This window comes from Luteibacter sp. 1214, assembly GCF_031455395.1.
In the GTDB taxonomy this organism is placed as follows: domain Bacteria; phylum Pseudomonadota; class Gammaproteobacteria; order Xanthomonadales; family Rhodanobacteraceae; genus Luteibacter; species Luteibacter mycovicinus.
Genome location: NZ_JAVDSQ010000003.1, coordinates 392,937 through 450,607, shown reverse-complemented (window position 1 = coordinate 450,607; position 57,671 = coordinate 392,937). Strand labels below are relative to the sequence as shown.

General features: G+C 65.5%; 49 protein-coding genes and 1 pseudogene (2 of these 50 cut by a window edge). 29 read left to right on the top strand and 21 right to left on the bottom strand.

Annotation, left to right across the window (positions count from 1 at the left end; genetic code table 11):
• From J2X57_RS10515 to J2X57_RS10505, 3 genes are all read right to left on the bottom strand, one after another.
• Positions 1-229, bottom strand: partial view of a restriction endonuclease gene (locus J2X57_RS10515; protein WP_309866753.1) — the 5' end (the start) only. Its footprint begins 671 nt before the window's first position; 229 of the gene's 900 nt are visible here — the first part of the coding sequence; it begins with the start codon at positions 227-229; the stop codon falls past the left edge of the window.
• 175 nt (positions 230-404) lie between these two features.
• Positions 405-1,166, bottom strand: a complete 762-nt coding sequence (locus J2X57_RS10510) for an SDR family oxidoreductase (protein ID WP_309866750.1) — start codon at positions 1,164-1,166, stop codon at positions 405-407.
• Positions 1,167-1,177: 11 nt separating this feature from the next.
• Positions 1,178-2,380 (bottom strand): MFS transporter, encoded by a 1,203-nt coding sequence (locus J2X57_RS10505; RefSeq protein WP_309866746.1) that lies wholly within the window; start codon positions 2,378-2,380, stop codon positions 1,178-1,180.
• 81 nt (positions 2,381-2,461) lie between these two features.
• Between J2X57_RS10505 and J2X57_RS10500 the strand changes: the two genes are divergently transcribed.
• The 3 genes from J2X57_RS10500 to J2X57_RS10490 all read left to right on the top strand — a co-directional run bounded on the left by J2X57_RS10500 (position 2,462) and on the right by J2X57_RS10490 (position 5,386).
• Complete coding sequence (locus J2X57_RS10500; protein ID WP_052191105.1) at positions 2,462-3,385, top strand: LysR substrate-binding domain-containing protein; 924 nt, start codon at positions 2,462-2,464, stop codon at positions 3,383-3,385.
• Positions 3,386-3,495: 110 nt separating this feature from the next.
• On the top strand, positions 3,496-4,851 hold the full coding sequence (gene yjjJ, locus J2X57_RS10495; RefSeq protein ID WP_239708953.1) for a type II toxin-antitoxin system HipA family toxin YjjJ: 1,356 nt from the start codon (positions 3,496-3,498) through the stop codon (positions 4,849-4,851).
• A 67-nt stretch (positions 4,852-4,918) separates the two neighbouring features.
• Positions 4,919-5,386: a hypothetical protein gene (locus J2X57_RS10490; protein WP_309866738.1), complete on the top strand. Its 468-nt coding sequence runs from the start codon at positions 4,919-4,921 to the stop codon at positions 5,384-5,386.
• A 70-nt stretch (positions 5,387-5,456) separates the two neighbouring features.
• Here J2X57_RS10490 and bamE read toward each other — a convergent pair whose 3' ends face one another.
• Complete coding sequence (gene bamE / locus J2X57_RS10485) at positions 5,457-5,822, bottom strand: outer membrane protein assembly factor BamE (RefSeq protein ID WP_036116065.1); 366 nt, start codon at positions 5,820-5,822, stop codon at positions 5,457-5,459.
• Between the two features lie 559 nt (positions 5,823-6,381).
• On the opposite strand from bamE, the gene J2X57_RS10480 reads away from it, so the two are divergent.
• Entirely contained in the window at positions 6,382-11,817 is a 5,436-nt protein-coding gene (locus tag J2X57_RS10480; protein WP_309866733.1) for an autotransporter-associated beta strand repeat-containing protein, read from the top strand.
• A gap of 46 nt (positions 11,818-11,863) precedes the next feature.
• Here the strand turns inward: J2X57_RS10480 and J2X57_RS10475 are convergent, their stop codons facing one another.
• A complete protein-coding gene (locus J2X57_RS10475; protein ID WP_309866730.1) occupies positions 11,864-12,541 on the bottom strand; it encodes a restriction endonuclease in 678 nt (225 codons plus the stop codon).
• Positions 12,542-12,789: 248 nt separating this feature from the next.
• Here J2X57_RS10475 and J2X57_RS10470 point away from each other — a divergent pair, with 248 nt between their 5' ends.
• Positions 12,790-14,112, top strand: coding sequence for a lysozyme inhibitor LprI family protein (locus J2X57_RS10470; protein ID WP_309866727.1), 1,323 nt, complete (start codon positions 12,790-12,792; stop codon positions 14,110-14,112).
• Positions 14,113-14,150: 38 nt separating this feature from the next.
• Positions 14,151-15,284 carry a hypothetical protein gene (locus tag J2X57_RS10465; RefSeq protein WP_308846880.1) on the top strand — a complete coding sequence of 378 codons (1,134 nt, stop codon included), beginning with the start codon at positions 14,151-14,153 and terminating at the stop codon, positions 15,282-15,284.
• Positions 15,285-15,321: 37 nt separating this feature from the next.
• Here J2X57_RS10465 and J2X57_RS10460 read toward each other — a convergent pair whose 3' ends face one another.
• The 3 genes from J2X57_RS10460 to J2X57_RS10450 all read right to left on the bottom strand — a co-directional run bounded on the left by J2X57_RS10460 (position 15,322) and on the right by J2X57_RS10450 (position 23,727).
• Positions 15,322-20,916 carry an autotransporter-associated beta strand repeat-containing protein gene (locus J2X57_RS10460; protein WP_309866723.1) on the bottom strand — a complete coding sequence of 1,865 codons (5,595 nt, stop codon included), beginning with the start codon at positions 20,914-20,916 and terminating at the stop codon, positions 15,322-15,324.
• A 280-nt stretch (positions 20,917-21,196) separates the two neighbouring features.
• Positions 21,197-22,573, bottom strand: a complete 1,377-nt coding sequence (gene cycA, locus J2X57_RS10455) for a D-serine/D-alanine/glycine transporter (RefSeq protein ID WP_308852007.1) — start codon at positions 22,571-22,573, stop codon at positions 21,197-21,199.
• Positions 22,574-22,662: 89 nt separating this feature from the next.
• On the bottom strand, positions 22,663-23,727 hold the full coding sequence (locus J2X57_RS10450; RefSeq protein ID WP_309866720.1) for an aldo/keto reductase: 1,065 nt from the start codon (positions 23,725-23,727) through the stop codon (positions 22,663-22,665).
• A gap of 112 nt (positions 23,728-23,839) precedes the next feature.
• Here J2X57_RS10450 and J2X57_RS10445 point away from each other — a divergent pair, with 112 nt between their 5' ends.
• Positions 23,840-24,763, top strand: a complete 924-nt coding sequence (locus J2X57_RS10445; protein ID WP_309866717.1) for a LysR family transcriptional regulator — start codon at positions 23,840-23,842, stop codon at positions 24,761-24,763.
• Positions 24,760-25,143: a nuclear transport factor 2 family protein gene (locus J2X57_RS10440; RefSeq protein ID WP_090354394.1), complete on the top strand. Its 384-nt coding sequence runs from the start codon at positions 24,760-24,762 to the stop codon at positions 25,141-25,143. The genes J2X57_RS10445 and J2X57_RS10440 overlap by 4 nt, the downstream gene beginning before the upstream one ends.
• Positions 25,144-25,157: 14 nt before the next feature.
• Here J2X57_RS10440 and J2X57_RS10435 read toward each other — a convergent pair whose 3' ends face one another.
• Positions 25,158-25,508, bottom strand: a complete 351-nt coding sequence (locus J2X57_RS10435; RefSeq protein ID WP_036116048.1) for a response regulator — start codon at positions 25,506-25,508, stop codon at positions 25,158-25,160.
• A gap of 140 nt (positions 25,509-25,648) precedes the next feature.
• On the opposite strand from J2X57_RS10435, the gene J2X57_RS10430 reads away from it, so the two are divergent.
• The 11 genes and pseudogenes from J2X57_RS10430 to J2X57_RS10380 form a co-directional block, all read left to right on the top strand.
• Entirely contained in the window at positions 25,649-26,503 is an 855-nt protein-coding gene (locus tag J2X57_RS10430; RefSeq protein ID WP_036116045.1) for an STAS domain-containing protein, read from the top strand.
• 4 nt (positions 26,504-26,507) lie between these two features.
• Complete coding sequence (locus tag J2X57_RS10425; RefSeq protein ID WP_036116042.1) at positions 26,508-26,870, top strand: STAS domain-containing protein; 363 nt, start codon at positions 26,508-26,510, stop codon at positions 26,868-26,870.
• Complete coding sequence (locus tag J2X57_RS10420; RefSeq protein ID WP_309866712.1) at positions 26,867-27,271, top strand: anti-sigma regulatory factor; 405 nt, start codon at positions 26,867-26,869, stop codon at positions 27,269-27,271. Before J2X57_RS10425 ends, J2X57_RS10420 begins: the two co-directional genes overlap by 4 nt.
• The gene (locus tag J2X57_RS10415) at positions 27,262-28,275 is read left to right on the top strand and encodes an ATP-binding protein (protein WP_309866709.1); all 1,014 of its coding nucleotides are present in this window, start codon (positions 27,262-27,264) and stop codon (positions 28,273-28,275) included. Before J2X57_RS10420 ends, J2X57_RS10415 begins: the two co-directional genes overlap by 10 nt.
• Entirely contained in the window at positions 28,272-29,123 is an 852-nt protein-coding gene (locus tag J2X57_RS10410; protein WP_043692228.1) for an ATP-binding protein, read from the top strand. Before J2X57_RS10415 ends, J2X57_RS10410 begins: the two co-directional genes overlap by 4 nt.
• On the top strand, positions 29,110-31,044 hold the full coding sequence (locus tag J2X57_RS10405; protein ID WP_309866706.1) for a response regulator: 1,935 nt from the start codon (positions 29,110-29,112) through the stop codon (positions 31,042-31,044). The genes J2X57_RS10410 and J2X57_RS10405 overlap by 14 nt, the downstream gene beginning before the upstream one ends.
• Before the next feature lie 100 nt (positions 31,045-31,144).
• Positions 31,145-32,155, top strand: coding sequence for an SDR family oxidoreductase (locus tag J2X57_RS10400; protein WP_309866703.1), 1,011 nt, complete (start codon positions 31,145-31,147; stop codon positions 32,153-32,155).
• Positions 32,156-32,242: 87 nt separating this feature from the next.
• Positions 32,243-33,499 carry a hypothetical protein gene (locus tag J2X57_RS10395; protein ID WP_308846872.1) on the top strand — a complete coding sequence of 419 codons (1,257 nt, stop codon included), beginning with the start codon at positions 32,243-32,245 and terminating at the stop codon, positions 33,497-33,499.
• 114 nt (positions 33,500-33,613) lie between these two features.
• The gene (locus J2X57_RS10390; RefSeq protein WP_309866698.1) at positions 33,614-36,247 is read left to right on the top strand and encodes a M1 family metallopeptidase; all 2,634 of its coding nucleotides are present in this window, start codon (positions 33,614-33,616) and stop codon (positions 36,245-36,247) included.
• Positions 36,248-36,469: 222 nt separating this feature from the next.
• Positions 36,470-36,865, top strand: coding sequence for a type II toxin-antitoxin system RelE/ParE family toxin (locus J2X57_RS10385; RefSeq protein WP_036116022.1), 396 nt, complete (start codon positions 36,470-36,472; stop codon positions 36,863-36,865).
• Positions 36,834-36,935: pseudogene (locus tag J2X57_RS10380) on the top strand (transcriptional regulator); the annotation flags it as partial. The gene J2X57_RS10385 and the pseudogene J2X57_RS10380, both read left to right, overlap by 32 nt.
• A 77-nt stretch (positions 36,936-37,012) precedes the next feature.
• Here the strand turns inward: J2X57_RS10380 and J2X57_RS10375 are convergent.
• On the bottom strand, positions 37,013-37,861 hold the full coding sequence (locus J2X57_RS10375) for a PfkB family carbohydrate kinase (RefSeq protein ID WP_036116020.1): 849 nt from the start codon (positions 37,859-37,861) through the stop codon (positions 37,013-37,015).
• 3 nt (positions 37,862-37,864) lie between these two features.
• Positions 37,865-39,169, bottom strand: a complete 1,305-nt coding sequence (locus tag J2X57_RS10370; RefSeq protein ID WP_036116018.1) for a nucleoside transporter C-terminal domain-containing protein — start codon at positions 39,167-39,169, stop codon at positions 37,865-37,867.
• A 128-nt stretch (positions 39,170-39,297) separates the two neighbouring features.
• On the opposite strand from J2X57_RS10370, the gene J2X57_RS10365 reads away from it, so the two are divergent.
• Positions 39,298-39,927, top strand: coding sequence for a LysE family transporter (locus J2X57_RS10365; RefSeq protein ID WP_308846109.1), 630 nt, complete (start codon positions 39,298-39,300; stop codon positions 39,925-39,927).
• A 4-nt stretch (positions 39,928-39,931) separates the two neighbouring features.
• Here J2X57_RS10365 and J2X57_RS10360 read toward each other — a convergent pair whose 3' ends face one another.
• The 3 genes from J2X57_RS10360 to J2X57_RS10350 all read right to left on the bottom strand — a co-directional run bounded on the left by J2X57_RS10360 (position 39,932) and on the right by J2X57_RS10350 (position 43,046).
• On the bottom strand, positions 39,932-40,381 hold the full coding sequence (locus J2X57_RS10360; RefSeq protein ID WP_308846108.1) for a MarR family transcriptional regulator: 450 nt from the start codon (positions 40,379-40,381) through the stop codon (positions 39,932-39,934).
• 130 nt (positions 40,382-40,511) lie between these two features.
• Positions 40,512-41,279: an AraC family transcriptional regulator gene (locus J2X57_RS10355; protein ID WP_051943987.1), complete on the bottom strand. Its 768-nt coding sequence runs from the start codon at positions 41,277-41,279 to the stop codon at positions 40,512-40,514.
• A 111-nt stretch (positions 41,280-41,390) separates the two neighbouring features.
• The gene (locus J2X57_RS10350) at positions 41,391-43,046 is read right to left on the bottom strand and encodes an alpha-amylase family protein (protein WP_309866688.1); all 1,656 of its coding nucleotides are present in this window, start codon (positions 43,044-43,046) and stop codon (positions 41,391-41,393) included.
• Positions 43,047-43,211: 165 nt separating this feature from the next.
• Here J2X57_RS10350 and J2X57_RS10345 point away from each other — a divergent pair, with 165 nt between their 5' ends.
• Entirely contained in the window at positions 43,212-44,780 is a 1,569-nt protein-coding gene (locus J2X57_RS10345) for an alpha-amylase family glycosyl hydrolase (protein ID WP_309866684.1), read from the top strand.
• A 36-nt stretch (positions 44,781-44,816) separates the two neighbouring features.
• Here J2X57_RS10345 and J2X57_RS10340 read toward each other — a convergent pair whose 3' ends face one another.
• Genes J2X57_RS10340 through J2X57_RS10330 form a run of 3 tightly spaced genes read right to left on the bottom strand, consistent with a single transcriptional unit; the run spans position 44,817 to position 46,287 of the window.
• Positions 44,817-44,993, bottom strand: coding sequence for a hypothetical protein (locus J2X57_RS10340; protein ID WP_156108800.1), 177 nt, complete (start codon positions 44,991-44,993; stop codon positions 44,817-44,819).
• Between the two features lie 8 nt (positions 44,994-45,001).
• Complete coding sequence (locus J2X57_RS10335) at positions 45,002-45,958, bottom strand: hypothetical protein (RefSeq protein ID WP_309866681.1); 957 nt, start codon at positions 45,956-45,958, stop codon at positions 45,002-45,004.
• 59 nt (positions 45,959-46,017) lie between these two features.
• Entirely contained in the window at positions 46,018-46,287 is a 270-nt protein-coding gene (locus tag J2X57_RS10330; RefSeq protein ID WP_043692255.1) for a hypothetical protein, read from the bottom strand.
• Between the two features lie 102 nt (positions 46,288-46,389).
• On the opposite strand from J2X57_RS10330, the gene wrbA reads away from it, so the two are divergent.
• Positions 46,390-46,989 carry an NAD(P)H:quinone oxidoreductase gene (gene wrbA / locus J2X57_RS10325; protein ID WP_036116006.1) on the top strand — a complete coding sequence of 200 codons (600 nt, stop codon included), beginning with the start codon at positions 46,390-46,392 and terminating at the stop codon, positions 46,987-46,989.
• Positions 46,990-46,992: 3 nt separating this feature from the next.
• Here wrbA and J2X57_RS10320 read toward each other — a convergent pair whose 3' ends face one another.
• Entirely contained in the window at positions 46,993-47,553 is a 561-nt protein-coding gene (locus tag J2X57_RS10320) for an AraC family transcriptional regulator (RefSeq protein WP_308846102.1), read from the bottom strand.
• A gap of 254 nt (positions 47,554-47,807) precedes the next feature.
• Between J2X57_RS10320 and J2X57_RS10315 the strand changes: the two genes are divergently transcribed.
• The 5 genes from J2X57_RS10315 to J2X57_RS10295 all read left to right on the top strand — a co-directional run bounded on the left by J2X57_RS10315 (position 47,808) and on the right by J2X57_RS10295 (position 52,244).
• The gene (locus J2X57_RS10315; protein ID WP_309866674.1) at positions 47,808-49,745 is read left to right on the top strand and encodes an ATP-binding protein; all 1,938 of its coding nucleotides are present in this window, start codon (positions 47,808-47,810) and stop codon (positions 49,743-49,745) included.
• Positions 49,742-50,386 (top strand): response regulator transcription factor, encoded by a 645-nt coding sequence (locus tag J2X57_RS10310; RefSeq protein ID WP_036116004.1) that lies wholly within the window; start codon positions 49,742-49,744, stop codon positions 50,384-50,386. The genes J2X57_RS10315 and J2X57_RS10310 overlap by 4 nt, the downstream gene beginning before the upstream one ends.
• Positions 50,387-50,450: 64 nt before the next feature.
• Positions 50,451-50,822: a response regulator gene (locus tag J2X57_RS10305; protein ID WP_079521745.1), complete on the top strand. Its 372-nt coding sequence runs from the start codon at positions 50,451-50,453 to the stop codon at positions 50,820-50,822.
• 66 nt (positions 50,823-50,888) lie between these two features.
• Positions 50,889-51,662 (top strand): YdcF family protein, encoded by a 774-nt coding sequence (locus J2X57_RS10300; protein WP_309866670.1) that lies wholly within the window; start codon positions 50,889-50,891, stop codon positions 51,660-51,662.
• Positions 51,663-51,722: 60 nt separating this feature from the next.
• On the top strand, positions 51,723-52,244 hold the full coding sequence (locus J2X57_RS10295; protein ID WP_309866668.1) for a hypothetical protein: 522 nt from the start codon (positions 51,723-51,725) through the stop codon (positions 52,242-52,244).
• 528 nt (positions 52,245-52,772) lie between these two features.
• Here J2X57_RS10295 and J2X57_RS10290 read toward each other — a convergent pair.
• Complete coding sequence (locus J2X57_RS10290) at positions 52,773-53,231, bottom strand: PA2169 family four-helix-bundle protein (RefSeq protein ID WP_036115995.1); 459 nt, start codon at positions 53,229-53,231, stop codon at positions 52,773-52,775.
• Between the two features lie 173 nt (positions 53,232-53,404).
• On the opposite strand from J2X57_RS10290, the gene J2X57_RS10285 reads away from it, so the two are divergent.
• Both J2X57_RS10285 and J2X57_RS10280 read left to right on the top strand, forming a co-directional pair.
• Entirely contained in the window at positions 53,405-54,217 is an 813-nt protein-coding gene (locus J2X57_RS10285; protein WP_309866662.1) for an SDR family oxidoreductase, read from the top strand.
• 117 nt (positions 54,218-54,334) lie between these two features.
• Positions 54,335-56,671, top strand: a complete 2,337-nt coding sequence (locus J2X57_RS10280; RefSeq protein ID WP_309866659.1) for a DPP IV N-terminal domain-containing protein — start codon at positions 54,335-54,337, stop codon at positions 56,669-56,671.
• A 91-nt stretch (positions 56,672-56,762) separates the two neighbouring features.
• On the opposite strand, the gene msrB is transcribed toward J2X57_RS10280, so the two are convergent.
• Together msrB and J2X57_RS10270 are read right to left on the bottom strand one after the other, a co-directional pair.
• On the bottom strand, positions 56,763-57,353 hold the full coding sequence (gene msrB / locus J2X57_RS10275; protein ID WP_036115988.1) for a peptide-methionine (R)-S-oxide reductase MsrB: 591 nt from the start codon (positions 57,351-57,353) through the stop codon (positions 56,763-56,765).
• A 78-nt stretch (positions 57,354-57,431) separates the two neighbouring features.
• Positions 57,432-57,671, bottom strand: the 3' portion of a protein-coding gene (locus tag J2X57_RS10270; RefSeq protein ID WP_309866656.1) for a glycine zipper 2TM domain-containing protein. The gene runs 108 nt beyond the window's last position; only the last 240 of its 348 coding nucleotides appear in the window; its start codon lies beyond the right edge, outside the window — the gene reads right to left on this strand; it ends in the stop codon at positions 57,432-57,434.

Genomic DNA, 57,671 nt, shown 5'->3' with positions numbered 1-57,671 from the left:
GTCCCGTGTTCCAGTGCTTGCACTGCACGACGATGTATTCGCCATCGCGGTACAGCTTGAGGTCGATACCGCCATCGGCCATGGCGTGACCGACGCCCGTGCCGGAATGATCCACCCGGTAGCCCTGCCCACGGTAATACTCGGCGACGCGTCGCTCGAAGTCATCCCAGCGCACCTGGGTGAGCGGGTCGCTCCAGCGCGAGCGGACGGGTTTCCAGCGGCGGCTCATGGGCCTGCGCCTGATCTGTTCAACGCCATGTCTTCCCCTGACGTCCGGGTGTCGAAGGTTTCGTGCACGGTCCGGGCGTTCCAGGTCGATGGTACTCAGGCGGCGACGCGGTGGGCAATGATCATGTATGCCTATTCGGCCCGGTACGCCGCTATCTGGTGTCGCGCACCGCGGCTTACTTGCCGCCGGTCACGTCCAGAAAGGTGCCGGTAATGAATGAGGCCTCGGCGCCTGCAAGCCACAGGATCGCGCGCGCCACCTCGTCGGGCTGACCGCCGCGCTTCATCGGTATCGATTCCTTGACGCGGTCCACTCGTCCCGGCTCGCCACCGCTGGCGTGCATGTCCGTGTAGATGTGCCCGGGACGCACGCAGTTGACACGGATGCCCTCGGCGGCGACTTCCCTGGCGAAGCCAGTGGTGAAGGTCTCGAGCGCACCCTTGGATGCCGCGTAGTCGACGTACTCGTTCGGGCTGCCCAGTCGTGCGGAAGCGGACGACACGTTGATGACGGATCCGCCCCGGCCGCCATGGCGATGCGACATCCGTCGTATGGCGTGTTGCGCGAAGAGGATGGGGCCGATCGCATTGACCGCGAAAATGCGCTGCATCCGCTCGAAGCTCAGGTCCTCCAGGCGGGACTGCTGCGCGAGAACGCCTGCATTGTTTACCAGCACGTCGATGCGACCGAACTCGCGGTCGATCGCGGCGAAGAGCCCGTCGATCTGCCCGGGATCGGCGCTGTCCGCGCGCACGGCCAGCGCGCGACTTCCGGCCGCTTCGACATCGGTTGCGACGGCGAGTGCCGCGGACTCGTCGGAGACGTAGGTGATCGCCACATCGTAGCCCTGGGCGGCGGCCAGTCGTGCCGTGGCCGCGCCGATGCCCCGGCTGCCGCCGGTGATCAGGATGAGCGGTGCCTGCGAATCGTCAGTCATGGTCGAAACCCTTATGTCGTGGAAGCGGTGTCGCGCAGATGAGGTTTCAGCAACATCACCAGCGGCGCAATCAGGGCGGCGGTCGCGGCCGAGGCGAGGATGCCGATCGTCTGATTGCTGTGATCGGCAATGGCGCCGTACAGGATGGGCGCGGCGCCGCCCGAAACGACCACGCTCGTGTAAAAGACCGCGAACGCGCGACCGGTGTCACCGTCGGAGAGCTCCGGCACGGTCCCGTAAAGCACCGATGATGTGCCATTGAGCACGACACCGAGCAATGGCAGCACGATGAGCGTCGGTGTCAGCGGTGTGAGCAGCGTCGCGGCCATCAGCGCGGCGGTGGCGACCTCGGTCACGATGACGCTCCCGACCACACCCAGTCGCTCACCCAGCCATCCGCAGGTCGCCTTGCCCAGCGCGCCACCGATAAAGAGCAGGGCCAGCGCGACGCCCACGGTCGGGGAGTTGCCGCCCTTGGCATGAATCAGAAACGGAAGGAACAGCAGATAGCCCATGCGGGTCGCCGTATCCAGCGCGCCGATGGTCGTCAGGATGCCGAAGCCGCCACGGCCGTGACCACGTTGCGTCTTTGCCCTGGCGCGTGCGATCACGGGAGTCTTCGGCGCCCAGGACCTCAGTCCCAGCGCGACAACGATGCCAAGCAGCGCCATCAATCCCAGCACGGGGCGCCAGGCGAGCACGGGCAACGTCACCGCGACAAGCGCCGGCACGATGGCCTTACCGAGGTCGCCGGAAAAGTTGTACATCCCCAGCGGTCGTCGCGATGCGTCGCCGTAGCTGTCGGTGACGAGCATCGAACCGCGTGGATGCTGGATGCTCGAACCCACGCCCGCCACGACGAGGCCGACGCAGAGTCCCGCGAAGCCGAGCGGCAGCGCCATGATCAGAAATCCCATGGCCGCGGTGACGGTCGCAAGTATCAGTGCGGACCGGGCCGATACGCCACGCAGGGCGCGATCGGCGGGAATCTGCAGGCCACCCATGGTGCCGTAATAGAGCGCGCGCACCAGGGCCAGCGCCGCATAGGACAGACCGAACTGCGCCTGCCACACGGGAAGAAAGGCATAGAGGCCGTCGGTATAGCCGTCATGCAGTGCGTGGGTAAAGCACGCGGCCAGCAGGTTGCGCGAACGGGGCGCTTGGGGTGTGCGTTCGCCGTCGAAGGTGACGGGGAGGTCGGTCGAGGCTGCCATGCGGCTATGCTAGATAAGCGAGAAATAATCAACAAGACAACCATGACTCACCTTATGCGTGAGCATAAATCACGGATAGCCATGCGCAACCTGCCACCTCTCCATTCTCTGAGGGTCTTCGAAGTCGCCGCCCAGACGGACAGTTACGCCGACGCGGCGGCGGAACTCGGCGTGACTCACGGTGCCGTCAGCCGTCAGATCGCGGTGCTGGAAACGTGGCTGGGCCAGAAGCTCTTCGTCAAGGACGGTCGCCGCATGGTGGCGACGCCGGCCGCGAGGCTGTTCGCCGCCGAGATCGGCCTGTCGTTCGATCGCCTGGTGGTGGCGGCCGAGGCGTGCGGACAGCCAGGCGCACGGCGCATCGTGCGCGTCAGCGCGCCGACCAGTTTCGCGATGCGCTGGCTGATCCCCCGGCTCGGTCGCTTTCACGCCGGGCATCCGGACACTGAAGTCGTTGTCACCACGGTATCGACGCTCTTCGAGGAACTGCGCGGCGGCGTCGATGTGACGATTCGGCGTGGGCCTGGGCGCGATCGCCTGTTGCCTCAGCATCGTGTCGTCCCCGTGCTGGATGACGTCGATACGCTGATCATGAGCCCCACCTTGTTTGCCCGCCAACCCGTGCTGAAACCGTCCGATATCCAGGGCCACACGCTGTTCGCCACGGAGACACGACCGGGCGACTGGCGTGACTGGCTCGAGGCCGCCGGTGTACATCACCTCGCAGGACTTCCGCGCCAGCGCTTCGATCATTTCTTTGTGACCCGCCAGGCCATCGAGGATGGTCTGGGTATCGGCATCGGGCCCTTGCCGATGCTGGAGATGGATGTCGCCAACGGACGGCTGATGACGCCGCTGGCGGATATCCGGGTGGTGCGGACGGGGTATGTCGCGATCGTCGGGCGGGAGTCTGACGAAGGTGGCTCGGTCAACCGGTTTGTCGAATGGCTTGTGGGGGAAAGGCCGACGACGATACTCGCCCAGGTTCAGCCATCAAGCCTCTGAGAATCTATTCAACATATGGACGCATGAAGTCTATAGTTAATTGATTTATAGAGATTTTGACAAAAAGTATCTATTCAAGTATCTATTCAGCGATGGCAAAGCCTGCGCCCATGACCGAGACCTTGATCAACGTGCTTCGTCGGCGCGGGCCACTTAGCGCGAGAGATCTGGGCGAGGCACTCGGCGTCAGCCAGCCGACGATTTCCCGGTTGCTCGACACCAGTGGGGCGGAGGTGACGCGTTTTGGTCGAGCCAGGCGTACGCGTTATGCAGCACGGCGCGATGTCCGGGGTCTCGGTTACGAGTGGCCGCTTTTCCGAGTCGATGCGCAAGGTCGACCTCACGAGTTTGGCCTACTTGCGGCGCTGCACGGCGGCGGATGTCTTCTGACAGGGGCCACTCCGGTGTGGTTGCGCGACGAGTTCGTCGATGGGCTGTTTCCCGGTGTGCCCTGGTTCCTCGACGACCAGCGGCCACAAGGATTTCTTGGCCGCCAGTTCGCGCAGCGCTGGTCGCGCGAATTGGGACTGCCCGCCGATGTGCTGCTCTGGGACAACGACGCGGTACTTACGGCGTTACTCCGTCACGGCGAGGATGGTCCGGGAAATTTCATTCTGGGCGAGGCTGCGCTCGAGCGTGCATTGCAAAGTGAGTTCGACGTCGTTGCCGAGGAGACTCGATGGTCTCGTTACGGTGACATGGCTAATGTAGCCATCGCCGGTGAAGCCGTCGGATCATCGGCGGCAGGCGAGCAGCCCAAGTTCACAGCCACGGTGATCGACGCGGAAGGTGCCACCCGCCACGTCATTGTCAAGTTCACCGAGCCGGTGGAAGCCGGTGCTACGGCACAGCGCTGGGCTGATCTCCTGATCTGCGAGCACCTGGCTGGCCAGCTCTTGGCCGAGCAAGGCAACGCCAGTGCGCCTACCGAATTGATCTGGTCGCAAGGCCGCCTTTGCCTTGAAGCGACCCGCTTCGATCGCATAGGCGCCTACGGGCGGCGAGGCTGCGTCAGTCTGGCGGCGTGGAGCGATGCGCACGACGGCAACCGCGACGACTGGGCCACTGCTGCCAGGCGCATGCATGAAGCTGGGTGGATCGACGACGCATCGCTGGCGCAGGTTCGTCAGCGCTGGTGGTTCGGCCGGCTGATCGGCAACACCGACATGCACTTCGGTAACCTCTCGTTCTTCCTCGATGACACGCTGCCAATGGCGGTGACACCGAGTTACGACATGTTGCCTATGCTATATCGGCCTGCTTCAAATGGCGCCATACCACCCCGCGTCTTCCAGCCCGCTGTGCCGAGTCCGGGGGATATGACGTACTGGCTGTGCGCTGCACGCTGGGCTGTGATCTATTGGACGCGTGTTAGTCAGCATGCGGAAATCAGTGAGGGATTCCACGATATCGCCAAGGCAAATATCGAAGCGATAGCCCGCCTGCGCGAGCGCTTCGATACCTGACATCCGTAGTGATCGGCGCAGGCCCTGCTGCTAAAGTTTCTCCCTGCCCGCACTCAGGACCCTCGTTATGGACAACATCGAACGCTTCGACACCGGTGTCCCGGCCACCGCGTTCCGCTTGTCCTGGGTAGCCTATGTTCGTCCCGTCGTGACCCTCGCTGCCGCGCTCGTCATCGCCTGGTTCCTCCCCGTGCTGTATCGGTCGATCCTTGCGGTGCTGGCGTTGGCCTGGTTCGTGTACTCGGTCATGGAGGCAAGAGAGGTACGCCTCTTCGTCAACGACGACGGCATCTGGGTGAGCAGCGGCATCCTTCCCTGGAACCGCGGCGTCAGTGGAGTGAAGTGGCGCGACCTGGACGAAGCCTCGTTTCATACGGGCTTTTTCAGCTGGGCTGCCAGGTCCTATCGGGTGCGGATCGGTCACCGCTTTACGAAAAGCAGTGAGATCCTTCTGATGCACGTACACGAAGGCAATCGTGCGGTGGCGGAAATCAACGGGATTCATCGTGCGAGGATTTCGCGCGGGCACGAGTGATCGCCGCAGGAAGCTTTGACCGGCTTTGATCGCTGCCCGGCGAGTCGCGGCTCACCGGGCAGCGAACGACTTACATGCCCGCGGCATCCAGTAGCGCGTTACCGCTCTGTCCCGCGCTTCCGCTCGTCTTGTAGGCATTGAGAAGAATGCCCTTCTTGTCGAATTCGAAGACGGCGTCTTCGTGCTCGTTAGGCTGGAACGGCATGGCGGCGATACGTGTGAACGTATAGTTCCAGACTTCCTTGCCCATCACCTCGGACTTCTTTGGCGGCTGGCCGATGGCGGCGATGACGTCTTCTCGGCGGGTCTTGCCTTTGGTGAAGGAGTTCAGGGTCTCCTGGCTGATCTGGGTGCCCGTTTTGTGGTCGAGTGCGCTGCATCCGGCCATGGCGGCGACGGTCAGGGCTGCGACGGCGAAAGCTCCAGCGATCTTCATATGAGTTCCTCTCATGGTCTTGCGTGGGGATATCGTCAGCTGACGACCGCCCATTGTGCGTTGGCAAGAAACCGTTTGGGGCTGTCTTCACGCATTTTCAGACTAGTCCTATGCCGCTGCGCGGACGCGGCCCCGGCATGCGGGTTCTCCGACATCGACGACGTCAACTCCTTATTTACATTCCGCACCGCTTCCCGGTAGCCTCTCTTCCGCCCAAAACCATGGGCTACCTCATTTGCGCCACCGGACGGAGCAGTCAGTTGTTGAAGGTCAGGGATCCCCGCCGCCATTGCGCGGCGCAGGCTGCAAGCTCCACACGCGCCAAAGCTCATATCCATGAATCGCGACGTTTCTCCGTGCGAGGCGCATCTCTTTGCGACGCACGTGGACCGCTGGCGCGTGCCCGTGTGAGCGCACTTCGCGAACTACGTCACAGTTTCTGACAGGCACATCAGGGAGGCCACCGCATGGATGGCGGACGCATGTGTCTGTTTCCAAAGATCGACAATCATCGGTTGTGCTGCCCAGGCCAGCCACGATATCTCCAGGGGAACATCGAATGAATCGCACTTACCGTCTCGTATGGAACAGAGCCCTGCGCGTTGTCCAGGTCGCTTCGGAACTCTCGTCGAGCGAGGGCGCCGCAGCGGACGGCACGAATGCCGCGCCGCCGCGGATGACGCGTCTGTTCAGCGCGTTGCTGGCAGCCGGCCTTTGCTTATCGTCTGCCGTGGTCTTCGCGCAGAACGCGGCGCCTGGCGGCTCCGGCAACTCCGCGGCGGCCGGAACGGTCCTCTCGGGCGCGGGCGGCGCGGGTAACGGGACGGGCGGGCAGGCGACGCATGTCGATTCGTCCTTCGGCGCGAGCGTGATCGACGGCGCATCCGCGAACAACGGCGTGGGTGGCTCGGGCGCGTCAGGCATCGACGACCCCGAAGGGGCGACAGGCGTGGGTGGCGCGGGTGGTGCCGTAGGCGCGCCCGGCACGGTGATCGTCGGCGGACGCGGCGGGGATGGCAGCACGGGCCATGCCCCGGGTGGCGGTGGCGGTGGCGGCGCGGGTGTCTATACCACGGCGACGAGCTACAACGTTTCCGCTACCACCATCACGGGCGGCGCGGGCGGCCATGGTGGCGGGCAGGATCTGATCGCCGGTGGGGCCGGGGGCGGTGGCGGTGGGGCCGGTCTGGTGTCGGGCGTCGCCAGCGGCTTCGTTCTCAATCTGTCAGCAGGGCAGTCGATCACGGGCGGTGCCGGCGGCGCGGGTGGCGCGGGCAGCACCACCGGCGTCTCGGTCGGTGGCGGTGGTGGCGGTGGTGGCGACGGCGTACTCATCACGGGTACGGCGGGTAAGGTCACCAATGCCAATGGAGCCACGATCACAGGCGGCGTGGGCGGCGCCGCCGGTGGGGGCAATTCGGCGTCGGGCGGCAGCGGCGCGTCCGGCGCCGGTATCCGTGCGCTGGCCTCGGGATTGCACGTCACCAACAATGGCACGATCGCCGGTGGTGCGGCGACCGGCAACGGCGCGGCGGGCAACGCGATCGTGACCCAGGACAGCGCCGACATCGAGAACTACGGCACCCTCGCGGGTGGCGCGGTCACCGGCGGCCATGCATCGGCGGTGCTCTTCAACGGCGCCGGCAATGTGCTGGGGCTGCACGCGGGCACCGTGATTCAAGGCGCCATCGAGCTTGCCAGTAATGCGAGCGCCTCGATCGTCGCGGATGCCGCCGTCTCACTGAATGGTGTAACGCTCGACGGCGGCACGGCCGACGTCGTCTTCAACGCGACCAACGGCGGCTCGATAGACCTCGGTGGCGACCTTACCGGCACGGGCACCGTCCGTAGCACGGGCGTGGGCAGCCTGACGCTGGACAACGTCAACCTCACCGGCTCGCTGGCGCTGAGCCACACCGGCGGTACCCATACCGCGGGCACCGTGCAGACGACCGGCGCGCAGACCTACCTCGGTGGCGTGACGCTGGACGGCGCCACGCTGTTTTCCAGCGCCTCGAACATCGGCTTCAACGGCGTGACCGCCGGCACCGACGCCCTCAGCGTCACCGCCGGTGGCACGATCACCGCCAGCGGCGTGGTCACGCTCGGTGGCAGCAGTGTCTTCACCGCGCTCGGTCATGACATCACGATGACCAACGCGGGCAACCGCTTTGCCGGACTGCTGACCGCGACGGGCCGCAATATCGCCATTGCTTCGAACAGCGCGTTATCCGTGGGTCCGGTCAGCGCCACGGGCAATGTCACGCTGACCGGCACCGCCATCACACTGCAGAACGATCTGCAGGCGACGGGCACGCTGACGCTCACCGGTGACAGTGTCACGCAGACCGCGGGCGGCGTAGTGGTCGGGACCCTGACGGGCAGCACGACCGGCGACTTCGTCCTTGCGAGCACCAATAACGCCATCGCCACGCTGGGTAACCTCACGGCGCAGAACGCGACGCTTGCGGGCGCCACACCACTCAACATCACCGGCACGGTCAACGTGCAGTCCCTCGCGTTGTCGTCGGCCGGCCGCTCGGTGCTGACCGGTACGCTCACGTCGACCGGCAACGTCACGCTCCAGTCCGGGACGGAACTCGCCGTCGGTGGTGGCGGGACTACCGGTGCGTTTACCGGCAACGTGGTGGACAACGGCACGCTGTCGTTCAACCGTTCCAATGACGTCAGCTTTACGGGCGATCTCAGCGGCGCGGGTGCGCTGGTGAAGAACGGCGCGGGCAAGCTGTTGTTCGATGGCGACGGCAGCGGCTTCACGGGGAACACCACGGTCAGCGCCGGCAGCCTGATCGTCGGCAGCGCGGCGAACAGCACGGCGGTGGTTGGCGGCCCGAACGGCGCGGGTGCCGGCGTCACGGTCAACGGCGGTGGCACGCTCGGTGGCCACGGCACCGTCGCGACGAACGTCGACGTCCTCTCGGGCGGTACGTTGTCGCCGGGCAATTCCGTAGGAACGCTGACGGTCGACGGCAATCTCACCCTCGAGCAGGGCAGCACGTTGCAGGCTGAGTTTGGTGGGCTGGGCTCGGGCGACCAGGTGGTCGTGTCGGGCAACCTCGCTCTCAACGGTGCCACGCTCAACGTCGTCGATGCCGGCGGCATGACCAACGGCGTCTACAATCTTTTCAGCACCGGTGGCACGCTCAGCACGAGCAACGGCGGTCTGGTGCTCGGCACGACGCCGGCGGGCCACCCGCTGACGCTGCAGTATCTGACCAGCTTCGGCCAGGTGAACCTGATCGATAACTCGACCTCGAACCTGAGCTTCTGGAACGCCAACGGCCTCGCCTCCGCTACGCAGATGGGCGGCGGCACCGGCGTCTGGTCGACCACCGCGCCGAACTGGACCGACGCCACCGGCACGCAGCCGAACGGTCAGATGTCGCCGCAGCCGGGCTTTGCCATCTTCGGTGGCGCCGCGGGCACGGTCACGGTCGACGGTACGCCAGGCCAGCTCCAGGCGACGGGCATGCAGTTCCTTACCGACGGCTACACGCTGACCGGTGACTCGGTACAGCTGCTGACCACCGATGGCACGACGCCGATCATCCGCGTCGGCGACGGTACGGCCAGCAGTGCGCCGTACACGGCGACGGTGTCGAGCGTGCTGACGGGCAACCAGGGCATGGAGAAGGCCGACGCGGGTACGCTCGTGCTGACCGCGGCCAATACGTATACGGGTAACACCGTGGTTTCGGGTGGCACGCTTGCCGTCTCCGCCGATAACAACCTGGGCGATGCCGCCAATGGTGTGACGCTTCAGGGCGGCACGCTGGGTATTACCGGCACGTCCTTCACCACGACCGACCGGGCGCTGACTCTCGCCTCCGGCTCGGGCGGCACGCTGGCGGTCGCCGATGCGGGCAACGTCTTCAACTGGCACGGTGGCATCACTGGCGCGGGTACGCTCACCGTGCAGGGCCCGGGCACGCTGCTGCTCGATCATGCCAACAGCTACACCGGCGACACCGTGGTCAACGGCACGCTGCAGCTCGCCGCGAACGGCGCCATCGGCACCGGTGCGCTGGTGCTCAATGGCGGTAGTCGCGTCGCGCTGTACGCGCCCGGCACGACGCTGGCCAATTCGGTGGTCGTCGGCGGCGAGACCACGCTCGACACCGGCGCGGGCACAGCCACGCTGACCGGCGCGGTGTCGTCCGCGGCGGGTAGCGACACCTCGCTCGACATCGTGCACAAGACCGGCACGGGCACGCTGTTGCTTGCGAACGTGGTCTCGCTGGGCGCCGTCAATATCGACGCCGGTACGCTGCAGATCGGCAACGGTGCGACCAGCGGCAGTCTGGCGGGTAATGTCGTGAACAACGGTGCGCTGGTTTTCCAGCGCGCCGACAACACGAGCTTCGGCGGTGTGCTCAGCGGCGCGGGTACCGTCAGCAAGCTCGGCGCAGGCAATCTGCAGCTCACCGGTGACAGCTCGGCATTCGCTGGTTCGACCACGGTGAGCTCGGGCAGCCTCCAGGTCGACGGCTCGCTCGGCGGCTCGCTCACTTTCGCCAGCGGCACGACGTTCACCGGTAACGGTACCGCGGGCAACGTCACGTTGCAGAGCGGATCGATCTTGTCGCCGGGCGGTGCGGGCATCGGCAAGCTCGCCACCGCGGGCGACCTCACCGTCGCCGCCGGCACGCAGTACTCGCTGGACCTCGACAATACCGGGCATAGCGACATGGTCAGCGTCGGCGGCAAGGCGACGCTGCAAGGGGGCTCGGTCGTCAGCCTTGCGAGTGCTGCGGGCAAGTGGAGCCCGACCGCCACCTACACGATCCTGACCGCCGCCAACGGCGTCAGTGGCACATTCAGCAATGTGTCGAGCAATCTCGCGTTCCTGACGCCCCAGCTGGCCTACACCGCCAACGCGGTGAACCTCACGCTGACCCGCAACGACATCCTGTTTGCCGACATCGGTGCTACCCGCAACCAGAAGGCGACGGCAGCGGCGATCGAATCGATCGGCGAAGACCACCCGGTGTTCGACACGGTGGTGAAGCTCGACGCCGCTTCGGCACGTCGTGCCTACGACCAATTGTCGGGTGAAATTCACGCCAACCTGCAGGGTGCCATCGCGGACGACGACCGTTACAAGCGCGAAGCGATCAACCAGCACCTGCTGACTCAGTTCGCCGATGAAACGGAAGACTCGTTCGCGACGTGGGCGTCGGCATGGGGCCATCGCGGCCACCATGACGAAGACGGCAATGCGTCGAAGCTGGATGCCAGCGGCAGCGGATTCTTCGTCGGTGCGGACAAGGGCATCGCGGATCGCTCGCGTATCGGTGTGGCGCTCGGCAGCGGTCGTATCTCCGCGGATGCGCGCGACGATTCCGCCAGCGGCAATACGCTGACGGCGGCGATCTATGGCGGCGCCGACTTCGGCGACGTGATGATTCAGGCCGGTGGCATCTACTCGCGTTACGACATCGACACGCATCGCACCGTCGACGTGGATTCGCTGGCCGGTCGCCTGAGCGGCACCACCAAGGCGCACTCGCTGCAGGGTTTCGTCGAAGGCTCGTACGAGTTCCGTTGGGACAGCGGTGCGCTGGCGCCGTTCCTCAACATCGCCCAGCAGCAGCTTCGCACCAACTCGTCCGACGAGCGCGGTTCGAACGCGGCGTTGCACGTGATGGGCAACAAGAGCGACCTGACCTACGGCACCCTCGGCGTACGCGGGCGTAAGGACTTCGGCGAAGACGGCCGCTTCGGCATCTTCGGCAGCGTGGGCTGGCAGCATGCGGCCGGCGACACCGACACGAGCAGCAAGCAGCGCTTCCTGGAAGGCGGCAACGCGTTCGAAGTGATGGGCACGCCGGTCGGGAAGAATGCGGGCGTGGGCGTCTTCGGTGTCCGTTTCCTCGCGACGCCGACCGTCACCATCGATGCCTCGTGGAATGGTCAGTTCGCCAGCGAGGCGAAGGACCAGTCGGCTCGCCTGGCACTCAACTGGGTGTTCTGATGAAAGGCCCGGGCCACGTTTCGGCGTGCGCCCGGGCCGTTGCGACTTACGGAACGTCGGGGACGACCGGGGCGGGAGTCTGTGCGACGCGCTCCGCCGTTCCGGCGTGAGGCTGGCTTGCCGACTGCTGCATGGCCTGCATATGCGCCCGCTGGATCTCGTGGATGTACACGCCGTACATCACGCACAGCATCAGCGCCATCACGATCACGGCACCCACGGCGGCGAAGACCGGCGCGCGACCTGGTGTCCGGGCGTCCACGTCGGCCCAGGGCGCGGTGTCATTGGCGGACAGTACGGGAAGCGGCGGCTCGGAGACCTTTCCGAGCATGGCGCGTATGCCCACCCCGTCGATCAGCGCGACATGCGGAAACCGCGACGCCGCCTCGATGGCGGGGCGGGTGAATTCACCCGAGGTGACCACGATGGCGCGGGTGGCGCCGACCGCATGCATGACGCCCATCAGCTGGTGCACGTCATGGTGCGGCACCTGCTGTGCGACCCAGTGCTTGCACTGAACGACGGTGATTTCGTCGCCACGCGTCAGCGTGAGGTTGCTGCCGACGCCGACGTCGTCACTGCGACCTGCGAGATCCGGGCCGGCATGCTCGACGATGTAGCCTCGTTCCCGATAGTAGGTGGCGACGAGTCGCTGGAACTCACTCCGCGATACACGGGTGAGTGCGTCGTCGTGCCGAAAACGCACAGGCTTGGTGAACCTCATCGCCAGCCACCCGCGATGATCAACCGAAAGTCGCGCCCATGGGCGCCGTGCAGGACTGCCATGGTATTCCCCCTGATCGAGCGTCGCGCCCCCTTGGTACGTCGCTGGATGCTGTGGAATATAGCGCGTTATCCTGTGGATTCCTGTAGGCGAACGCCTACATCGCATTGCCTAAGTAGGTAATCGTTTTCACTCGTAAGTAGTATCTGCGTACTCGACGAAGCAAGGACATCGTTTTGCGACATCCCATGAGATCGATCTTCATCGGCGCCGCGGTACTCGCGCCCGCGCTCAGCTACGCCGCAGGCTTCGACTGCGCGAAGGCATCCACTCCCATCGAGAAGGCGATTTGCGCATCCCCCAAGGTGTCGGCGCTGGATGGTGAGCTCGGCGACGCGTTCAAGGTCGCCCTGGCCGGCCACCCCGGTAAAGCCGACGCGCTCAAGCTCGATCAGCGTCACTGGCTGGCCAGTCGCGATGAAGCAATCAGCAGCCAGATACGCGACGAGCCAGGCAAGACGTTGTCCGGTGACGTGGCCCGGTATCGCGACCGTATCGACTTCCTGAAGGGTCTGGACGCACCCGTTCCTAAACCACTGGACGTGATCGCCGCCGCGCTGCCGAAGCTCTCGGGGAGCCAATACGACGTGCTTCACGGGCTGGCGGCCAAGGGCGTGCCGCTGGTGGTCGCGAAGAGCAGCGACATGAGCAAGCCGTCCGACTTTCCCTACGAGGCGGATAAGACCGTCGCGAACGCGCTCACTGAAGGAAGCGGCGACGCGCAGTACCGCGTCCTCGCGGGATCGCCCGTGAGTTCCGTGTATTCGTTGCAGGGGACGGCGAACTGCTGGTCGGAAACGCCGTTCCGCATCGAAGGCAAAAAGGCTATCGCCGTCGAGGCTCCGGACGCCTGGGGTGCCGACTGCATGTCGTCGCACGAGCTAGTGAAGATTGCCGGCGATTACGCGGCGGTGGTTGTGGGCTATGGCGGGGCCGATGAGCTGAGGGTGCAGGCCGCCCGTTGGGAAGGAAAGGCCTTCGGCAAGGACGCGCTGCTGGTCGCGCGCTTCGACCACACGCTTTCGATCAAGGGCAGCGCCTGCGCGCCGAAGCAGTCACCGTGTGACGATTTTGCGGCGACCGCGATGACCGTCGCCAACCGCTTCGACCGGAGTCCGCTTGCCGACACGCTGGCGCGGCTGCCCCAGGGCGCCGACAAGGCGGCGTATGCCGCGGCGTACGCGGCGGCGACGGCTGACGACGGGATGGCAGCAAAGAAGAGCCAGACGCGGCCGAGCCTGCCGGACTTCGGCACCGGTTTCACGGACGGTTCGATGGCGGATTACAGCGCCGAAGGCACGTTGTTTCCGCTGACCTTCCGTGGAGAAACGCTGCTCGGCTATATCGACCACGGTCACGTCGGCTGGCGCGTCAACGACGACTGGATCGTCTCCGCGTGGCGGCTCAAGGCCGGCCAGCTCGAGCCGGTCGCCTCCGCCTACATCGAGGTCAAGCGCGGCGCGTTCCTGCTGTCGTCGATGGTGCCGGTGCCCGCGCCGGATCCGCACTGAGTCGAGTCCATCCGGCTAAAAAAATTCAGGGATAACCCATGAAACGCTACGTCATTCTGACTGCCATGGCCGTGCTCGCGGTAGGCCTTGCCACGCATAGGCCGGCTCACGCGGACGAAGCTCGTCAGACGTTCCGTCCGACGGGCATCCCCGCCACGCTGCCGGTGACCGGCACGGAACTGGTCGACGGAAACGTGGTGCGCAGTCGCTACTACCGGTATGGCGACGGTGAGCCCGGACAGAAGCCTATCGTGATCTTCGTTCCCGGTTCCGGCTGTGACGGTGCTCTGGCCCTGGATAAGGATGGCAAGGCGCATGCCGGACTGGAGATGTTCGCGCTGCCTCGCTTGCGCGATGTCGATGTCTACGTGGTGGAGCCGCCGGGCATTCCACGGCAGTTCGCCGCGCCTGAGCACGGCCTCAGCGAAGGTTGCCCGGCGGCCTTCCTTGAGGCCAACCGGTTCGAGGATGTCATGGCCGCATACGGCCGAGCCTTGCATGACATCACCGACGGTCGGGTCGCCGGGCGGCCCGTGATGATCGTCGGCACGTCCGATGGCGCTCTCATGGCAGCGGCGCTGGCGGCAGGGGATACCGCCACGACGCATTTGGTCCTGATCTCGGGCTTCGGGACCTCGCAGGTGGCTGACCAGCTCAGGCAGCGCGTGGATCAGGCGTTCTCGGATCGAGTGGACGAAAAAGGCGTGGCAAGCGTTCGCGAGTACCGAAGCAAGCTCGATTTCGCACAGAAGCACCCCCAGTCGCCCGTGCTCTGGCAGGGTCAGCCCATGTCCCGATGGTCGAGTTCGGCGCAGATCTCCGGTGTGGACCTGATTCGCCGTCTTCCCGCCGCGGTGCACCTGTTGTTGGTCCAGGGCGGTCGCGACACGAGTTGGTCGCCTGACGCATTCCGGCAGGGCGTCGCGACACTTCTCGCCAGCAGACGCGGTATGGCCATCCGCTACATAGCTTGTGGCGATCATCAGCTCATGTGTGCGGGGGACCCACCGGGCCCGGGGCACCTGAAGGAAACGATTGAGCAGGCGCTACGCTGGCTGGAGGACGGCCACGCGGACGCATCGTGGACGACGTTCGATGCCGCACCCATGACGACGCGTTCCGCTGGCCGACAACTCCCGGTCGGCTATGGTGAGGAAAGGCGGTCGAGATAACGCCTTTGCGTTGTGCGTTCGGAATTGCGCAGTCCGCTTACCAGCGCACCGCGACGTCCAGCCTCGCGCCCTGATCCTTCCCTCCACCGCCGAAGCGACCCTGGTAGCTCGCGCCCACCGTCGTATGACGACCGATGGCGAAGGTCAGGCCGAGGTCGGCGATACCGGCGTTTCTCGCGAGCGGGGCGCCCTGGATGATGAACGTGTCGCCGCCATCGAGGAACCGCTGACGATCGATCGGCGTGAGATCGCCATAGGCGCGCTGGTAACCGAGCTTTGCGTGCGCGTCGATACCATCCCCGATCGACATGCTGCTACGCAGGCCGGCGGTGACGACCGTGGCGTTTTCACGCGTGCCACGTATCACAAGCGCCGCATCGGCCTGTTGCTCGGTGAACCCATCCTGCTGCGTGCGGATACGCGCGACATTCGCAAACGGTGTGAGCGAAGCGGCTGACACGGCGATGCGATAACCGGCATCGAGCCATCCCTGCGCAAGGTTGCCGTCGTAGCGTGCCGAGGCGTGATGCGTGGCGAGGCCCGGAACGTCGAGTCCACGATGCGCATCCATACGCTGCCATGCATACGTCGCGCCTGCACTGAGCTGCCACGCATCGACGGTGGCGGCGGCATAAAGGCCCGCGACGCGGCTCTTCGCGTTGACGCTGTCGTTGCCACTGCGCGTGCTCAGGTCGCCGGCACCGCCAAGCGCGCCGACGCGTACGCCATCAAGGTCACGGTCGAGACCGGCCAGCAGGCCGCCGCCGTTCGATCGCGCGCGTTCGAACCCGATCGCGCTGCTGCCACCCGCGTTACCCCAGTGTCCCCAGGTAGCCGTCCATGCGCCGCTGCCGGGAAGCGCGTCGTCATTCGAGGTGTCGAGGTGTCGCTGCACGGTGTCGCGAACCTGACGCGCGTCGTCCGTGCGCGCGCTGCGCGACGAGGCGTAGACGGCGCCGGTAAGACTGTCGAGGGCAGGCATCACGTCGGCATGGCCGAGGACCGCCAGCGTATCGAACAATGCGCCGCCGATGCCCTGCGACTGAATCGCCGTGGCGGTCGATCGTGCGTTCCGATTCGTCGCGAGCGTCGCGAAAGCGATATCGTTGCGATCCAGTTCGAGATAGACGGCTTGCGCACCGTAAGCCAGTCGTGGCGTGAGGAAGGGCTTGTCGACGGTCACGCTGTCGAAGGTGCCAGTCACGCCGCCCGCTGCGGTCAGGATGGTATAGCGCGTCGACGGCTTCACCGTCGTGCCGCTGAAGCGCGCATCGACGAGCCCGCCTTGCAGGGTGGCGGTTCCGCTGGCGGCGATCAGGTCGCTTGCACCGGCAGGTGTCGCCGTCACGATATAGCGCGAGGCTGCCGCCAGCGTGACGTTCCCCGTAATGCGTAAGCTGCCGGTCGTGCTATCGCCAGCGACGCTGAGGCTGCTGCCGTTCGAAGCGACGAGTGCACCGATGGCGCCTTGACCCGTCAGTGCCGCGTCGTTCCCAAGCGTCACGCTCCCGCCAAGCGTACCGCGCAGCTCGAGCGTTCCGGCATCGACCTGCGTTGCGCCTGTGAATGCCGAGCCATCGCCGATGGCGAAACTACCCACGCCGCGCTTGATCAATTGACCCGTGCCCGACAGCGCGCCATCGAAGGTGACATCGTCGGCACGGTCGAAGACCAGCGTCGCGTTGTCGACCACCGAGCCGATGAGCGAGCCCGCGTGAGCACCGTCGCCGACGATCAGTGTGCCGGCGTCGACCGACGTGCCGCCGCTGTAGCTGTTGGTTCCCGTGAGAAGCAAGGTGCCCGCACCGAGTTTGTGCAACACACCGCTGCCGGTGATGCCCTGTGTAAGCTCTAAATCGCTCGCAGTCTCGATGCCGCCTCCGCCGCTTCCCACGGATACGTGGCGATCGCTGGTGAAAGCTCCGGTGTTGCGCAACACGCCACCGTCCAGCGTCACCGCATTCGATGCATCGCCGAGGCTGGCATCGCGTGCGATGGACAACCGGCCGCCGTTGACGGCAACGCCGCCGCTCCACGTGTTGTCAGCCGTGAGCACCAGCGTGCCGGCGTCGGTCTTCGTGAGTCCGTGCGTGCCCTGGACGACGCTGTCGATGGTCGCGGTGACGTTTGCGCCTGCCGCCGAACCGTCGCCCACCCGCACATTGGCCAGGCCGCTGGCGTCACCCGCCAGGACGAGCGGCGCCCCGGTCAGACGATAGCCGTCGCTCATTATCTGCAGTCCCGTCACCGCGATGTCGCCGGCGCTTGCGTCCAGCCTCACGGTGCCCGCCGTGCCGCCGAAGACGGCGAAGCCGGGCTGCGGTGACATGGGTGCGGTGACGCTGCCGGTCGCGTCGGTGAAGTTCACCGAGGTGAGCGACCACGTGCCGTCTCCACCACCCATCGTCGTGGCGGAGGCGCGACCGTCCGCATTCCAGAAGGAGAGGGTGGTGCCCTGCGTGCTGAGCAGGTCGATCGCGTGATCGGCGGCAAGATAGCGCAGGGTCAGGCGGGCCCCGGCCGGCGTTGAGCCCAGCTGAATGCCCCCGTTGGTAAAGGTGGCCACGCCGCCTACGTCGAACAGCCGGTAGACACCGGCGCCGAAGCCGGATGACGTGACGAGATGGAGCGTCACATCGTCGAAGGACGCGTCACCACCGACGCTTACGCGATCGCCGATGCCCGTGTGGAGAAAATCCGCGCCAGGCGAACCGAGTTCATAGCTCAGGCTGCTACCGGACTGCATCGTCAGATCGCCACCGACGGTGAGCGTGCCCACGCTGTTGCCGGGGCTGATGCCGCCGCCGGACGCGATGGTCACATCGCCATCCACGCGTCCATGACCGGCCAGCGTGCCGCCGCTCTGCACGAGTGCATCGCCTTGCAGGTACGCGGCCGACCCGGCGACGGAGCCGACGGTCAGCGTGCCCTGCGCCACGGTGGTCGTAACGGTGTTGGTCGTGTGCCCGTCGATGATGAGCTTGCCGGTGCCCGTTTTGGTCAGCCCGGAGATATCGGAGATCGTGCCCGTGAGTGTTCCACTGCGGCCGGCGTCGACGTTGAACGTCACGCTGCTGCCAAGGCTGAAATCATTGGCGACGGAGAGGTCGTCGGCGCCGAAGTCGAGCGCGAACTGGGCGCCCGCCACCAGGCCCGAACCGAAGGCGGTGCTGCTGGTGGCACGTACGCGGGTACCCGTATCGATGAAGGTCGAGCCGCTGTAGCTGTTGTTTCCCGCGATGGTGAGCAGGCCACTGCCGCCGAAGGCGAGACTGCCGTTGCCCGACAGATTGCCAGCCAGAGTCTGGTCAGCCGAACCGACCACGCTGAAAACGCCCCGGTTGACGACATCGGCGGCGATGCTGCGTGTGCCGCTCGTGGCGAACAGCTGAAGCGCGCCGGCATCGATCACGATGTGATCGGCGTTCAGCGCGCCGCTCAGCGTGAGCCACGCGCTGCCGGTTTTCGAGAGCGTGCCGATGGCGACATTGCCGGCGTACGTCGCATCGGAGGATTGCTGCACGCTGAGCAGTCCCGTCCCCGTGATGCTGCCACCCGTACCCGTCAGGTTGCCGAGGTTGTACGTCGCGCCGCCCAGCTGCAGTGTGCCGCCGGTGATGTTGTATGCCGCTCGTGCGCTGTTTGACTGCGTCAGGGCCAGGACGCCGCCGGAGAGCGACGTGCCGCCCGTATAGGAAGTGTTGCCGCTGAGCGTCAGCGTGCTGTCACCACTCTTGACGATGCCGCCTGCGCCGGTGATAGCGCCCGACAGCGTGGCGGACTGACCCGTGGGGACGCCGAGACTGGTGGCGCCGCCGAGCGTGATGGCGTTGGCGATGGACATGCCGTTGGTGGCAAGGGTCAGCGCGTTGTTACCTGCCAGCGCCAGCGTGCCGCTGCCGAAGGCCGCGTTGCTGGTGGCGCGTACGGACGATCCGCTGGCGACCGTCGTGCCGCCGGTGTAGCTGTTGTTGCCACCGAGCGCGACAAGGCCCGTGCCGCCGATGGTCAGGTTACCGGTGCCGGACAGGTTGCCGCTGATCGTCGTCGCCGCCGTGCCGAGGATCGCCAGGGTGCCCTGATTGGCGATGTTCCCCCCGACGACGCGCGTGTTCGCGTTGTTGGTGAGCTGCAGCGTGCCGGCGCCGATGGCGAGTTGGGCCGAGGTCACGTTACCCGTGAGCGTCAGCGTCGCGGCGCCGGCCTTTTGGAAGGAGGCCACGCCGACATCGCCCGCGTACGTGGCGGCAGTGGACTCCTGAACGTTGAACACGCCCGGTCCCACGATCGAACCGCCGGTACCGGACAGGTTGCCGATGTTGTACGTGCCGCTTCCCAGTTGCAGCGTGCCGCCGTTGACGATGTACGGCGCACGCGCGTTATTGGACTGTGTCAGCGCCAGCACGCCTGCATTGAGCGTGGTGGTGCCGGTATACGTATTGCTGCCAGCGAGGGTCAGCGTGCCCGCGCCGTTCTTGATGACGTCGCCGCCGCCGGTGACGGCACCGGCCAGTGTTGCCGTCGCGCCGCTGGCGATCTCGAAACGCGTGCTGCCACCCCGCAGAAACGCACCGTTGAGCGCCCAGCTCGCGTTGGCGGTCGCGGAAACGACGTCGAAGCCGGAGACGTTACTGGCTGTCGAGCCATTGCCACCCAGGCGTAACTCGTTGGATGCGCCATAGGCATAAACGTCCCCCGTCAGCGACGTGCCGGTCGAAAGGGTGAGGAGGTTGTTGCCGCCGTAGAGGTCGAAGGCATGAGCCCGTGCGCCCGTGCCGCTCAGCCCCCCGATGACGGTGCCGGCGTTGACGATGGAGGCGCCGCCGTTGTCGGAGACGATGCCTGCACCGCCGCCGCCCGCACCACCGGTGTCACGTGCCACGCCACCGTTCCCCCCGGTGACCGTCCCCTGATTGGTAAAGGTGGTGCCAGGTGCCAGCCACACGCCCGCACCTCCGCCACCGCCGCCGGCGCCTTGCCGGGTGGGGTCGGTCGCTGCGCCGCTGGCGCCACCGTTACCGCCGACGATCAGGCCGGCATTCGTGAGCGTCGCGCCGTTCGCCAGCGACGCTCCGGAGCCGCCGCCACCGCCGCCGCCCGCACCACCGCCGACGTCATCGCCACCATTGCCGCCGCTGCCACCCTGAAGCGTCGTGCCCACGGGAACCGTGTTGCCCGCCGTCGTGAAATAAACCGAGACGCCGCCGCCTCCACCGCCCGCCGCGCCATTGGTCGAGTTGGCACCGTTGCCGCCGGTAAACGTCGCCGCGGCGAAGGTACTTGGGCCCGACGTGGTGATCGAGGCGTTGCCCCCGGCGCCACCGGCGCCGCCAGGGCCGCTGCCCGCCCAGCCCGCGTTGCCCGCGCTGCCGTTGCCGTTCGAGCCGTAACTGAAGAAGTTGAGCTGGTAATAGCCGCCGGCTCCGCCGACACCACCGCCGCCCGGTGAGCCGGATCCCGATCCGCCGGCACCGGCGTAGTTCTGGCGGGAGCCACCGTTGTCCTGGCCGGCAAAGGCGATGGCCGGCGTCACAGCGCAGGCGGCAAGAATGCAGAGCGTCAGGGTACGACGGCGCGGCACGCGCGTACCGTATACCGACGTGCGTGCCGCCGGGCGAAAACGGATAACCATGTGGCACGAACCCCTGCTGATTAGCGACCGCGCGCGCGCGTCCCCCCGAAGCCCTGCCTCGACGACGGGCAGGGCATCCCTGTGATCGCCGTCTCACGCACCCGTAAGTGCAATTTTGAGTGGCACCACCAAGTGTGACGCATGTCACATATTTGGTGTATCGGCGCCTGGCGGCTTTCCTTTACTGGCGGATTTCGATCGCAACCGACATGAGCTAAGGGACGTTCCGGTGTGGCTTGCACCCGCCAGCTGACCGGTGGGAGCTGAGCCTGTCAGCGTTTCACGCCTTGCGGCGGCGCAAGGCATAGCCGATCGCCAGAATCGCAAACCACACCGGGCTCGCGATCAGCGCCTGACGCGTATCGCTTTCCAGGGCCAGCAACACCAGCACGAAGGCGAAAAACGCCAGACACACCCAGCACATGAACACGCCGCCCGGCATCTTGTAGGACGACACCGCGTGGAGCTCCGGGCGCTTGCGCCGGTACGCGATATACGCCGCCAGAATCAGCGACCACACGAACATGAAGAGAATCGCCGCCAGGGTCGTCACCAGCGTAAATGCGGTCACGAGGTTGGGCACCACGGCAACCAGCATCGCGCCGCCCAGCAGGCAGATGCACGAGAAGAGCAGGCCGCGCGAAGGCACCGCGGCCCTGGACAACGTTGCGAAGGCCGACGGAGCGTGGTTCTCTTCGGCCAGACCGAACAACATGCGGCTGGTCGAGAAGATGCCGCTGTTGGCGGACGAGGTGGCCGAGGTCAGCACCACGAAGTTGATCAGGCTGGCCGCGGCAGGGATGCCGGCCAGCAGGAACAGTTCGACGAACGGGCTCTTGCCCGGCACCACCTGGCGCCACGGCGTCACCGACATGATCACCACGAGGGCGAGCACGTAGAACAGGATGATGCGCACGGGGATCGAGTTGATCGCCTTGGGCAGGTTGCGCTCCGGGTCGGCCGTCTCGGCGGCTGTCGTGCCGACCAGTTCGATACCGACGAAGGCGAACACCGCGATCTGGAACCCGGCAAAGAAGCCACCGATGCCCATCGGGAAGAAGCCACCGTCACTCCACAGATTGGACAGGGAGGCGACGTGGCCATCGGGCGACCTGAACGCCCAGGCCACCATGCCGAAGCCGGTGACGATCAGTGCGCAGATGGCGATGATCTTGATCAGCGCGAACCAGAATTCCATCTCGCCGAACAGTTTGACCGTCGTCAGATTCAGCACCAGCAGGAGCGCCACGCACAGTACCGCCGGTATCCACGGTGCCAGTCCCGGGAACCAGAACTGGGCATACGAGGAGATCGCGATCACATCCGCGATGGCGGTGATGATCCAGCAGAACCAGTACGTCCATCCGCAATAAAATCCGGCCCATGGCCCGAGCAGGTCGGTCGAAAAATCGATGAACGACTTGTACTCGAGGTTGGACAGCAGCAGCTCGCCCATCGCCCGCATGACGAAGAACAGCATCACGCCGATGATCAGGTAGACGAAGAGGATGGACGGCCCGGCAAGACTGATCGTCTTGCCCGAGCCCATGAACAGGCCGGTACCGATGGCGCCGCCGATGGCGATCAGCTGCAGGTGGCGATTGGACAGGCTGCGCCTGAGGTGCTGCTCGGGGGACTGCTCCGGCGGAAGGGACATCGGCATGCTCGGGTCGGGACGGAAGCGGTGAACATACGGGGGTGGCCCCTATCCGGCAAGGATTCTCAGTGTGTTCCGGGGACGTGGGCTCAGCGAGGTCTCACCACGCTCGCCCCACCCAGCACCTGAGGCATCACCCGCGGCAGGAACGAGTGCGGAAAAATGGGTGTGACCGCGCTCGCCTCATCCAGTCGGCGCAACTGCGCATCCGTAAACGTCACCTCCAGGGCCGCCAGGTTTTCCTCGAACTGCGCCGCCGTGCGTGCACCGAGGATCGGAATCACCGTCGGCATCTGCTTCGCCAGAAGCCAGGCGATCGCTGTCTGCGCCAGTGAATACCCAAGCTCGCCGGCAACCTGCCTGAGCACGTCGACAATGTCGAAGTTGCGCTCGCTCAAACCGCCCATTCCCGACACGACGGCAGAGCGCGTACCGCTCCACACATCCGCCCCCTTATGCTTCTCGATGTCTTCGCGCGTGTACTTGCCGGTCAGCATGCCCATGCCCAGCGGCGACCAGGCGAGCACGCCGAGACCCAGCTCCTGCGCCATCGGCAGGAGATCGTGTTCGACGGTGCGCTCGATCAGACTGTGCTCGATCTGCAAGGCAACCAGTGGCGCCCAGCCACGCAGATCGGCCAGCGTCTGCATGCGCGCGACCTGCCACGCCGGTGTGTCGGAAATGCCGGCGTAAACGATCTTGCCCGCGGTGACGAGGTCGTCGAAGCCGCGCATGATCTCCTCGATCGGTGTCAGCCCGTCCCAGACATGCAGGTAATAGAGGTCGATGTAGTCGGTATCGAGACGGCGCAGGCTCGCTTCCACCGCGCGGACCATGTTGCGGCGGTGGTTGCCGCCGGCGTTCGGATGGCCCGGCTCGGTGTTGAGCGAATACTTCGTCGCGATCACGGCGTTGTCGCGGCGGCCGGCGAGGAACCTGCCGAGCAAGGTCTCCGACGTACCGCCCGTGTAGAAATTGGCGGTGTCGATGAAATTGCCGCCGCGCTCCATATAGATGTCCAGCATGCGGCGCGATTCCGCTTCGGCGGCGCCCCAGCCCCAGTCGTCGCCGAAGGTCATCGTGCCCAGCGAGACCGGGCTGACGCGCAGGCCGGAGCGGCCGAGGGTGAGGTAGTCGTTCAGTCGCTTGCTCATGGTCCACTCCAGGAACGGGAAAGAGGCTGAAACGATAGGCGCCCGATTCCGCTGGATAAATGGGGTTGCTCGCCATAGGCTATGAAGTCCGGCTTCACAATGGGGGTGCCCGATGTCGTCCGACCTGCTGCCCGCCATCGCCGCCTTCGCGCGCGTGGCGCACCACGCGAGTTTCACCCGGGCGGCCGCCGAGCTGGGCGTTTCGCCCTCGGCCTTGTCGCAATCGATGCGGAATCTGGAGCGGCGCCTCGGCGTGCGTCTGCTGGACCGTACGACGCGCCGGGTCGGCGTCACCGAGATCGGTCAGCGTTTCCTCGACGATGCCCGTCCCGGGCTGGATGTCCTGTCACACGCGATGGACACCGTCACCGAGTCGCGTGAATCGCCCGCCGGCCTGTTGCGTATCAACCTCGCGCGTGTCGTGGCGGATGTCATTGTCCTGCCGCACCTGGCTGCCTTCACTGCCGCCTATCCGGAGGTGATCGTCGACCTGCATTGCGATAACACCTTCCTCGACCTGATCGACGGCGGTTTCGACGCGGGCTTTCGTATCGGCGAGAGCCTCGCGAAGGACATGGTGGCGGTACCGATCGGCGGTCCGCAGCGCATCGCGACCTTCGCCTCGCCGGGCTACGTCGCGCGGCACGGCCTGCCACGCACGCCCGCGGACCTGCTCGATCATCGATGCGTGTCCATCCGCCTAGCGAACGAACGCAGCGTGATGCTCTGGGACTTCGAGCAGGACGGCCGTATCGTCGAGGTCGAGACCACACCCGCCCTCATCAGCAACGATGGCGATGTGCTGCTCAGCGCGGCGCGGGCCGGTGTCGGCATCGGCTGCCATTTCGAGCCACTGGTGCGGGAAGACCTCGACGCGGGCCGTCTGGTCCCTGTGCTGGAAGACTACTGGCCCACGTTCGAGGCGTTCCATGTGTACTATCCCAGTCGAATGCACATGCCGCGGAAGCTGCGCGTCTTCATCGACTTTCTGCGCGAACGCCACGCGCCCGACGCCATCCAGGGAGCCATGCCATGACCGCCGATTATCACCAGGCCCTGATCGAGGCCTATATCGATGCCTACAACCGCTTCGATGTCGAAGGCATGCTGGTGACCCTCACCGATGACGTGCGCTTCGAGCACCATGCGGCGGGTGAGCTGGCCGTGGCGACGGATGGCAAAGCCGACTTCGAAAAGCTCGCCCGCGTCGGCGCCGCCCTGTTCGCCTCGCGGGCGCAGACTCTGGTCGAGCTACGCGACGAGGGCGAGGTCGTGGTGGCGACGATCGATTTCCACGGCGAGATCGCCGAGGACATCCCCGACGGGCCGGGCGCGGGCACCATCATCGAGATGCAGGGCACCTCGGAATTCAGCTTCCGCGACAGCAGGATTTCGCGGGTGATCGACCGCGGCTGACCGACGGCAGCGACTCAGGCGGCCAGCCTCTGCACGGCGGCGAGCAGGCTCTTGCGGTCGTACGGCTTGGGGAGGTATCCCATGGGCTCGCGAACCCATTCATGCTGCTCTTTCGCCTCGCCGGACGTGACCAGAATCGGCATGTCGCTGTGGCGCGTGGCGAGTTCCTGACCCGACACCGTGCCGGGCATGCGCACGTCGGTGAACAGCAGGTTGGCCTTGCCCGTCTTCAGCCAGGCCTCGGCTTCGTCACCGTTGCGCGCGGTGTGCACCTCGTAATCCCCCTCGAGGATCATCGCCGTGAGTTCGCGGATGGCGTCATCGTCCTCGACGAGCAGGACGACAAGCTTCGGGTCAGTGGTCATGGGACGGTACTTTTGAAGGAGTTAACAGCGAGGCAGATACCGGTTCCGACGTGAACCCGATGTCAATGAAAGTCGTCCGGTGGGTGCTATTCCATTGCGCCCGACGGGCACGCATCATATGACTTTTAAGGGGGATCACCATGACCGCACTGAGCCAGCGCACCATAGAAGCCATTCGCACGCACGAGGCCCAGCTGCTGGCCACCTGGCAGGCCAACCTCGAGACCAGTGGCGCGTCACGGGACGCCCGCATCAACCAGGTCGAGTTCGACGGCCAGACCCGCGACTTCCTCCGCCTGCTGGTCGGGGGTGCCAACGCCGGTGAGGGGAGCATCGCCAATCAGGAGTGGTCCGAAACGCGTGCCTTTCTCGAAAAGCTCTCGCGCAGCCGCGCCCAGCAGGGTTTCGATTCTCAGGCCACGGCCAGCTTCATCTTCTCGCTGAAGCGTCCCCTGTTCGACCTGCTGCAGACCGTTTATGCGTCCGAGCCGGTCGAGCTGGCACAGCAGCTCTGGGCGATTTCGGAGTTGCTCGACTCGCTCGGCATGCACACGATCCGTGCCTTCCAGAAGTCCCGCGAAGAGGTCATCGCCCGTCAGCAGGAAGAACTGCTCGAACTCTCCACCCCGGTGGTGAAGCTCTGGGAAGGCGTGCTGGCCCTGCCGATGATCGGCACGCTGGACTCGCAGCGTACGCAGGTCGTCATGGAATCGCTGCTCCAGCGTATCGTCGAGACCGGCTCGGAAATCGCCATCATCGACATTACCGGTGTGCCCACGGTGGATACGCTGGTGGCGCAGCACCTGCTCAAGACGGTCACGGCGATCCGTCTCATGGGCGCCGATGCCATCATCAGCGGCGTGCGTCCCCAGATCGCGCAGACCATCGTGCACCTGGGCCTCGACCTGCAGGGCATCGTGACCAAGGCCAACCTCGCCGATGCGCTGGCGCTGGCACTGAAGCGTTCGGGTATCACGGTCTCCAGGGCCGACTGACGCCATGGACCGCATCCCTATCCTGCGCATGGGCGAGTTCCTGCTCGTGACCATCCAGGTCGACATGCATGACCAGCTGGCGCTGACGCTGCAGGACGATCTGTCCGAGCGGATCAGCCGCACGTCGGCGCGTGGCGTCCTGATCGACATCTCCGGACTGGACATCGTCGACTCCTTCATCGGCCGCATGATCGGGACGATCTCCGGCCTGTCCAGGATCATGGATGCCGAAACCGTGCTCGTCGGTATGCAGCCGGCGGTCGCCATCACCCTCGTCGAACTCGGCCTCACGCTTCCCGGGATCAGCACGGCGCTGGACGTCGAGCGCGGCATGAAGCTGCTACGCGAACGCGTGCACGACCAATGAGCGTACTCAAGAGCGGGTCGCAGGCTGTCCGCATCGAGCAGGACGTGGTTCTGGCGCGACAGACCGCCCGTAAGCTGGCGGTCGAGTGCGGCCTGCGTCTTGTCGACCAGACCAAGCTGATCACGGCGGCCAGCGAGCTCGCTCGCAATGCCGTGATCTATGGCGGTGGCGGCGACATGGACTGGGAGATCCTGGAGGAAGAACGTCGCAAGGGCCTGCGTCTGGTCTTTCGCGACGAAGGCGCCGGCATCCCCGATCTCAAACTGGCCATGACCGATGGGTGGACCTCCGGCGGTGGCCTGGGTCTCGGCCTCACGGGCGCGAAGCGTCTGGTCGACGATTTTTCGGTGGAGAGCACGCCGGGCGTCGGCACCCGGGTGATGATCTGCAAATGGACCTGACCTTCGATGGTGGCCTGACCGACGTCGTACCGGTGGAGGAGACCAGCCAGATCGGCCAGGCGAGGCGTGTCGCACAACAGATCGCTACGCAGGCCGGTTTCGATGCCACTGACGCGGGACGGGTCGCCCTGATCGCCACGGAACTGGCCACCAACGTGCTTAAGCACGCCCGTGGTGGCGAGATTCACGTGGCCACCGTCCCCGGGATCGATACCCTGGGTGTCGAGATCATCGCGGTCGATCGCGGCCCCGGCTTCAATCTGGCCGACTGCCTGCCCGACGGTTTTTCCACGGGGGGGACACGTGGTGAGGGCCTGGGCGCGGTGAAGCGTCAGGCCGATATCATGGACATGTACGCCGACGCGCGAGGGTCGGTCGTGCTGGCGCGCATGTATCCCAAGGGCTTCACACGCGCGGACATCCGCTTTGGTGCGAGTCACCATGCCCTGCACAGCGAGCCGGTCTCCGGCGATGGCTGGGGCATGGCACTCAACGCCGACGCCGCGGAGATCGTGATGGTCGATGGGCTCGGCCACGGCGTCGCGGCGCACGAGGCCGCGCGCGCGTGCATCGACGCCTGGCGAGCGACGCCGTTCGAGGAACCCGTGAGCCTGATGGTCTTGCTGGACACGGCGATGCACGGCGGCCGTGGCGGTGCGGTGGCGGTCGCGCGGTTCGACCGCAGGAGCGAAAGCCTTCGCTACACCGGTATCGGCAATATTTCCGCCGGGCTGCATACGCTGGACGGTTCGCGCGGGCTCGCCTCGCATCCGGGCATCGTGGGCGTGCAGGCGCGTCGGGCGCAGGCGTTCGATTTCCCCGACGTGGGCGGCCGCCTGTTGATCATGCACAGCGACGGTCTGCAGTCGCGCTGGTCCCTGAAGGATTATCCCGGCCTCGGCACTCGCCACCCTGCGGTGATCGCGGCGCTCCTTCACCGGGATTTCTGTCGTGGTCGCGATGATGCAACCGTCTTTGCGATACGACTGGAGGCCACGGCATGAGCGATCCCGAAGAGATCGAACGCCTGCGCGCCGAAAATGACGCGCTGCGGGCCGAGCTGGAAGAAACCAACCAGGGTGTGCTCGCGTTGTACGCGGAGCTCGACTCCCAGGCGGAGCAGTTGCGCCAGGCCTCGGAGCTGAAAAGCCGGTTCCTGTCGTACATGAGCCACGAGTTCCGTACACCGCTCGGTTCCATCCTGAGCATGACGCGTCTGCTGGACGACGAACTCGACGGCCCACTCACGGATGAACAGCATAAGCAGCTGGGCTTCGTCAGCGGTGCGGCGCGCGAGCTCAGCGATATGGTCGACGACCTGCTCGACCTCGCGAAGATCGAGGCTGGCCGGATCACCATCTCGCCGGCATGGTTCGAACTGATGGACCTGTTCACCGCGTTGCGTGGCATGTTCCGTCCTATCGTCGATGCGACGGATGCCGACCTCATCTTCGATGCGCCCGAGGGCATGCCGAAGCTCTACACCGACGACAAGAAGCTGGCTCAGATTCTGCGCAATTTCGTCTCCAACGCGCTCAAGTTCACGCCGCGCGGGGAAGTGCGCGTCACGGCGAAAATGGAAGAGGGTAACTTCGTCCGTTTCGCCGTCAGCGACACCGGTATCGGTATCCCCGAAGACCTGCAAGGCATCCTGTTCGAGGACTTCACCCAGATCGACTCGCCGCTGCAGAAGCGCGTTCGCGGCTCCGGTCTCGGCCTGTCGCTGTGCCGTCAGTTCGCCCATCTGCTGGGCGGGGAAGTCGGCCTGGAGAGCACGCCCGGTGTCGGTTCCGTGTTCCACGTCGTGTTGCCCCTGAAGTTGCCGACGGAGGCGCTCGATGCCGCGCAATAACCGTATCCTGATCGTCGACGACAACGCCCCCACGCGCTACGCGATGCGGCGCACCGTCGAACGGCACGGCTACACCGTGCTCGAGGCAGGGACGGGGACCGAAGGTCTCGCGATGATCGCGGGCAACGACATCGCCTGCCTCGTGCTCGACGTGAACCTGCCCGACATGAGCGGTTTCGATATCGTGCGCAAGCTGCGCGATACACCCGAAACGCTGTTGCTTCCCGTCGTGCACGTGTCCGCGGCGTCGATCGAAACGGGCGACATGATCACCGGCCTGGAAAACGGCGCGGATGCGTATCTCGTGCATCCGGTCGACCCCGATGTCCTGCTGGCGACGATCCGCACGCTCGTACGCGTGCGCGACACCGAACTGGCGCTGCGCGAGTCCGAGGCCCGCTTCCGCGAGATATTCACCAGCATCGCCGCGCCCATTGCCGTCGTGGATGCCAGCCTGTCCGTCGTCGAGTCCAACGAGGCGTTCCGTCGCCTCGTCGGTGAGGCCGGCGGAACGGACCAGCTCGATGGCTGCTTCGACGTGGGCCAGGATGAGCTGCTGGCGCAGATGCGTCAGCATGTCGCCGACAAGCATCGCTGGCGCGGCGTGCTGTGCATGAAATCCCGCACGGGCATCCGCGAAACCGAGTGGCGGATGACCCCGCACCGCGACGACACCGGTCTGGTCTTCGTTGACGACGTCACCGAGCAGCGCCGGCGCGAGCGCGAGCAGCTTGAACAGATCGACACCGCGACGATGCAGCTGGCGCTGGAGATCGCCGAGCGCGAACGTACCGAGTCACAGCTGGTGCAGGCGCAGAAAATGGACGCGCTGGGCAAGCTCACCGGCGGGATCGCGCATGACTTCAACAATCTGCTGACCAGCATCATCACGGGTATCGACCTGATCAACCGCCAGGTCGAATCCGGCAAGCCGGAAGGCGTGCAACGATTCGCCGACGCCGCACTGGGGTCCGCCCGTCGTGCGGCCGCACTGACGCATCGTCTGCTTGCCTTCGCGCGTCAGCAGCCACTCAACACGCGCTCCACGGACGTCAACGAGCGCATCCTGTCGCTCGAAGACATGTTGCGCCGGACCATCGGTGAGCACGTGACGCTGGACCTGTTCCTCTCATCCACGCCGGTGATCGCCAGCGTGGATGCCAACCAGCTCGAGAACGCGGTGATCAATCTGGTGATCAACGCGCGCGATGCCATGCCCGGCGGAGGCACGGTCCGTGTGTCGACGCGACTCACTCATGTGAGCGGCGACGCCGAGCTGCCCAGCGGCGACTACGTGATGCTGACGGTCTCGGACAACGGGTCGGGTATCGAGCCGTCCATCCTGGATAAGGTCTTCGAACCTTTCTTCACCACCAAGCCGGTGGGGCAGGGTACGGGCCTGGGTCTGTCGATGATTTACGGCTTCGCGCGCCAGTCCGGCGGCCATGCGCGGATCAGCAGCGCCGTCGGGGAAGGCACGGACGTGTCCCTGCTCCTGCCGGTCGGCGAGGGCGAGGTCGTCACGCCGACGCCGCACCGCGGTCCCCTGGCGGGCGGCAACGGCGAGCGCGTCCTGATCGTCGAGGACACCGAGTCGGTGCGCATGATGGCCCTGGAGATCCTCACTGAGGCCGGCTACGTCTGTGTTGCCACGGAAGATACGGGCGAGGCACTGCGCATCCTCCGCGGAGACGACGATATCGACCTTCTTCTGACCGACATCGGCATGCCCGGCATGGACGGGCGGGAGCTCGCCGATGTCGGCCGGGCCTGGCGGCCGACGCTGCCGGTGCTGTTCATGACGGGCTATGCGGAAAGCGCCGCCGAGCGCACGGGTTTCCTCGGTCCCGGCATGGACATGATCACCAAGCCCTTCGAGATCGATGGCCTGCTGGAGCGTGTGCGAAACATGCTTGACTGAAGCGGGGTTCGTTGCCCCGCGTTCGCGCGACAACGACGGTTCGTCGACTGGAGATGCGGATGCTGAGGCGTTCAGCATCTTTTTATTCAGGAGACCTTCCATGACCGACGACTTTTCCGCGTCACGGCGTCGCATCGTCCAGACAGCGTCACTCGGTGCGGCCGCCGCCGCTTTTGCCGGCCCCACCTTTGCCGCCGTCGGTGCGACGGCTACGGGGGTGGGTGGCACACGCGGGCTGGTGGACCCCCGCGAGGGTTTTCCGAAACCACCCTTTGCGGCACAGAATCAGCCGTGGCCCGGCCTTGCCGGCAAAATGAATCCCCGACCCGATCACGGCGAAACCAGCTACAAGGGCAGCGGTCGGCTTGCCGGCCGTAAGGCGCTGATCACAGGCGGCGATTCCGGCATCGGCCGTGCCGTCGCGATCGCGTACGCTCGTGAAGGCGCCGACGTCGCCATCAGCTACCTGCCGGATGAAGAGGCGGATGCGAAAGAAGTCATCGACCTGATCCGCAAGGCGGGACGCAAGGGCGTAGCCCTTCCCGGCGACATCCGCGATGAAAACTGGTGCAAGCAGCTCGTGCAGAAAGCCGTCGATGGCCTCGGCGGCCTGGATATCCTGGTGAATAACGCGGGACGCCAGCACAGCTTCGATTCCATTCTGGACATCTCCACCGAGTATTTCGACTGGACGATGAAGACCAATCTCTACGCGTTGTTCTGGATCACCAAGGCCGCCGTGCCGCATCTGCCGCCGGGTGCCGCCATCGTCAATACGACCTCGGTCAACGCGTACAGCCCCTCGGCCAACCTGCTCGATTACGCCACCACCAAGGGCGGAATCATGATTTTCACGAAGGCGCTGGCGAAGCAGCTGATCAAGAAGGGCATCCGTGTGAACGGCGTCGCGCCGGGCCCGTTCTGGACGCCGCTGCAGGTGTCGGGCGGCCAGACCGAAGAGAATCTGAAGAAATTCGGTGCGGATACGCCCATGGGTCGTCCCGGCCAGCCTGCCGAAATCGCGCCCATCTACGTCCAGCTCGTATCGTCCGAAGCGACCTACGAAACCGGACAGATCGTGGGTGCCTCCGGTGGCGCGGGCAACCCGTAAGCCGACTGCCAAAAACGCGGATACCCCCGGACCTCCCGTTCCCCTATCATGCGCCCACGATCGACAGGCGTTTGCAGGGGAAACGGGATGTCGGAAGCAAAAGGTGGCTCGCTGCTCGGCGACCGGCGTTATGCCGCCGAGATGGACGCGCTGCAGCGATTCGGCCGGATGGAAAAAGACGCCCAGCTTGGCGATGCGCAGGCGCAATTTCGTGTGGCCAACGCTTACGTTGAGGGAACGGCGCATGTGACGCCGGACGCGAAGCGCGCGGCGCACTGGTTCCGGCGTGCCGCCGAGCAGGGGCACCAGGAGAGCCAGTGCCGGCTTGCCGCGCATTACGCCGACGGCCTGGGGGTATCGCGTGATCCGTTCGAGGCGGCCGGCTGGTACCGCCGCGCGGCGGAGGCCGGCTTCGCCGACGCCCAGTGCGCGCTGGGTTCCCTGTATGCGCGCGGGCAGGGTGTGAACGTCGACCGGGCGGAATCCCTCCGCTGGTGGGGGCTTGCCGCCGACCAGGGCCATGTCCAGGCCTGTGTGAATCTTGGCGTGTCCCATTACTTTGGCCGCGGCGTGCCGCGCGACGCCGAACTCGCCTTCACGTACTACAGCAAGGCCGTCGAACGCGGCCAGCCCGGCGCGGTCGGCTACGCGGATGCGCTGTGCAGCGTCGCCCACATGCTCCGCGACGGCATCGGCGTGGCGCGCGACCCGGTCATGGGCGCACGCCAGTACCGCCGTGCGGCTGAACTGGGCAGTGCCAATGCGCAGTTCGAGCTCGGCAAGATCTACCTCGAGACCAGCGATCTGGACAGCGATCGTGAACAGGCGCGTCTGTGGCTGGGTAAGGCGGCGGAGCAGGGCGATGGCGAAGCCAGGCGTCTGCTCGATGAGCTGATCGCCTCCGACGATCGCCGTGCGGTCGTGCAGGACGCGGGCGGCCCGCGGCCGGCATCGGCAGGTTCACACGATGCAGCGTCGCAGTTCCTGCTCGGCCAGCGACTGGCGGCGGGCGACGGTGTGGCACGCAACGATACGGAAGCGGTGCGCTGGCTGACGCTCGCGGCGGAGCGCGGTCACACGGGCGCGCAGTTCGCGTTGGCCCGCATGGTCGAGGGAGGGCGCGGCGTCGAGCGCAATCCGGACGAGATGGTACGGTTGTACCGGTCGGCGGCGAACGCGGGCCACGCGGATGCCCAGTTCGAGCTCGGGGTACTTCACGAGCACGGCGACGCCGTGCCCGCCAACCTGGCCATCGCCCGGGCGTGGTATCGCAAGGCGGCGGCCCGCGGTCACCTCAAGGCGCTGCGTAAACTGGAAAAACGGCAGTGGTGGCAGTTCTGGTGACCGGCGTCGGGTGAAAGGCCTGGGCGTCTATTTTCCGCGTCCATGACTTCCGGCGCTTCTCCCCGCACTGACACGCGCCCACCATCGGCGGACCGAATCCAGGGTCTCCCCCGCATGCGCACTCCCCTCGTCAGCGCGATCGCCTTCGCGCTCGCCGGTCTCTCCGTCGTCGTCGCGGCCGCCCCAGCCGCCGACAGCAGCCATCTCGCCACCACCCAGCTGCCCCGCAGCGTGCGCCCGTCGCACTACGATGTAGCCGTGGTGCCGCATGCCGACAAGCTCGCCTTCGACGGCAAGGTCGCCATCACGGTCGACGTGCTCGAGCCCACCACGTCGATCACGCTCAACGCGGTGGACATGGCGTTCGCCAACGTCACCCTGGCGCCGGTCAAGGGCAAGGTGACGTTCGCCGCGCCGAAGGTCGCCATCAATGCCGATGCGCAGACCGCGACCTTCACCTTCGATCACGCCGTACCGGCCGGCAGCTATACGCTGTCGATGGATTACACGGGAAAGATCGGTACGCAGCCCAACGGTCTCTTCGCGATCGATTACGACACCCGGACGTCGGGCAAGAAGCGCGCGCTCTACACGCAGTTCGAGAACTCCGATGCCCGTCGCTTCATTCCTTCGTGGGATGAGCCGGCGTACAAGGCCACCTTTACGCTCACGGCCACGGTGCCGTCGGCCGACATGGCGGTCAACAACATGCCGGTCGCCACGAGCAAAGACGTCGGCAACGGCCTGCAGAAGGTGACCTTCGCGCAGACGCCGAAAATGTCGACGTACCTGCTGTTCTTCGGAGTGGGCGAGTTCGATCGCGCCACCACGATGAGCGACGGTGTCGAGATCGGTGTGATCACGCAGAAAGGCCTGACCTCGCAGGCGCAGTTCACGCTCGACTCGGCCAAGGCCGTTCTGCACGAATACAACGGGTATTTCGGCGTGCCGTATCCGCTGCCGAAGCTCGACAATATCGCGTCGCCGGGTCAGAGCCAGTTCTTCGGGGCGATGGAGAACTGGGGTGCGATCTACACGTTCGAGTATGCGCTGCTGCTCGACCCGTCGATCTCCACGCAGGCCGACAAGGAAGAAGTGTTCAACACGGCCGCTCACGAGATGGCTCACCAGTGGTTCGGCGATCTCGTCACGATGAACTGGTGGGACGACCTGTGGCTCAACGAAGGCTTCGCGTCGTGGATGGCGTCGCGTACCACGGAGCGTCTGCACCCGGAGTGGCACACGAACCTCGACGCCATTTCGATCCGCGAACAGGCGATGGGCCGCGATGCGATCGCCACCACGCATCCGGTCGTGCAGAAGATCGACACGGTCGAACAGGCCAGTCAGGCCTTCGATTCGATCACGTATTCCAAGGGTGAATCGGTGATTCGCATGCTCGAAGCCTACGTCGGTGCCGACACGTGGCAGAAGGGCGTGCAGTCCTATATCAAGGCACATGCGTACCAGAACACGGTGTCGGATGACCTCTGGAAAGAGATCGACGCCGCGGCCGGCAAGCCGGTCAGCACGATCGCGCATGACTTCACGTTGCAACCGGGTATTCCGCTCGTGCGTGTCGAGTCCGTATCGTGCGCCGCGGGTTCGACCACGCTCAAACTCTCGCAGGGCGAGTTCACCCGTGACCGGCCCGACAAGAAGCCGCTGCTCTGGCATGTGCCTGTGATCGCGAAGACCGTCGGCGGCGCACCGTCCACGACCTTGCTCGAGAACGGTTCGGGCTCCGTCACGGTCGCCGGTTGCGGTCCGGTCCTGGTCAATGCGGGTCAGACCGCTTACTTCCGTACCTTGTATGCACCGGCGCAGTTCACGGCCCTGAAGAACGCGTTTACGAAGCTGGATCCCATCGACCAGCTGGGCATCACCTCCGATGTGTGGGCACTCGGCATGGCTGGCCTTCAGCCAGCGTCCGACGTGCTCGACCTGATCAAGGCGACGCCGCTGGATGCCTCGCCCTTCCTCTGGGACGACATCGCCACCGACTTCACCTCGCTGGACAGCTACTTCAAGAACAACGCCAGGGGCCGTGCCGCCCTGCGCAGGTTCGCCAGCGCGCGGCTCTCGCCCAAGCTGGCTCAGGTCGGCTGGGAGGCGAAGGCGGGTGAAGAGGCGCCCGTCGCCAACCTCCGCGCTCACCTGATCGGCAGCCTGGGCAACCTGGGCGATGCGAAGGTGATCGCCGAGGCGCGCCGTCGCTACGAGACGAACGAGATCCCGCCCGAGTTGCGCAAGACCATCCTTGCCGTGGTCGCGACCAACGCGGACGCCGCGACGTGGGACAAGCTGCACGAACAGGCGAAGGCGGAGAAATCCCCGCTGGTGAAAGATCGCCTGTATGGCCTGCTGGCCGACCCCGTCGACGACGCGCTGGCGCAGCGCGCGCTCGACCTCGCCCTCACCGGCGAAGCCGGTCAGACCAACAGCGCGGCACTCATCTCCGGCGTCTCGCGTCGGCATCCGGAACTCGCGTTCGACTTCGCCGTGGCGCACAAGGATGCCGTGGACAAGCTCGTCGATTCCACGTCGGCAACGCGTTTCTACCCGATGCTGACCGCTGGCTCGTCCGACCTCGCTCTGGCCGACAGGATCAAGGCGTTCGCGGACAAGAGCATCGCCGCCAGCTCGCGCCGCGACACCGACACGGCGATCGCCGGTGTCCGTTATCGCAATCAGGTACTGACGCAGCGCATCCCGGCCGTGGAAGCGTGGCTCAAGAAAAACGGTTGATCCTCAGCTGAGGGGCGGACCCGCCGGTCGAGAGACCGGCGGGTTTTTTTGTGTTCCGGATAGGAGCATTTTGGCCATCCGACAATGACCGTCGGTTGTATGACAAGCATATACGTGGATACCCACGCCTCACCGCGACGTTGACGGCTGAGCAGCCACGAGCGAGGTCGTTAGGGTGGAGAAGCGTGCCCGTGATGGGTAAACTTCAGGAACTCTCTAAGGATGAATGTCCTCAAGCGAAGGGACTTCGCACGTTGGCAAAGGCGTCATCATCTCGACGACGCAGCTCTGTGTCAGGCCATCGGCGAAATGGAGCGCGGCTTGGTGGACGCCGATCTGGGCGGCGCGCTTTATAAAAAGCGTATCGCTCGCGAAGGTGGTGGAAAGCGTGGTGGCTACCGCACGCTGTTGGCAGCACAGATGGGTTCGCGATACGTTTTCCTGCATGGCTTCCTGAAGAGCGATGTGCCGAACGTCACGTCTTCGGAGAAGAGAGCGCTTCAGTGTCTCGGTTACACCGTTTTATCCATGTCGACGAAAGCGGTCGCGCAGGCTCTTAAGGAAGGTTCACTACTGGAGGTTGGCTGTGACAAGCAAGATCATCGAATCCGCACGTAAAGACATGCTGGCCTTCCATAAGGCTGGTCTTATTGACGATGTAAGGATGCGAGAGTTCGAGGCGATTTGCGCGGCATCCGCACGCGAGATTCCTTCGGACGACAACATCCTTTCGGATGAGTACCTAGGGGCTTCTCTGCAGCAAGCCTAAGCCGCGCAGGCGGCCATCAACGCATCCCGAAAACACGGCGCATCCACCAGCCGTGCCGCCAGCGTTCCCTTGAACGCATCCCCGGTGCCACAGGTCGGCACGCGGTAAAGATCCGCCTGATCGCCATAACGATCGCTGCCGTGCGACACCAGGCAGCTCTTGTCCAGCGACACCACCACGGTGCCCGCGCAAAGGCGTCGGGCGAGGGCGTTGATCGTCGTGTCGTCCATGCCGGTCACCGCACTCGCGGTGATGTCGATCGACAGAAACCGTCCGCAGCACCGCGCGAATTCATGCAGGCTCAGCAGAAGGATATCGGTGCTGGCGAACTCGCGTACCGACAGACCCGGCGGCAGCGGGCCCGGATCGAGAATACGGATGAGCCGGTGCGCGCCCGCGAGGTCCAGCGTCGCGGCAATGGTGTCGATATTGGCTTCGGTCGAAGCCAGGAGGATCTTCGCGCCTTCGAACAGATCCTTCTGCGCCGCGACGAACGCCATCGACAGATGGTCATTGGCGCCCGACGACAGCGCGGACAAGGTCTGGCCTTTCGCATCGACAATGAGGGCCGTACGCCCGGTGCGCACACCGGTCGTCGACTGCCAGCGCGCATCGACCAGCGGCGGAAGCCCCGAGGGATCGATGACGTCGTCACCAATGGCGGCGATCAGTCCCGTCGACACACCGGCCTGCGACGCGGCGACCGCCTGGTGAAAGGCCTTGCCGCCCGGACGACGCTCGAAGCTGTCGGCATAGGCAGGCTCGCCAGAGCGGGGAAGGGCTGGCGTCTGCCAGCGCTCTTCCTCGCTGTAACCGCCGACAACGAGCAAGCGTACCGACGACACGCCTCAGAATCGCTCGAGCACGCCGGCGATGGTCGCCGTCATGAACGTGGCGATGGAACCACCCAGCACGGCGCGCAGGCCGAGGCGGGCAAGGTCGCCGCGACGGTTCGGGGCGAGGCCACCGATGCCGCCGATCTGAATGGCGATGGACGAGAAGTTGGCGAAACCGCAGAGCGCGTACGTCGCGATGAGGCGGCTCTCCGGCAGCAGGTCCGGCAGATGCTTCGCCAGATCCGCATAGGCCACGAATTCGTTGATGACCACCTTCTGGCCGATGAAGCTGCCGACCAGGGTCGCGTCCTGCCAAGGCACGCCGATCAGCCAGGCGACCGGGGAGAGCACCCAGCCGAAGATGGTCTCGAGGCTGAGCTTGATCTCGTGGCCGCTGTGAACGGTCAGCCAGGTGTTGAGGCTGTGGTCGCCGCCGACCGTGCCGAGCCACTGCACCGGGCCGTTGACCAGGGCGATCAGGGCGATGAAGGCGAGCAGCATGGCGCCGACGTTCATGGCCAGCTTGAGGCCGTCGCCCGCGCCGGTGGCCGCCGCGTCGATGACGTTCGCGGTGGTTTTCTCGACGTCGATCTTGACCGTGCCGCGGGTGAGCGGCTCCTGGGTCTCGGGGACCAGGATCTTGGCCAGCACCATGGTGGCCGGGGCGGCCATCACGCTGGCGGTCAGCAGATGCTTCGCATAGAACATGCGCTGCGCCGGATCGTCGCCGCCGAGCATCGCCACGTAGGCGGCCATGACGGAGCCGGCGATGTGCGCCATGCCGCCGATCATGACGGTCATCAGCTCCGCCTGGGTCATCCGCTCGATGTACGGCTTGATGGTCAGCGGGGCTTCGGTCTGGCCGATGAACACGCTGGCGCAGACGCTGGTGGTCTCGGCGCCGGACACGCGCATCACCTTGGTGATCACCCAGGCCATGCCCTTGACGATCTGCTGCATCACGCCGATGTGGTACAGGATGCCGGTGAGGGCGGCGAAGAAGACGATGGTGGGCAGCACCTTGACGGCGAAGATCACGCCGAACTTTGAGCTGTCCAGCAGGCTGCCGAAGATGAAGCGCGAGCCGACGTCGACGTAATCCAGCAGATGCACGAAGCCCGTGGCGATCGCGTCGAACACGTCGCGACCCAGCGGCACCTTGAGCACGATGGCGGCGAAGGCGATCTGCAGGGCGACGCCGGTGGCGACCAGCTTCCAGTCGACCACACGCTTGTTATTCGAAAAGCAGAAAGCGATGCCGATGAGCACCGCCAACCCGAACAGGCCAAACAAAACGTGGCCGAACAGACCCAGCATCGCGACTTACCCCTATGAAGGCCGGGGGTAGCCCCGTGACCGCTTGTAAAAACGCGAGGTTACGGGAGGTGGTCTCGTGGGGCAAGGTACAGTGCGAAATTGGGGTGAAGACGGGTAATCTCGGAGGCATGAATCTGTTTCTCACCATAGCGATCGTGCAGATCGTCGCCCTGATCACGCCGGGGCCCGATTTTTTCTTCGTCTCCCAGCTCGCCGCCAGTCGTTCGCGGCGTGAGGCCTTTGCCGGTGTGATCGGCATCGCCCTTGGGGTGGCGGTGTGGGCCGCGCTGGCCTTGCTCGGCCTGCAGCTGCTCCTGCACCGGCTGGCGTGGCTGGAACGGGGAATCGCCATTCTCGGCGGCGCTTATCTGTGCTGGATGGGACTGCAAATGCTGCGCGCGTCGTGGAAGGCACCCTCCGACGCCGCCGTGCCCGTGGTCGATGTCCGTGGCTCCAGCCCCGGGCGGGCCCTGATGCGCGGCCTGGCGACCAATCTGGCCAACCCCAAGGCGGCTGTGTACTTCGCGTCGATCTTCTCCGCCTTCGTGGGCGATGGCATGAGTGGCGCGGCGCGGTGGGGCCTATGGGCGATGGTGACGGCCGAGACCGTGCTGTGGTTCGGGCTGGTGGCGGCGATCTTCGCGATGCCCGCCATGCGCCGGGCCTACGTGCGGGCCGGCCGCTGGATCGACGGCGGTGCGGGCGCGATCTTCACCGCCTTCGGCCTGCACCTGGTCTGGGCGGGCGTCAGGCGCTGACGACTCAGGACGGACGTTCCAGGTTTTTGATCACCTGAGCCAGGCTTTCGGCCAGGACAGCCAGATCCGGATGACCGACGCCCTCCAGCGCCGTGCGGGCGAGGTCGGCGATCAGCGCACGAACCCGCTCCGCCATGCGCTTGCCCGCCACCGTCAGCACGATGTTGACCAGCCGGCGGTCGGCCTCGTTGCGGTCGCGCCGCAGCAGGCCGCGCTCGATGCAGGCGTCCACGGCATGGGTGACGGTACTGGCGTTGACCCCGCAGGCGCCCGCCAGTTCGGTGGAGATCATGCTGCCGCGCGTGGCCATCAACAGCAGCATGTCGCTCTGCAATGCCGTGATGCCGAACTCGCGCTGGGCGCGCCGGCCCACGGCGTCGCGAAGCCGGGAGCCGGCCAGCATCAGGCGCCGCCCCAGATCCACGGCGGTGGGCGTGTCGTTGCGGCCGCTCATGGGCGGATGGATCGCACGGTCATGATGAAGTGTCCTGCCTTCTGCCCGGCGCAAGGATACTCATGGAATGACGCCATGGATTGACTGAAACCGCATGTGTTTGTCGATTCCGTCCGGCGGCGGCGCGGACTCAGTCGACGTTCCGGCGCCACGCGCCCGGTGGCATGCCTACCGTCCTGGTAAACACCCGGGTGAAGTGGCTCTGCTCGGCGAAGCCACAGGCCAGGGCGATGTCGGCCAGCGACATGGCGGTCGCCCGGAGCAACTCCCGCGCGCGGTCGATCCGGCGGTCCAGCAGCCAGCGATGCGGCGGCTTGCCCAGGCTCCGGCGGAAGGCGCGCGAAAAATGATTGACCGAAAGCCCGCAGGCGTCGGCGACGGCGGACACCGGGAACGACTGGTCGAGGCGCTCTTCCATGAAGGCGGTGGCGCGTCGTTCCTGCCAGCCGGCCAGGCCGCCGCGCGCGGCGCCCGCTTCGGCTCGCGGGCCGGCGCAGGGCAGAATGGCGCGCAACGCCAGGGCGACATGCGCCAGCAGAGGAGCGTTCGGCGCCTCGGCACGGAGCCCGTCGAACAGCACCTGCGCGAGCGTGCGCACCGCGGGCGGGTGACCGTGGGGGATCACTCCATCGGTCTGGCAGCGGAACAGGATCGCTCCCCCGTTTTCGGTATCGGCCGGGCGGGTGGGGCGGTAGATGAGCAGCAGATCGTCATCCTGCCCGTCGACGGCGTCGATATGGATCTCGGTCAGCTGGTCGCGGTTGCGAAGATCGTCGACGCGTCCGTGTGCCGCCGACGCGCCACGATGTTCGAGGGCAGCCGAACGGCGCACCGGATCCACGATGATCGTGGCGGTACGTGGACGACAGCTGGCGGTGACAGATTCGGCGCGGTACATGGCCGATCCCCTTCGATATCGGATGGCCACCCAAGGATTGCGCACGCAAGGACCGCCTCCCTACCCCCATTAGAGGTAGCCCTTCATTTTTCATAAGCGCGCCGGTGATTTTCAGACGCCGTCGACTTCCTTGCGCTTGAGGATGTAGCCCAGTCCGCCCTCGCGGAACCACCGGTAACCGTATGGCTCGAGCAGGATCCGATGGCGGCCGTTCGGGTCCTGCTCGCTGTGATCGTCCGACAGCAGGTTGGTCAGGCGATCGTCCAGCGGGAACACCGCCTCGCACGGCGCGTCCGACATGTTGTGCAGGAACACCACGCTGTTGCCCCGCCATGTGTAACGGATCATCAGGATCGCGTCGTCATCCAGCGGCATGACCTCGAAGTCACCCCACGACACCTCCAGCACCTCCTTGCGCATGCGGATGACGCGTTCCATCCAGTTGAGCAGGGAGCCGGGGTCACGGCGCTGCTCGGCGACATTGACGTGCGGGTAGCCGAAGGGCCCGTCGCTGATGACCTTGCCGACGGCACGCTTCGCGTCGGTGAACCCGGCAAGCCGTTCCGTCGACCATTGCATCGGCGTGCGCGCGCACTCGCGCTCGGGCAACGAAAGATCGTCGCCCATGCCGATCTCGTCGCCATAGCGGATGACCGGCGTGCCGGGGAGCGTGAGCATCAGCGAGTAAGCGAGCTCGAGCCGGCGACGGTCGTTGCGCAGCATCGGCGCCAGGCGTCGGCGGATGCCGCGGTCATAAAGCTGCATGTCCTTGTCGGGACCGAACTCGGCGAAGACCCGCGCCTGCTGCGCCTTCGTCAACCGGCCCAGATCGAGCTCGTCGTGATTGCGCAGGAACAGCGCCCACTGACCGGTCGACGGTCGTGGTTTGGTTTTTTCCAGCGCCTTGACCAGGGGGCGCACATCCGCCGCCGCCAGCGCATAAAACAGATTCTGGTTGACCTGGAAGTTGAACATCATCTGCAGACGGTCGCCGTCGTCGCCGAAATACTCCAGGTCGTCCTTGGGCAGCACGTTGGCTTCGGCAAGGATGATGGCGTCGCCCTGCCGCCACTGCAGCAGTTCGCGGAAGGAACGCAGCATGTCGAACTGCTCCTTCGGCTTCTTGACGTCGGCGCCTTTGGTGGCGATGACGAAGGGCACCGCGTCCATCCGGAAGCCCGACACACCCAGCTGCGTCCAGAAGCCCATGATCTTGAGGATCTCGGCCTGCACATACGGGTTGGCGGTGTTGAGGTCGGGCTGGAAATCGTAGAAGCGGTGGAAGTACCAGGCCTTCGCGCGCTTGTCATAGGTCCAGGTGCTCTTCTGCACTCCCGGGAAGACCATGCCCTCATCCGCGGTGGCCGGCTTCGTCTTCGACCAGACATACCAGTCGCGGTACTTCGACGAGGGGTCGCGGCAGGCCTCGCGAAACCACGGGTGTTTGTCCGAGGTGTGGTTCACCACGAGATCGATCAGCACGCGCATGCCGCGTTGCCGCGCCGCATGGGTGAACTCGACGAAGTCACCCAGCGTGCCGTAGCGCGGATCCACGTTGTAATAGTCGGCGATGTCGTAACCGCCGTCGCGCAACGGCGAGGTCTGGAAGGGCATCAGCCAGACGGCGGTGACGCCCAGCCCCTGCAGGTAATCCAGTCGCCGGCTCAGACCCTGAAAGTCGCCGATGCCGTCGCCGTTGGAGTCCTGGAAACTGCCCACGGACAGGCAGTAGATCACGGCGTTTTTGTACCAGAGGTCGTTGATCATGACGGCACTCGCGGCTTCGGGTTCGCGAGAGCGTACGGGGGGACGTGTGAAGGCGTTTCCTACACAACGGATTGGCGAGGCTCAGCCATCGCCGACAGCCAGCCTGCTGGCGGCGCTCCCGCCCCGCTGGGGGCAACCCTGTTGGCGACGCTCCGAGGAAACCGCATGCCCGATCGTTCATGGTGGCGCAACGGCGTCATCTACCAGGTGTATCCCCGCTCGTTCGCCGATGCCAACGGCGACGGCATCGGCGATCTCGACGGCCTCCGCGGCAAACTCCCTTATCTTGCCGACCTCGGTATCGATGCCATCTGGATCTCGCCGATGTATCCCTCGCCCATGGCCGATTTCGGCTACGACGTGAGTGATTACCGCGGCGTGGACCCGCTGTTCGGCGACATCGAACGGATGGATGCGGTCATCGCCGACGCCCATGCGCTGGGCCTGAAGATCATCCTCGATTTCGTACCCAATCACAGCTCGGATGAGCATCCCTGGTTTCGTGAAAGCCGGCGTTCGCGCGACAGCGCGTTCCGTGACTGGTATCTCTGGCGCGACCCCGCGCCCGACGGCGGTCCACCGAACAACTGGCTGTCGAACTTCGGCGGCAGTGCGTGGACCTTCGATGAAGGCACGGGCCAGTACTACCTGCATCTCTTCCTCGACAAGCAGCCCGATCTCAACTGGCGACACCCCGCGCTGCGCGAGGCCATGTTCGAGTCGATGCGGTTCTGGTTGCGGCGTGGTGTGGACGGCTTCCGCGTCGACGTGCTTTACCACGTGATGAAGGACGCCGAATTCCGCGACAATCCTCTCAATCCGGCCTACCGCGACGGTATCGATTCCGAGGCCAACCGTTTTCTGCCGACCCATATCGCGGACCTGCCCGAAACGATGGACGTGGTCGCGGCGATGCGCGCCGTCGTCGATGAGTTTCCCGACCGCGTACTGATCGGCGAGTTGTACCTTCCGCTGGAACGCATCGTCGCCTACTACGGCGACCGGTTGCAGGGCGCGAATCTGCCCTTCAATTTTCTGCTGATCGGCGCCGCGTGGGACGCGCGTACCATCGGATCGCTGGTGGAGCGTTACGAAGCGGCCCTGCCTCCCGGTGGCTGGCCGAACTGGGTGCTCGGCAATCACGATAAGCCGCGTATCGCTTCGCGCGTCGGCGACGCGCAGGCGCGTGTCGCGGCGATGCTCCTTCTGACGCTGCGCGGTACCCCGACGCTCTATTACGGCGACGAGATCGGTATGCGTGACGTAGCCATTCCGCGCGCCGAGGTCCGTGATCCGTTCGAGATCAATGAGCCGGACAAGGGGCTTGGCCGGGACCCGCAGCGGACCCCGATGCGCTGGACGCCGGCACCCGGGGCGGGTTTTTCCGACGGCACACCATGGCTTCGGCTCGGCGACGACGTCGCAAGCCGCAATGTGGAAACCGAGGCTGCCGATCCCTCGTCGATCTGGTCGTTGTATCGATCGCTGCTGTGGATGCGACGTGCCTCACGCGCATTGAGCATCGGCAGTGTCCGCATTCTCGGTGTCAGCGATCAGGCGCTGGCGTATGAACGAGTGGATGGCGACGAGAGCATCGTGGTGTGCCTGAACTTCACGGAGGTTCCAGCCGTTCTCCCGATCGACGAGCCCGCCGGCCGCGCCGTGCTGTCGACCCATGGCGATATCCGGCAAGGTCCGTTGCGTCCCTCGGAGGGGCGTATCTACCTTTCGTGACCGAAGGGGCGCCGCGGTCCATACGGGCAGTGCGCGTCACATCACCCAGCGCAGGATCGCCGCGACGATGGCTATCAGAGCGGCGACCACGACCACATGTCGCAGGTACGCGCCGCCCGACACGCCACCGTCGTAACTGGCGTCGTCGAATTCATGCGATGCGTCGTGCGGGTGTCGCACGAAGGGGAGGCGGAAGCGTCGTTTTCGGGCCATGCGGCATCTTAGCCGTTACCGACCCGGGAGGTGTTCTTCAGTTCCTCGAGAATCTCCGGGCCGCGTACGTCGATATGGTCGAGATTGTTGACGTAGAAGCGGACGAACGGTTTTTCGGCATCCTTCGGCATCCAGGGCTTCGCCCAGACGAAGACCACGCAATAGCCATCGGCCTCGGCGATGAGCTTGTCCAGGCGCGCCCGAAGCAGCTTGCGCACAGGATAGGCGTCGATGTCCTTCGCGGTGAGCGTGATGGTCGGGCGCAGTTCCTGGTCGCCGTGCCGGAAGGGGCGCGAGAAGCGGAGGTAGTACCCGCCTTCCCGGGTGGCCCGCAGCGATGCGGTGCCCCACCAGACCGCACGGGTTCCGGTCAGCTCGGCGGCTTTCTGGCGAAAGACGTTGCGGAACAGCGCCTCGTAGGTGGTGGTCTCTCCACCGATCTCCACTTCGGCCTCGGCGAGGTCTTTGTCGCGACGGTGCTCGAGGAATTTCTGGACGAGCGAGGAGAGTCGGTAGTAGTGGCTGGGGCGGGGTGTGACGCCGGGGCGTGGGCCACGGGGCGTCGCGTTCGCTGCCGCGGGATCGCCGGCGGGGCTGGCTCCTGCACGGGCCGGGGCGCTTTCCGCGGATGGGGCGGTAACGGCGGGGAGGCGGCGGAAATGATCGGCGGGGCGTTCGGCCTCGAAGATGTCGGGGCGCTTTTCTTTGTTCGTCTCGTTCGCCGGGTGGGCGACTTCGCAGCTCGCCGCGTGGTCTTCGATGCGACGTGAGCGGAAATAGGGGCGAATGCGCAGGTTCTGCTCGGCTTTGTCGAGGCAGGCGCAGATCAGCTGGGCCGTGCAGGCGTGGCCCACGCAGAAAAAGGTGGGCGCGTCGCCGAGCAGGTCGGCCCAGTAGAGCTCGTAGGCGCGCTCGGCGGTCAGTGGCTCGTGGCGGCTGGGGGTGGTCGCTTCTTCGATCGACACGGTGGTGGTCCGGCGTCCCTGGTTGGCCCACTTTAGCGCGAGGTGGTTCCGCCAGCCTCCTAAAACGCCCCGAACCCGTGCGGTGCTTCAAGGCCAAGATCCCGCCGCACACCCCGCAGAAACGCGAGCACCTCCTCATACCTTCCGGAAGCGACCAGCGCTTCGGCGGTCTCACGACCCAGCACACCGATCGGGTCCTCGCGATACCACGCGATCCGGGCATCTTCGTCGGGCTCGAGCCGGGCCGCTTCACGCAGCACCTGCCAGGCGTGGGATTTGCGCGCGGGGCCCGGCGCGGAGCGGATATCGACAATGCGTGCGTACGACATGCGACTAACCTCGATGCGTTGGCGGGACGTCGCCGATACGCGGCGTAAACGCCAGCGTGCCTACCTTGTCATTCCCGATGCTTTCAAAAGAGGAGATCCACCGTGGCGAAGGTCCTCGTTCTTTATTACTCCACGTACGGTCATATCGAAAAAATGGCCAACGCGGTGGCCGAAGGCGCCCGTGAAGCCGGTGCCCATGTCGATATCAAGCGCGTGCCGGAAACCGTGCCCGAAGACGTGGCCCGCAACGCCCATTTCAAGCTCGACCAGCCCGCGCCCATCGCCCGCGTGGATGAGCTGGAGTCGTACGACGCCATCATCGTCGGCACGGGTACCCGGTACGGCCGGATCACCTCGCAGATGGCCGCGTTCCTCGATCAGACCGGCCCGCTCTGGGCACGTGGCGCGCTCAACGGCAAAGTCGGCGGCGCGTTCGCGTCCACGGCGTCCCAGCATGGCGGTCAGGAAACGACCTTGTTCTCGATCATCACCAATCTGTTGCACCTGGGCATGATTCCCGTGGGCCTTCCCTACAGTTTCCAGGGCCAGCTGAAGCTGGACGAGGTGACCGGCGGCAGTCCCTACGGCGCTACGACCCTCGCCGCGAGCGACGGTTCCCGTCAGCCGAGCGAAAACGAACTGGCCGGCGCACGTTTCCAGGGCAAGCACATCGCCGAAGTGGCCGCAAAACTTTTCGGCTGAGGCTCAGGCTTCCTGCCAGCGCGACCGCCGCCAGTGGCTCGGGCTTTGCCCGACCAGGCGGCGGAACAGGTTGCACAGATGCGCCTGGTCGGAGAGACCGCAGGCCAGCGCGATCTGGCTGAGCGGCTCGCGGGTCTGCAGCATCAGGCTCTGCGCCCGTTCGACGCGGCGACGCATGATGTACGCATGCGGCGGATCGCCAAAGGTGTCCTTGAAGGCGCGACAGAAATAACTGCTCGACAGACCGGCGATGCCCGCGAGCTGATCGATGGTGATCGGGAAGCCGAGATTGTCGTTCACATGGGCGGAGACGCGTCTTGCCTGCCACGGTGCCAGGCCCGCACCGACGCGGCGACGAACCACCGGGTCCGCCGGCACGGTCCGAGTGGCCGGACGGGCTTTCTCCTCGCGTTCCAGAAGGGCCGCCACCTGGGCGACGCAGGCACGGGTCGTGGCCAGATCGGTTTCGACGGCGGTCAGGGCCTGCTCGAGCAGGTGGGCGACGGACGGATCGACGGCGCGGAGGCTGGCGGTCCCGGCGAAGGCTTCGGTCTCAAATCGCATCGTAGGCTCCATGTCGAACGTGGCATGGGCCATTCGCCCACCCTGACAGCCTAGGCGCGAAGTGGGGGTCGACAGAATTCTACATTCGGTCGTACGGTCCCATACCAAAGGGTTAACCGATCGACACGTGCGCTTTCTTGTAGCGGTTGTGCCGTAACGGTCAAAAACCATCACCGGCGTGCAAGACGTCCTGACCCCGTTCGGACACGATCGCGGCCGAATCTGTCTACGTCGCCAGGCCAGAACCCGAGCCCATGTCCCTGAACAGGCCTTTGCACAGTCGTGCCTACGCCACCGTCGCGCAGCCGCGCAGGGGCGCGGCCGCGCTGCTGGTAGTCGCGGGAGCGGCGCTGGCCCTGTGCGTCTTCCTCGTCGACAGCTTCACTTCGCTGCAGGGGGCCGTCGCGGTCGTGTACCTCGTGGTGGTGCTGATCATGGCCGCCACGGGCAGTCGTCGCGCCATCATCGGCTCGGCGGTGGCATGCATGCTCCTGACCACGCTGGCCTTCCTGCGTGTGCATGGGGTGCCGACGCTGGAACCGGCCATGCGCTGCGCCGTCAGCCTCGCCGCCATCGCGACAACGGCCGTGCTGGCCCTGCGCAACCGCGAACGCATGGTGACGATCGCGGGACAGGCGCGCCTGATCGAGCTGACCCACGATTCCATCTTCGTCCGTGACATGGACGACGTGATCGTGCTCTGGAATGCGGGTGCCGAGCAGCTCTACGGCTGGACGGCGAACGAGGCACTGGGACGACGGGCCAGCGAACTGCTGGCCACCGCCTTCGCCGGCGATCGCGTCAAGGCCGACGCTGCGCTGTTCCGGGATGGTCGCTGGGAGGGTGAGCTGATTCAGGAGCATCGCGAGGGCCGTGTGGTCATCGTCTCCGTACGCTGTGCCCTGCTGCGCGACGAGCGCGGTGCGCCGCGGATGATCCTCGAGGCGGGCACCGACGTGACCGCACGCCGGGCCGCGGATGCGGCGCTGGTGGACAGTGAACGTCGCTACCGGGGCATCTTCGACACCGCCCGCTTTTCACTCTGGGAAGAGGATTACACCCTGGTAGTGGAGCGTCTCGCCGAACTGCGCGAGCAGGGCGTGGTCGAGCTGGCCTCCTACCTGGAGGCCCATCCGGAATTCATCCGGGAAGCCGCCGGTCTGGTGCGCGTCACCGATATCAACGAGGCGACGCTGCGCATGCTGGGTGCGCATAGCCGCGACCAGCTGATCGGTCCGCTCGACCGGTTTCTGCCCGCTACCGATCGCACGTTCGGTCAGGTCCTGCTCACCGTCCTGGAGGGCAATGGACTGGCCGAAGGCGAAACGCACATGGTCAACCTCAAGGGCGAGCGCCTGACGGTGCTCTTCGCCCTGAGCATGCCGCTCGGTACCTCGCGCTATGACCGCGTGCTGGTCAGCGTCGTGGATATCAGCGACCGCAAGCGCGCCGAGCGGGCGCTGATCTCGATGCAGGCCGAGCTGGCGCAGGCCGCGCGCGTCACGGCGCTGGGTGAGATGAGTGCGTCGATTGCCCACGAGGTGAACCAGCCGCTCGGTGCCATCGTCACGCTCGGGGAGGCTGCTCTTCGCTGGTTGCGGCGCCCCGAACCCGACCTCACCGAAGCCTGCGACGCCATCGAGCGCGTGGTGCATGACGCACGACGCGCCGGTGAAGTGGTGCACCGCGTCCGCAGTCTGGCCAGCAAGGAACCGCGACAGCACGTGCACTTCGATCTCGGCGCGCTGATTAATGAGAGCGCGCGGCTGCTCGAGGGTGAACTGACCCAGCACCACATCGTGCTCGAGGTGGACATCGCGCGCGACGCGCCCATGCCGCGCGGCGATCGCGTGCAGCTGCAGCAGGTGGTGGTGAACCTGATGGGCAACGCCATCCGCGCCATGTCCGCCGTGTACCGGCCACGCGTCCTGCTGATCCGCGGGCGGGCGTCCGCCGAGGGCCTGCTGGTGGAGGTCGAGGACAGCGGCACGGGTATTCCCGAGCACATCGCTCCCCACCTGTTCGACGCCTTCGTGACCACGCGCGGTGGCGGCATGGGCATGGGGCTTGCCATTTGCCGCACGACCGTCGAGTCTCATGGCGGGCGCCTGTGGGCGACCAACCGCTCCGAGGGGGGAGCGATCTTCCATTTCACGTTGCCCGTCGCGGTAGTCGAGGAGGTGCGCGCATGACCCGCTTGCCCGTGGCCAACGCCGCGCGGACCCCTATCGTCTGCATCGTCGACGACGATGCCTCGATCCGCGAGGCCTTGTCGTCCCTGTTCCGCTCCGTCGGCCTCACCGTCGCCACGTTCGGCAGCGCCGCCGATTTCCTCGCCCGCGACAACGCGGATGCGCCGGGCTGCCTGGTGCTCGACGTGCGTCTGCCCGGTGTCAGCGGACTGGACTTCCAGACCCAGCTGCTGGCGATGGAAAACCCCCTGCCGATCGTCTTCATGACTGGCTACGGCGATATTCCGATGTCGGTGCGTGCGATGAAAGCCGGCGCGCTCGACTTCCTGGCCAAGCCGTTCCGTGACCAGGACATGCTGGACGCCGTGACCAACGCGATCGAGCGGGATGCCTCGGGCCGTCGCGATGCCGATGCCCTGCACACGCTGCGTCAGGCGTACGCGTCGCTGACGCCGCGCGAGCGTGAGGTCATGGGGCACGTGACCACGGGCCTGATGAACAAGCAGGTGGGCGCCTTGCTGGGTCTGTCCGAGATTACGGTGAAGATCCACCGCGGCAACGTGATGCGCAAGATGGCGGCACGATCGTTGGCGGAACTGGTCAAGATGTCCGAAGCGCTGGGTGCACACACCTCCGTATGATTCCCACTGGCTGCGCGCGGGCGCACTGTAGCCAGCGTCACTCAGCGCCCCGGAGGGTTCCAGCTTGGCCGGAAACAGGATCGTCGCGATCGTGGATGACGACGAAGCGGTGCGTCTCGCCACCGTGAGTCTGGTCCGCGCGCTGGGGCACGAAGCGCGTGGGTTCGCCTCGGCGGAGGATTTTCTCCGGCCCGGCGGCGACGACGGGGTCGACTGTCTCGTGACCGATGTCCACATGCCCGGCATCGACGGCACCGTATTGCAGCGTCGTCTCCTGGAGCGGGGCAGGACCTACCCCATCGTCTTCGTATCCGGGTTTCAGGATGACCACGTACGCGACAGCGTCATGGCCGCCGGCGCCTTCTGCTACCTCGGCAAACCCTTCGTCGGCGACACCCTCGTCACCTGTCTCGAAAAGGCTCTGGGCGTCCCGTAGGAGCGCGCCCCGCGCGCGACGTACTTGCGGTCACAATTGTTACCGGCCTTTGCTACGCTCGGCCCCATGACCCTGACCCTCTTCCTGCTCCTCCTCGTCATCGCCCTCGTGCTGATGCGTTTTCGCCGGCGCCTGAGCGGCCGCGTCTTCATGCTGCTGGCGATCGCGTGGCTGTTCTTCGCCGGCTGCGGGCCTTTGACCGGCATGCTGTTGAGCAACCTGCAGTCCGGTTATGCGCCCGACGTCACCCAGTGGGGCCAGCGCAACGTCATCATCCTGCTCGGTGCCGGGACCGTCCGTAGCGGAGCAGGGGGGATCGAGCCGAGCCTCTACGCCAACGGACGCATCCTGCGCGCCGCCGAGTTGTATCGCGCGTGCAAGGCGACGGGTGCGGACTGCAAGGTCGAGGTCAGTGGCGGCGATGCGATGCATCTGAAACAGGCCGAAGCCGACGTTTACGCGATCAGCCTGGATCGCCTCGGCGTGCCGCGTGCGGATCTCATGCTCGAAGCGCAGAGCATGAACACCTTCCAGAACGCCCAGTTCAGTAAGCCGTTGCTGGTGTCCTACGGCGCGGACAAGGTCGTGCTCGTCTCGTCGGCGGTGCACCTGCGTCGGGCGATGCTCTATTTCTCACATTTCGCCATTCATGGCGAACCGGTCCGTGGCGATTACGTGACCGCCCGCTACGACTGGCTGCCGACGTCGGAAAATCTGTCGTTCGCCGACTTTGCGATCCACGAATACGTCGGGGTCTGGCGTTATAGCCTCTACAACGTCATGGGCTGGAACGCCCCGAAGATTCCTGAAGAAAACGCAACGCCGCCGACGCATACGTAACATCCGGCGCCTTAAGCTGTTTTACCGTCCAGCACGAACCCGAACCTGAAGGAGTTGCCCGTGAAGTCTCGCTATATCCTTGCCGCGCTGCTGGCGACCGCCTCGGTGGTCCCCGTTTCAACGTTCGCCCAGGAAGCCGCTCCGGCGCCCGCGGCCAACCCGGCTTCGCAGATCCCGGCTGCCGACAAGCAGGCCATCCAGAACTACGACCTCAACGACGACGTGTTCAACCGCATCGTCAAGGTCTCGCAGGAAGCCAAGGCGCAGGGCATCAAGCCAAAGGACGCAAAGACGGATTTCTCGAAGATCCATTCGCTCGACGATCTGGCCGCCCAGGTGACCAATGCCGATCCGCGGATCGCGCCGCTGATCAAGAAATACGGTTTCACCCCGCGTGAGTTCCTGCTGGCGAACCTCGCCGTCACCAATGCGGCCATCGCCTCCGAAGCGAAGAGCAACCCGCAGATGTCCGCGTACGTCGACCAGAAGAAGGTCAACCAGAAGAACGTGGCTTTCTACGAAGCGCACAAGAGCCAGATCAACGCGCTGATGAACGAAGACGACGCCGGTTCTTCGCGGTAACGGTTGGCTTCGGCCTCGGGGCTGCAACGCCGCTCCGAGGCAAGGGACCGAGGCAAGGGACCGAGGCAAGGGACCGAGGCAAGGGACCGAGGCAAGGGAGCCGTCGGCTGCCATTCTTGTCGCTAGGTCCTCCTTCGGCCTTCGCCTACGTGCGGAAGCGCTCCAAGAACGGCAGCCGACGACTCCCTCGCGGCGTGACCGTAAATTGCCGGCCGAGCAGAGCGAGTCGAGCAGAGCGCCGCGGCGTGGGCGCTCTGGCAGCACCTGCAGCTCTTGGGAAGTCGTCAATGCATCGCGCGACACATGAGGTCGTTTTACTTGCGCTTGTGGCTTTGCATCCAAGAAACCTCATGAGTGGGTGGGTGCCGTCGGGTGTCGTGCTCAGAGCGATTCCGCACGTAGGCGAAGGCCGAAGGAGGACTTAGCGAAGAGCAGGGCACCCGACGGCGCCCCTGCCTCAACGGCTTCGCTCCCAAAAAAAAGGGCGAAGCCAAAGCTCCGCCCTTCATCATTCAACTTTCAGCGAAATCAGTTCGTGCCGTGCAGCGCGTGCTTCAGATCGCGCATCTGGTCATGGCCGCTCTTCACCGAGACATAAGCCTCGTTGATCAGCGAACGCGTGCCCGCAGTGATCTCGGTGTCCTTCAGGGCGTCTTCGTACTTCGCCTTGATGTGGTCTTCGCCACGCTCGACTTCGTCGACGATCGCGGTGTCGTCCTTCGAGCTCATCTTGGCGCGCAGTTCAACGAACATGCGATGCGCCTTGGCCAGCACGGTGCCGTCGTCTTCCGGCGTGCCGCCGAGCGAACGGACCTGCTGCTGCAGACGCTGCGTCACCTGGCGGCGCTCGGAAGCGCGGGCCTGGAAGGTCGCGGCGTAGCGCGTATTCTCGGCATCCTTAGCGGCTTCGCCGTAGCCCTCGGCGCTGTCGATGGTGGTTTCGATAAGGTTGTTGAGAACCTTGATATCGTGGTCGGTGCTGGTCATCGTCTGGGCTCCTTGGGGTGACTCGGGTCGAGTCGTTTCGGGAACACAAGCTTCGCGTTCCGGGGGTGCACGGAGTCGTGAAAGTCGCGTCGCATACATCAACACACGTGGGCTCCGTTCATCTAAGCGTGGCGCATACTTCAGCGCTGTAGTGCATCGAGGAAATACTTTCCATGGCATCCAAACGTCGCGCGCTGGTCACCGGCGCATCCGCTGGCATCGGTGAGGCCTTTGCCCGGGAACTCGCGAAACGCGGACACGATCTGGTCCTCACGGCGCGTCGTGCTGACCGGCTGGAAAAACTCGCCACCGAGCTGCGTGACAGCTACGGCGTCGAGGCGATCGTCGCGCCGCTCGACCTCGCGCGGACGGACGGCCCCGAGGCACTGGTCGCCGCGCTCGAGGCGCAAGGCCTCACGATCGATGTGCTGATCAACAACGCGGGCTATGGCGTCACGGGGTATTTCGAAGAGCAGCCCTGGACGGCGCATGCCGCGTTTATCCAGGTGCTGATGACCGCACCCACGGAGCTTGCCTGGCGCCTCCTGCCGGGCATGAAAGCGCGTGGCTACGGCCGCATCGTCAATGTCGCCTCGCTGGCCGGTCATGTGCCCGGGTCGGCGGGGCATACCCTCTATGCGGCCTCCAAGGCCTACATGATCAAGTTCTCCCAGTCGCTGGCGCTGGAGGGCAAGGGCACCGGCGTGCACGCCACGGCCGTCTGTCCCGGCTTCACGTATTCGGAGTTCCACGACGTCACCGGTTCCCGCGAGCTGGTGTCGAAAATGCCGTCGTATCTGTGGATGGATGCGGCGACCGTGGCCCGCCAGGGGCTGGATGCCGTTGACTCGGGCACGGCGGTTTACGTGAATGGCTGGGTCAATCGCGTCATCAAGACCCTTTTCAAACTGCTGCCCGACGGCGTGGCCCTCGCCATGGTGGAGCGGCAGGGCAGGCGCTTCCGGGCCGGTCCCCGCGGCCACTGAGGGCGCGCGGCGGCCCGGGCCCATGACCTATGGCATACGCCGGGCGCCCCGGCGGCGGCTAGCCTCGTCCGGTTCGCGGCGCGCCCTGCGCCGTTGTCGCTGTCATGGGGACCCCACATGTCGACCAAACGCAACGCGGCGCTTTCCGGCGCCGTCCTCCTCGGACTGATCGGGGCTTCCGCCTCGGCCCAGACCGTTACCACGGACGATTACAAGCGCGCCGATTCCTTCCTCGGCAACGCGGCCACCCTGGTGGACCACTCGGTCCAGCGCGTCACCTGGATCGATGACGGCCACTTCTGGTATCGCGACCACGACAAGGACGGCGATCAGTTCATCACGGTGAATGCGGCCACGGGTCAGGCATCACGCGCGTTCGATCGCGACAAGGTGGCGGCGGCTCTGAGTACCAGCACCGGCAAGAAGGTCGATGCGGGCAAGCTCCCGGTCAGCGCCTTCACGGTGCGCCCTGACGACGGCCTCGACATTACGTCGCGCGGCAAGAACTACAGCTGCGACAAGGCCATCGGCAAGTGCGAGCTGGCGGCAGTCAGGAAAGACGCCAACGGCAAGGCCTACGGCGAAGAGCCGGGCCTGAAGTCGCCGGACGGCAAGTCCGAAGCCTTCATCCGCGACTGGAACCTGTGGACGCGCGACCTGGCCAGCGGTGCCGAGACCCAGCTGACCACCGACGGGATCAAGGACTTCGGTTACGCCACCGACAATGCCGGCTGGAAGCACACCGACGAGGCGATCCTCGTCTGGTCGCCGGACTCGAAGAAGATCGCCACGTTCCAGCAGGACCAGCGCAAAACAGGTGAGATGACCCTGGTCAGCACCAATGTCGGACATCCGAAGGTCGATACCTGGAAGTATCCGCTGCCGGGCGACAAGGACGTGACCATGATCGAGCGCGTCGTGATCGACGTGCCTTCGAAGAAGGTCGTCCGTTTTAAGATGCCCGCCGATCAGCACCGCTCGACCTTGTGCGACGACGTGTCGTGCAGCCCGGGCGTGTGGGACGACGTGCGTTGGTCCGCCGACGGCAGGAGCATCGCGTTTGTCTCCACCTCGCGCGACCACACGCATGAGTGGTTCCGTGTCGCCAACCCGGAGACCGGCGACGTGCGCACGGTGTTCGAGGAAAAGGCCAAGACGTATTACGAAAGCGGCAACGGCATGGCCAACTGGCAGTACGTGCCCGAGACCGACCAGGTGATCTGGTTCTCCGAGCGGAGCAACTGGGGTCACCTCTACATGTACAGCCTGAAGACGGGCAAGCTCGAGTCGCAGATCACGAAGGGCGACTGGAACGTCACCGAAGTGCTGCGCATCGATCCGAAAACGAAGACGATCTGGTTCCGTGGCGTCGGCCGCGAGAAGGGCGTCGATCCGTACTACCAGCAGTTCTACAAGGTGGGCTTCGATGGCAAGGGCCTGACTCTGCTGACGCCGGAAAACGCCGATCACAGCGTCTCGCTGTCGAAGGACGGCACGTACTTCTTCGACTCGTATTCGACGATCGACACGCCGCCGATAGCGGTGGTGCGTCGTGCCGACACGGGTGCCACGGTGAAGGAAGTGGCACGCGCGGACATCTCGCGTCTCAAGGCGATCGGCTGGGTGCCACCCACCGCGTTCACGGTGAAGGCACGTGACGGCAAGACCGATCTCTACGGTCAGATGTTCAAGCCATCGAAGTTCGATCCGTCGAAGAAATACCCGCTGATCGTCTACATCTATCCGGGTCCGCAGACCGGCTCGGTGCGCACGCGCAGCTTCGCCCCCGCACACGGTGACAACCAGGCGCTGGCTGAACTGGGCTTTGTCGTGGTGGCCGTCGATGGCATGGGTACGCCGTGGCGCTCGAAGGCCTTCCACGACGCCTATTTCCAGAACATCGGCGACAACACGCTGCCGGATCAGGTGCTGGCGGTAAAGCAGCTGGTGCAGAAGTACTCGTGGCTGGACGGCGACCGCGTGGGTATCTGGGGTCACTCCGGCGGCGGAAACGCCACGGCGACCGCGATGTTCCGCTATGGCGACGTGTTCAAGGTCGGTATCTCGGAGTCGGGCAATCACGACAACCGCAACTACGAAGACGACTGGGCCGAGAAGTGGCAGGGTCTTCTGGTTACCGACAAGGACGGCAAGAGCAATTACGACGACCAGGCCAACCAGAAGTGGGTCTCGGGTCTGAAGGGTCACCTGATGATCGCGCACGGTACGTTCGACGATAACGTCCCGCCGTACGAGTCGCTGCTGGTGGTCGATGCGCTGATCAAGGCGAACAAGGATTTCGACCTCGTCATGATCCCGAACGCGCATCACGGTTACGGTGACGCGACGACGTACATGACACGCCGCCGTTGGGATTACTTCGTGCGTTACCTCAAGGGGGAAACGCCGCCGAAGGAATTCCAGCTGACACCGATGCCGCCACGGGGTGGCTGATTAAAAAGAGGGCCGCCGAAAGGCGGCCCTTTTCGTTGTATTCGCCAGCGCGGGCCGGCTCCCACCAAGCCGGTATGCCTGACGTACGCACTCAGGCAGTCACGGCGGCGAACCGCATCGCCCCGGCATTCATGCAGTACCGCAGCCCCGTCGGGTCCGGGCCATCGTCGAACACGTGGCCCAGGTGGGCATCGCACCGCGCGCACTTCACTTCGATCCGCTCCTCGATCAGGCTGCGGTCGGTTTTCTGAACGATGTTCCGCTTCGAAATCGGCTGCCAGAAACTCGGCCAACCCGTGCCCGACTCGAACTTCGTCGCCGAGTCGTAGAGCGCCGTGTCGCAGCCGATGCAACGGTAGATACCGTTGTCATGCCGGTCCCAGTTCTCACCGGTATATGCCGGCTCGGTACCCTCGTGCCGGGTGATGTAATACGACTTGCTGCTGAGCTTGGCTTTCCACTGGTCGTCGGTCAGCACCACGCGCGCCTCGACCTTCGCTCCCAGCGGCTTCTTGTCGGCGGCGAATTCGTCGATCGTCACCGTGCCACCCGGGGACGGCGGGGCGTCGGCAGCCATCGCAGGGCGCGTGGCGCGGAAGAGGAAGGGCAGGGAAGCGGATGCCGCGACGGTGGCGGCGAAGACGCCCAGGAAGCGGCGGCGGGCAGGATCGGCGTTGCGCATGGAGCCTCCGGAAAGCAGGGAGGGCGCTCGGTGGCGCCCTCCCTATAAGACCGGCCCTTGCGGGTCTGGCTTACACGATCAGTCGTTGACCCAGTGGCACTCGCGGTGGGTTTCGTACTGGGCGTTCTTGTTCTGGTGGTTCTTCTGGACCTGATTGCCGACGTAGCCGCCGGCGACGGCACCACCGACGGTGGCAAGGGTCTTGCCCTTGCCGCCACCGACCTGATGGCCGAGCAGGCCGCCAGCCACGGCGCCAACGCCGGTGCCGATCAGGCGATTGTCATCCTTGGACTGGATCTCCTTGGTCTGGACGTCGCG

Bases quoted from the DNA above. Each gene is read 5' to 3' on its own strand.
- msrB (WP_036115988.1), bottom strand. From the start codon at position 57,353: ATGCGCAACGCCGATCCTGCCCGCCGCCGCTTCCTGGGCGTCTTCGCC.
- J2X57_RS10390 (WP_309866698.1), top strand. From the start codon at position 33,614: ATGCGCACTCCCCTCGTCAGCGCGATCGCCTTCGCGCTCGCCGGTCTC.
- J2X57_RS10445 (WP_309866717.1), top strand. From the start codon at position 23,840: ATGTCGTCCGACCTGCTGCCCGCCATCGCCGCCTTCGCGCGCGTGGCG.
- J2X57_RS10350 (WP_309866688.1), bottom strand. From the start codon at position 43,046: ATGATCAACGACCTCTGGTACAAAAACGCCGTGATCTACTGCCTGTCC.
- J2X57_RS10355 (WP_051943987.1), bottom strand. From the start codon at position 41,279: ATGTACCGCGCCGAATCTGTCACCGCCAGCTGTCGTCCACGTACCGCC.
- J2X57_RS10475 (WP_309866730.1), bottom strand. From the start codon at position 12,541: ATGAGGTTCACCAAGCCTGTGCGTTTTCGGCACGACGACGCACTCACC.
- yjjJ (WP_239708953.1), top strand. From the start codon at position 3,496: ATGACCGAGACCTTGATCAACGTGCTTCGTCGGCGCGGGCCACTTAGC.
- J2X57_RS10280 (WP_309866659.1), top strand. From the start codon at position 54,335: ATGTCGACCAAACGCAACGCGGCGCTTTCCGGCGCCGTCCTCCTCGGA.
- J2X57_RS10315 (WP_309866674.1), top strand. From the start codon at position 47,808: ATGTCCCTGAACAGGCCTTTGCACAGTCGTGCCTACGCCACCGTCGCG.
- J2X57_RS10420 (WP_309866712.1), top strand. From the start codon at position 26,867: ATGAGCGTACTCAAGAGCGGGTCGCAGGCTGTCCGCATCGAGCAGGAC.
- J2X57_RS10510 (WP_309866750.1), bottom strand. From the start codon at position 1,166: ATGACTGACGATTCGCAGGCACCGCTCATCCTGATCACCGGCGGCAGC.
- J2X57_RS10370 (WP_036116018.1), bottom strand. From the start codon at position 39,169: ATGCTGGGTCTGTTCGGCCACGTTTTGTTTGGCCTGTTCGGGTTGGCG.
- J2X57_RS10435 (WP_036116048.1), bottom strand. From the start codon at position 25,508: ATGACCACTGACCCGAAGCTTGTCGTCCTGCTCGTCGAGGACGATGAC.
- J2X57_RS10440 (WP_090354394.1), top strand. From the start codon at position 24,760: ATGACCGCCGATTATCACCAGGCCCTGATCGAGGCCTATATCGATGCC.
- J2X57_RS10400 (WP_309866703.1), top strand. From the start codon at position 31,145: ATGACCGACGACTTTTCCGCGTCACGGCGTCGCATCGTCCAGACAGCG.
- J2X57_RS10490 (WP_309866738.1), top strand. From the start codon at position 4,919: ATGGACAACATCGAACGCTTCGACACCGGTGTCCCGGCCACCGCGTTC.
- J2X57_RS10290 (WP_036115995.1), bottom strand. From the start codon at position 53,231: ATGACCAGCACCGACCACGATATCAAGGTTCTCAACAACCTTATCGAA.
- J2X57_RS10365 (WP_308846109.1), top strand. From the start codon at position 39,298: ATGAATCTGTTTCTCACCATAGCGATCGTGCAGATCGTCGCCCTGATC.
- J2X57_RS10360 (WP_308846108.1), bottom strand. From the start codon at position 40,381: ATGAGCGGCCGCAACGACACGCCCACCGCCGTGGATCTGGGGCGGCGC.
- J2X57_RS10405 (WP_309866706.1), top strand. From the start codon at position 29,110: ATGCCGCGCAATAACCGTATCCTGATCGTCGACGACAACGCCCCCACG.
- cycA (WP_308852007.1), bottom strand. From the start codon at position 22,573: ATGTCCCTTCCGCCGGAGCAGTCCCCCGAGCAGCACCTCAGGCGCAGC.
- J2X57_RS10410 (WP_043692228.1), top strand. From the start codon at position 28,272: ATGAGCGATCCCGAAGAGATCGAACGCCTGCGCGCCGAAAATGACGCG.
- J2X57_RS10285 (WP_309866662.1), top strand. From the start codon at position 53,405: ATGGCATCCAAACGTCGCGCGCTGGTCACCGGCGCATCCGCTGGCATC.
- J2X57_RS10465 (WP_308846880.1), top strand. From the start codon at position 14,151: ATGAAACGCTACGTCATTCTGACTGCCATGGCCGTGCTCGCGGTAGGC.
- J2X57_RS10395 (WP_308846872.1), top strand. From the start codon at position 32,243: ATGTCGGAAGCAAAAGGTGGCTCGCTGCTCGGCGACCGGCGTTATGCC.
- J2X57_RS10470 (WP_309866727.1), top strand. From the start codon at position 12,790: ATGAGATCGATCTTCATCGGCGCCGCGGTACTCGCGCCCGCGCTCAGC.
- J2X57_RS10430 (WP_036116045.1), top strand. From the start codon at position 25,649: ATGACCGCACTGAGCCAGCGCACCATAGAAGCCATTCGCACGCACGAG.
- J2X57_RS10425 (WP_036116042.1), top strand. From the start codon at position 26,508: ATGGACCGCATCCCTATCCTGCGCATGGGCGAGTTCCTGCTCGTGACC.
- J2X57_RS10345 (WP_309866684.1), top strand. From the start codon at position 43,212: ATGCCCGATCGTTCATGGTGGCGCAACGGCGTCATCTACCAGGTGTAT.
- J2X57_RS10460 (WP_309866723.1), bottom strand. From the start codon at position 20,916: ATGGTTATCCGTTTTCGCCCGGCGGCACGCACGTCGGTATACGGTACG.
- J2X57_RS10340 (WP_156108800.1), bottom strand. From the start codon at position 44,993: ATGGCCCGAAAACGACGCTTCCGCCTCCCCTTCGTGCGACACCCGCAC.
- bamE (WP_036116065.1), bottom strand. From the start codon at position 5,822: ATGAAGATCGCTGGAGCTTTCGCCGTCGCAGCCCTGACCGTCGCCGCC.
- J2X57_RS10415 (WP_309866709.1), top strand. From the start codon at position 27,262: ATGGACCTGACCTTCGATGGTGGCCTGACCGACGTCGTACCGGTGGAG.
- J2X57_RS10330 (WP_043692255.1), bottom strand. From the start codon at position 46,287: ATGTCGTACGCACGCATTGTCGATATCCGCTCCGCGCCGGGCCCCGCG.
- J2X57_RS10505 (WP_309866746.1), bottom strand. From the start codon at position 2,380: ATGGCAGCCTCGACCGACCTCCCCGTCACCTTCGACGGCGAACGCACA.
- J2X57_RS10480 (WP_309866733.1), top strand. From the start codon at position 6,382: ATGAATCGCACTTACCGTCTCGTATGGAACAGAGCCCTGCGCGTTGTC.
- J2X57_RS10300 (WP_309866670.1), top strand. From the start codon at position 50,889: ATGACCCTGACCCTCTTCCTGCTCCTCCTCGTCATCGCCCTCGTGCTG.
- J2X57_RS10450 (WP_309866720.1), bottom strand. From the start codon at position 23,727: ATGAGCAAGCGACTGAACGACTACCTCACCCTCGGCCGCTCCGGCCTG.
- J2X57_RS10310 (WP_036116004.1), top strand. From the start codon at position 49,742: ATGACCCGCTTGCCCGTGGCCAACGCCGCGCGGACCCCTATCGTCTGC.
- J2X57_RS10500 (WP_052191105.1), top strand. From the start codon at position 2,462: ATGCGCAACCTGCCACCTCTCCATTCTCTGAGGGTCTTCGAAGTCGCC.
- J2X57_RS10385 (WP_036116022.1), top strand. From the start codon at position 36,470: ATGAATGTCCTCAAGCGAAGGGACTTCGCACGTTGGCAAAGGCGTCAT.
- J2X57_RS10320 (WP_308846102.1), bottom strand. From the start codon at position 47,553: ATGCGATTTGAGACCGAAGCCTTCGCCGGGACCGCCAGCCTCCGCGCC.